Source organism: [Erwinia] mediterraneensis (assembly GCF_900604315.1).
GTDB classification, from domain to species: domain Bacteria; phylum Pseudomonadota; class Gammaproteobacteria; order Enterobacterales; family Enterobacteriaceae; genus Pantoea; species Pantoea mediterraneensis_A.
In genome coordinates this window covers 2,180,971-2,238,641 of record NZ_LR026978.1, presented here as the reverse complement: position 1 = coordinate 2,238,641, position 57,671 = coordinate 2,180,971, and the positions used below count along the sequence as shown (strand labels likewise).

Sequence of the window (57,671 nt, the reverse complement as noted above, 5' to 3'; positions counted from 1 at the left end):
TCACGAAAGCCGCTTTCACGTAAAAAACTCACCGACAGCTCTGGCAGCGCGCCGAGGAAAAGCACATTTTTTATCGCCAGCTGGCGCAATTCAGCCGCCAGCGTATACGCATCTTCCTGATCGGCCCCTACCACACTGGTAAAGTGTTCACGATCCAGCGCGCGGTCAAGGGCGATAATCGGCAAAGGATTGTTAATCCAGCGCTGATAAAAAGGATGTTCTGGCGGCAGCGAGGTGGAGACGATAATGGCATCCACCTGACGCTGCAGCAGATGTTCAACACAGCGCATCTCATTATCCGGCTGATCTTCAGAACAGGCGATCAGCAGCTGATAACCTCGCTGCCGCGCCTGACGCTCAAGATAGTTAGCGATCCGCGTATAGCTGCTGTTTTCCAGATCGGGGATCACCAGGCCAATAGACCGCGTCCGGCCCGCGCGCAAACCGGCGGCCACCGCATTGGGATGGTAATTATGCTCTCGCACCACCGACATCACTTTTTCCACGGTTTTGTCGCTGACACGATACTGCTTCGCTTTGCCATTAATGACATAGCTGGCCGTTGTACGCGAAACGCCCGCCAGGCGCGCAATTTCATCCAGTTTCACAGGAACCCCACACCTCAACAACGCTTTGCTGGCGAAAATAGCCGCAGTTTAGCGATGGATTATGCTTTTGTTACATCTAACAGCAGAAAAGTGGCGGGAGCAACCGCTTTTGTCAGTGAAGGCGCGTTAATGCATAAAAATAAAAAACCCGACTTTACGCCGGGTTAGCTGATTTTTTACTGACGCGCACAGCGCATTTAACGCATCACGCGGTCGCCACGTGCCACACCGACGACGCCGGAACGGGCCACTTCAACAATTTCCGCCACGTCACGTACGGTGGTCAAAAACGCATCAAGCTTGTCGCTGGTCCCGGCAAGCTGAACCGTATACAGCGACGGCGTGACGTCAACAATCTGACCACGGAAGATCTCTGCGCTGCGTTTAACCTCTTCACGCCCGTAACCGCTGGCCTGAATTTTCACCAGCATAATTTCGCGTTCGACATAAGCGCCCTGCCCCAGTTCGCTTACGCGTAAAACATCCACCAGTTTATGCAGCTGTTTTTCAATCTGCTCCAGCACTTTTTCATCGCCAACGGTCTGAATCGTCATGCGTGACAGCGTAGGATCGTCGGTCGGCGCAACGGTCAGGCTCTCAATGTTATAGCCGCGCTGAGAGAACAACCCGACCACGCGAGACAATGCGCCGGATTCGTTTTCCAGCAGAACCGATAAAATGCGACGCATAATTAAGTCCTCTCCGTTTTGCTCAACCACATTTCGTCCATAGCGCCACCGCGAATCTGCATCGGATAGACATGCTCGCTGCCATCGACGTTGACATCAACAAACACCAGACGGCCCTTCGCCAGCTCAGCCAGCGCAAGACTCAGCTTATCTTCCAGCTCCTCAGGACGCTGGATGCCGATCCCCACATGCCCATAGGCCTCAGCCAGACGGACAAAGTCAGGCAGCGATTCCATATAGGATTGCGAATGGCGACCGGAATAGATCATATCCTGCCACTGTTTCACCATGCCGAGGAAACGGTTGTTCAGGTTCAGTACCAATACCGGCAGGTTGTACTGCAACGCGGTGGAGAGCTCCTGAATATTCATCTGGATGCTGCCGTCACCGGTCACACAAATCACCGTCTCCTGCGGCAACGCCATTTTCACGCCCAGCGCAGCTGGCAGGCCGAATCCCATGGTGCCAAGCCCCCCGGAGTTAATCCAGCGCCGCGGTTTGTCGAACGGATAATAGAGCGCCGCAAACATCTGGTGCTGCCCCACATCGGAGGTGACATAGGCCTCGCCGTGGGTTAAACGCCAGATAGTTTCGATCACCGCCTGCGGCTTGATCTTGTCACTGCTGCGATCGAATTCCAGGCATTTACGGCTGCGCCAGGTCTCAATCGATTGCCACCAGTCACGCAGGCTGTCATACGGCTGCTTAATTTCAGTATGCCCCAGCAGCTCCAGCATCTGCTGCAACACCTGACGGGCATCACCGACGATAGGAATGTCGGCCGCGACCGTTTTCGAAATCGAGGTGGGATCGATGTCGATGTGCATGACGGTGGCATTCGGGCAATATTTTGCCAGATTATTGGTGGTGCGATCGTCAAAGCGCACGCCGATGCCGAAAATCAGATCCGCATTGTGCATCGCCATGTTGGCTTCATAAGTGCCATGCATGCCGAGCATGCCTAAACAGTGCCGATGCGTGCCGGGGAAAGCGCCCAGGCCCATCAGTGAGGAGGTGACAGGAATATTCAGCGTCTCTGCCAGCTGAAGCAGTTCAGCCTCACAGGCGGAGGTGATGGCACCACCACCCACATAGAGCACCGGCTTATGCGCAGCTAACAGCGTCTGCAGCGCACGTTTGATCTGGCCTTTGTGCCCCTGAATGGTCGGGTTATAAGAGCGCATGCTGACCGTCTCAGGCCAGGCATAGGGCAGTTTATTCGCCGGATTGAGGATATCCTTGGGCAGATCGATCACTACCGGGCCGGGGCGACCGCTGGCCGCCAGCCAGAACGCCTTCTTCAGCACCACCGGGATCTCTTCAGTGCTTTTTACCAGAAAGCTGTGCTTCACCACCGGACGGGAGATCCCCACCATGTCGCATTCCTGGAACGCATCATAGCCGATCAACGAAGAGGGTACCTGGCCTGAGAGCACCACCATCGGTATGGAATCCATATAGGCGGTGGCGATGCCGGTAATCGCATTGGTCGCGCCGGGACCAGAGGTGACCAGCACCACGCCCACTTCGCCGGTGGCGCGTGCATAGCCGTCCGCCATGTGGACCGCGCCCTGCTCATGACGCACTAAAATATGGTCGATACCCCCTACCGTCTGCAGAGCGTCATAGATATCGAGCACCGCTCCGCCCGGATAACCGAATACCTGCTTTACCCCCTGGTCGATCAACGATCGGACGACCATTTCGGCTCCTGACAACATCTCCATTTTCTGCCTCCAGGCTTAAGGAGCGAAACAGGTGGCGCAAGTGATACCTGCCAGCCTCCGGTTTCCGCGTCCTGTGCGCCAATTAGATCAAAACCTTATGTTTACCCCCGGCGGAAAGATTGTACTGCCGCCCTCCGGGTTCAGAGAATTTTGCTGAGTTCATTCTGGTGAGAGAAGGAGGATTACCATAACCGCAGAAAAGTAAGCAGGCAAACGCCAAACACGCGCGCCGGGGGAATTAACTGCGGAAAAGGCGCTGTAAGGAAAGAGAACCTTGCGAGGAATAAACTAATTGAACGCCACAAGCGCAGTTGAATATGCTGCGACAATAATTATTTTCAGCGCGATGTAAGAAATATTTAAAATTTCATTTTCTTTCGCTCAGGCCACTATTTTAGCGCCAGCATCTTTTATGGTGTTATTATCTTCCAGTGTGACTTCCGACATGAGATTCCTCTGCAGCGTGGCCGCCTCCCGTCTGCCTGCGCCCGGACCATTTAATTAGCTTAATCATTAAAAATCAGTGAATTATATAAGAAAAATGATGCCACTCCTGCCGCGCCGCGCGCGCTGGCTGATTGCCGTGCATGATCTTTTTTCATTAAACTGCCAGCCCGGTTAATCACAGGATATTTTTCTTTCTCGCTGCGCTTAATAACCTTTCACTTATGGTTGACATCCCACGCTTAATCCAGTAACTATAGATGCAACAGAAAAATTTATTGAGGTTGGAATCCATGTTCGCTTCATTTCGCCTGTCAGGACTACTACTACTTAACGCATTTGCATTGCGCGGTAGTCTTGTGGGCGAAAACTAACATTGATTTGAGCCTGCAGAAAATTAAAAACCCGCGCCTTGCGCGGGTTTTTTTATGCTCGTGACACAGGCGAATTAAACGCAAAAGGATGAACTGAATGAGCCAGCAAGTCATTATTTTCGACACTACTCTGCGTGACGGTGAACAAGCCTTACAGGCAAGCCTGAGTGTGAAAGAAAAACTGCAGATCGCCCTGGCGCTGGAGCGGATGGGGATTGACGTGATGGAAGTGGGCTTCCCGGTCTCCTCACCCGGTGATTTTGAATCAGTTCAGACCATCGCCCGCACCATTAAAAACAGCCGTGTCTGTGGGCTGGCGCGCTGTGTCGAGAAAGATATTGATGCCGCTTATGAAGCGCTGCGCGTTGCCGAGGCCTTCCGTATTCACACCTTTATCGCCACCTCGCCGATGCATATCGCCACCAAATTGCGCAGCACCCTGCCGGAGGTGATTGAGCGTGCGGTCCATATGGTAAAACGCGCACGCAACTATACCAGCGACGTCGAGTTTTCCTGTGAAGATGGCGGCCGCACTCCGATTGACGATCTGTGTCGGGTGATTGAAGCCACCATCGACGCCGGTGCCACGACGATCAATATTCCCGACACCGTGGGCTATACCCTGCCGGGCGAGTACGCCAACATCATCTCCTCGGTGATGAATCGCGTGCCCAATATCGATAAAGCGATTATCTCTGTACATACCCATGACGATCTGGGCATGGCGACCGGTAACGCGCTGGCTGCGGTGCAGGCAGGCGCGCGTCAGGTTGAGGGTACGCTGAATGGCCTGGGCGAACGTGCCGGTAACTGTGCGCTGGAAGAAGTGATCATGGCGATCAAAACCCGCGCGCAGATCATGAACGTGCACACCAATATCCAGCATCAGGAGATTTACCGCACCAGCCAGATCGTCAGCAAAATCTGCAACATGCCGATTCCGGCGAACAAAGCGGTGGTGGGTTCCAACGCCTTTGCTCACTCCTCCGGTATCCATCAGGATGGCGTGCTGAAAAATCGCGAAAACTATGAAATCCTGACCCCGGAATCGATTGGCCTGAATAAAATCCAGCTGAACCTGACCTCACGCTCCGGCCGCGCCGCGGTGAAACACCGCATGGAAGAGATGGGCTATAAAGAGTGCGACTACAACCTGGACATGCTGTACGACGCTTTCCTGAAACTGGCCGACAAGAAAGGTCAGGTGTTTGATTACGATCTGGAAGCGCTGGCCTTTATCAATAAGCAGAACGAAGAGCCGGAACATTTTCAGCTGAAAGAGTTTAACGTGCAGTCTGGCTCCAGCATCACTGCCACCGCCTCGGTCAATCTGGGTTGCGGCGACGAAGTCAAAGCGGAAGCCGCAACCGGTAACGGTCCGGTCGATGCCGTCTATCAGGCGATAAACCGCATTACCCAATACGATGCGGAACTGGTGAACTACCAGCTGACCGCCAAAGGCCACGGCGAGAATGCGCTGGGTCAGGTAGACATTGTGGTGAATTATAACGGCCGTAAATTCCATGGCATCGGCCTGGCCACCGATATTGTTGAATCTTCAGCCAAAGCAATGGTGAACGCGTTGAATAACATCTGGCGCGCCAAACAGGTTGAAAAAGAATTGCAGCGTAAATTTAAGTCTGAGCAGAAGGAAACGGTATAAATGTCTGAGAACTCTCATATCGCAGTATTGCCCGGTGATGGCATTGGCCCGGAAGTGATGGCGCAGGCCATGAAGGTTCTGGACGCCATTCGCCAGCGCTTCGCGATGCGTATCACCACCAGCGAATATGATGTTGGCGGTATTGCCATTGATCATCACGGTGAACCGCTGCCGCCTGCCACGGTGGCAGGATGTGAACAGGCTGATGCCATTCTGTTTGGATCCGTAGGCGGCCCAAAATGGGAACATCTGCCGCCAGCCGCGCAGCCCGAGCGTGGCGCCCTGCTGCCGCTGCGTAAACACTTTAAACTGTTCAGTAACCTGCGTCCGGCTGCGCTCTATAAAGGACTGGAAGCTTTTTGCCCGCTGCGCAGCGATATCGCCGCCCGCGGATTCGATATTCTCTGCGTGCGTGAGCTGACCGGCGGCATCTATTTCGGTCAGCCGAAAGGCCGCGAAGGCAGCGGTGCGCACGAACGCGCTTTTGATACCGAAGTCTATTACCGTTTCGAAATTGAGCGTATCGCGCGTATCGCCTTTGAGTCAGCACGTAAGCGTCGTCGCAAAGTGACCTCGGTCGATAAAGCCAACGTACTGCAATCGTCCGTGATGTGGCGCGAAATTGTGAATGAAATCGCGAAAGATTATCCCGATGTCGAACTGAGCCATATCTATATCGACAACGCCACCATGCAGCTGATTAAAGATCCGTCGCAGTTTGACGTGTTGCTCTGCTCTAACCTGTTCGGTGACATCCTCTCTGATGAGTGCGCCATGATCACCGGATCCATGGGGATGCTGCCATCAGCCAGCCTGAACGAAGAAGGCTTTGGTCTGTATGAACCTGCGGGTGGCTCTGCGCCGGATATCGCCGGACAGAATATCGCTAACCCGATCGCGCAAATTCTGTCGCTGTCGCTGCTGCTGCGTTACAGCCTGAATGCGGATGAAGCCGCCGACAGCATTGAGCGCGCCATCAACCGGGCGCTGGAGGAGGGTTACCGTACCCGCGATTTGGCTGGTGACGGTCCGGCAATCAGTACCGATGAGATGGGCAGCATCATTGCCCGCTTTATCGCAGAGGAAAAATAATAATGAGTAAAACTTTATACCAGAAGTTATTTGATGCACATGTCGTCTATGAAGCGCCAGAAGAAACGCCGCTGCTGTATATCGATCGTCACCTGGTGCATGAAGTGACCTCGCCGCAGGCCTTTGATGGCCTGCGCGCCCACGGACGTAAAGTGCGTCAGCCGGCAAAAACCTTTGCCACCATGGACCACAACGTCTCGACGCAGACCAAAGATATCAATGCCTCTGGCGAGATGGCGCGTATTCAGATGCAGGAGCTGATTAAAAACTGCGCCGAGTTCGGCGTACAACTCTACGATCTGAACCACCCTTACCAGGGCATCGTGCACGTGATCGGTCCGGAACAGGGCATGACGTTGCCAGGCATGACCATTGTCTGCGGCGACTCCCATACCGCTACCCACGGCGCTTTCGGCGCGCTGGCCTTTGGTATCGGCACCTCCGAAGTAGAGCATGTGCTGGCGACCCAGACCCTGAAGCAGGGCCGCGCTAAAACCATGAAAATTGAGGTGCTGGGCGAAGCGGCATCAGGCATCACGGCCAAAGATATCGTGCTGGCGATCATCGGTAAAACCGGCAGCGCGGGCGGCACCGGCCACGTTGTGGAGTTCTGCGGTCCGGCCATCGAAGCGCTGAGCATGGAGGGTCGCATGACCCTGTGCAACATGGCGATTGAAATGGGCGCGAAAGCGGGCCTGGTGGCGCCGGATGACACAACCTTCGCTTACCTGAAAGGGCGTCAGTTTGCACCGCAAGGGGAGCAATGGGAACAGGCGGTGGATTACTGGCGTACCCTGAAATCGGATCCTGACGCGCAATTCGATCGTGTGGTGACGCTGCAGGCCAATGAGATCGCGCCGCAGGTGACCTGGGGAACCAACCCCGGCCAGGTGATCGCCGTTGATCAGCAGATCCCGGATCCCGCCTCCTTTGCCGATCCGGTAGAGCGCGCCTCTGCAGAGAAAGCGCTGGCTTATATGAATCTGCAGCCGGGCATCCGCCTGACGGAAGTCAATATCGACAAAGTATTTATCGGCTCCTGCACCAACTCACGTATCGAAGATCTGCGCGCCGCGGCGGCGATTGCCAAAGGGCGAAAAGTGGCGCCGGGCGTAGTGGCGATGGTGGTACCGGGTTCCGGTCCGGTGAAAGCGCAGGCGGAAGCGGAAGGCCTGGACAAAATCTTCCTCGAGGCGGGTTTTGAATGGCGTCTGCCGGGTTGCTCCATGTGCCTGGCAATGAACAATGACCGTCTGAATCCGGGCGAGCGTTGCGCGTCTACCAGCAACCGTAACTTTGAAGGCCGTCAGGGTCGTGGCGGACGTACTCACCTGGTCAGCCCGGCAATGGCCGCCGCAGCCGCGGTGACCGGTCATTTTGCCGATATTCGCGAACTGAGCGCAGGAGCATAAGTCATGGCGAAGAAATTTACCCAACATACAGGCATTGTGGCCCCGCTGGATGCCGCTAACGTAGATACCGACGCCATCATTCCCAAGCAGTTCTTGCAGAAGGTGACGCGCACCGGTTTTGGTCAGCATCTGTTTCACGACTGGCGCTTTGAAGATGACGCCGGTCAGGTGCCGAACCCCGATTTTGTGCTGAACAAGCCCGAATACAAAGGCACCAGCATTCTGCTGGCGCGGGAAAACTTTGGCTGCGGCTCTTCACGCGAACACGCCCCCTGGGCGCTGACCGATTTCGGTTTTCAGGTGGTGATCGCGCCCAGCTTTGCTGACATCTTCTATGGCAACAGCTTTAACAACCAGCTGCTGCCGGTGAAGCTGAGCGAAGAGGAGGTGGATGAGCTGTTTCAGCTGGTCGCTGCCCAGCCGGGCATCAGCTTTACCGTTGACCTGGAAGCGCAGACCGTACGCGCCGGTGATAAAAGCTATTCGTTTGTCATCGACAGCTTCCGTCGTCACTGCATGATTAATGGCCTCGACAGCATCGGACTGACCCTGCAGCACGAAGGTGCCATTACCGATTACGAGCAGAAGCAGCCCGCTTTCCTGCACTGATCAACAGACGGGCGGCCCAGGCCGCCCTTTCTTCAGGCGTCTTTCACGCGCGCCACCAGTATCAGCGCCATCAGCGCCATCCCGCACGCCACCCAGTAAACCGCATAGTGCCCCAGATGTTCACTCACCGCGCCCTGAATCAGCCCTGCCAGAATCATTCCGGTAGAGATCGTGTTTGAGAACAGCGTGGTCGCCGCCCCGGGCCGTCCCGGCATCAGTTCCTGAAACCAGAGCATCCCGATCCCGGCAATAATGCCGATGAAAATGGCGTTAAACAGCTGCAACACCATCAGCGCCGTACGCGACTGGAACAGTACCAGGCCGAGATAGAACAGCACTCCCGCCGCCACGGCGATCAGCATCAGCTTGCGTTTACCGAGGCGTTTTGCATAGTAGCCCGCCAGCAGCATAATCGGAATTTCCAGCCCGGCCGCAGTGCCCATCAGCAGGCCTGCCAGATTTTCGGGCAACCCGAGGGTGGTGCTGATATAGAGCGGCATATCGATGATATACATGGTGCTGCAGGTCCACATGCTCATCGAAGCAAGAAACAGCAGCCGCACATGAGGATCTTTCCAGGCGCTGAGCTGCGTTAATACCACCTCCGGCGACTGCACCACGCGTGGCACCGAAGGCAACGTCAGCCAGATCAACAGGATGCAAACCAGGAACAGCAGTGCTGCCACCAGAAACAGGGTGACAAAGCCGTAGTTGAGCGCCAGAGAAAAGGAGAGCGGCGGTCCAATCACCCAGGCAAGGGAGAGCTGCGCCCGCATAATCGAACTGAACATCACCACTTCATGGGCAGAGCGATCCGCATACTCGCGCGCCAGTGCAAAGATTTGCGGCATCGAGACGCTGGCCAGCGCAGACAGCAGCACGCCGAAGGTGATCAGTGTCAGGTAATGACGGTTAAAGGCAAACAGCAGCGCATTCAGCAGGGCGATGGCGCAACAGAACAGGATCAGCTTACGCCGATCGCCGCGGTTATCGGATCGCTTCGCTACCAGCAGGCTGATCACAATGCCGGCAATGGCATTGATGGTAAAGAACAGCCCTACCCAGAAAGGACGCGCCTGCACCTCGCGCGTCAGAAACAGGCTCAGCACAGGAGCCTGCAGCGCACCAGCAACGCCAATCATAAAGGTGACAACCATAAAGGCCAGCAGCACTGGATTAAAACCACGTGGCCGCGTAAACAGCGATTTCATACCGGAATCCCTTACAGGATGAAAAGCGAGGAGAAAGGAAGCGTAGAAGATTCCATAGCCGCAGGAAAAAAGCCAGCAGAGTTCACACTGCTGGCGGTGTAAATGCACCTGCTCAGAAGCAGCCTCACGCGAGGCAAGATCCTGTCAGAGCGCCATTCATCGCTGAATGCCTCCCGCTCTTCCATTGGTGTTTATAGTGCCGCTAATATAAGGCAAGAAAAACAGAGCACTTTTTACCGGGAGTTCCTCTTTTATGCCCTCATCCCGTTTACAGCAGCAGTTCATCCGCCTGTGGCAACGCTGCCAGGGCGCGCCGCAGGAGACTACCCTGGATGATCTCGCGCTCCAGCTAAACTGTTCACGTCGTCACATGCGTAACCTGCTGAACGCTATGCAGCAGGCGGGCTGGCTCAGCTGGCAGGCCGCGGCGGGACGCGGTAAGCGCTCCCGTCTTCTCTTCCACGCCACCGGACTGGCGTTACAACAACAGCGCGCCGAGGATCTGCTGGAGCAGGAGCGCATCGAGCAACTGGTACAGCTGGTCGGGGATAAAAACCAGGTGCGCCAGATGATTGCCGCCCATCTCGGTCGCAGCTTCCGCCAGGGAAAACATATTCTGCGTGTGCTCTACTATCGCCCGCTGCTGAACCTGCTGCCGGGATCACCGCTGCGTCGCTCGGAATCCCATCTGGCACGTCAGATTTTCAGCGGCCTGACGCGCATAAATGGGGAAAACGGGGAAATCGAACCCGATATTGCCCATCACTGGCAGCAGACCGCCCCGCTACGCTGGCGTTTCTTCCTGCGCCCCGCGATCCGCTTTCATCATGGGCGCGAGCTGGAGATGGCTGACGTGCTGACCTCGCTGCAGCGCCTGCGCAGTCAGCCGCTGTTTGCCCATCTGCACACCATCACCTCCCCCGCGCCCTGGACGCTGGATATCGAACTCAGTGAGCCCGACGCCTGGCTCCCCTGGTTGCTCGCCAGTGTCAGCGCCATGATCCTGCCGCAGGAGTGGCCCGAATTAAGCGATTTCGCCCGCCAGCCGGTAGGCACCGGTCCCTACGCCGTGGTACGCAACCAGCCGTCGCAACTCAAAATCGCGGCTTACGATGACTACTTTGGCTATCGCGCCCTGATCGATGATGTCTCTGTCTGGGTGCTGCCGGAGATCAGTAACGAACTGGCCGTCGCCGGGGTCCGGCTGGAGGGGGTTGACGGCGTGATAGCGGATCAACGCTCGGAAGAGAGTCGGCTGGAAGAGGGCTGCTACTTTCTGCTGTTTGATCAGCGCTCCGCGCAAGGGCGCGATGCGCAGATTCGTCACTGGGTCAGTTATCTGTGCAATCCCATTGCGCTGCTTAATCAGGCGGGTGCGGACTATCAGCGCTACTGGTTTCCCGCCTGGGGCCTGCTGCCGCGCTGGCATCACCGACGCGATCTGACGCCGGTAGAGAAGCCCGCCGGACTGCATAGCCTGACGGTCACCTGCTACAGTCAGCATGTAGAACATGAGGCGATTATTGCGGCGTTGCGTCCTCTGCTGGCGCAGCAGGGGGTTACGCTGCATGTACAGCAAATCAGTTACGAAAGCTGGTTCCACGGCGAGGCGCAAAGCGATATCTGGCTGGGCAGCATCAACTTTACCCTGCCGCTTGATTACTCCCTGTTTGCCCAGATGTGTGAAATCCCCCTGCTGCAGCACTGTCTGAGCAACAACTGGGCGCAGGATGCCGCACGCTGGCGTCAGAAAGCCCTACCGCTGACAGAATGGTGCAAAACGCTGGTAGAAAGCCACCAGCTGCATCCACTGTTTCATCACTGGCTGCTGCTGGAGGGGCAGCGCAGCATGCGCGGGGTGCGCATGAATACCCTGGGCTGGTTCGATTTCAAATCAGCCTGGTTTGCGCCGCCCGATCTGTGACGCTTTCGTCCGACGCCAGAAATGACTAGAATGAGCCGACCTCAACGGGGTGTCTGATTTTCTTGACGATACAGGCTGAGAAATACCCGTCGAACCTGATCCAGTTAATGCTGGCGTAGGGATTTGAGATGCCTTCTGCTCAGATCCTTTGCGGCTCACCTTTTGTTTCTCTGAGGAACGCAAAGTGCTTAAGAAAATTGTGCCTGTTCTGCTGCTGTTATCCGCGCCCGTGCTGGCCGCCCGTCCGGAATTAACCCTCTACACCTATGACTCCTTTGCCGCTGACTGGGGCCCCGGCCCGGCGGTTAAAAAAGCGTTTGAAGCGCAGTGCGACTGCGTACTGAAGTATGTGGCGCTGGAAGATGGCGTTTCGCTGCTGAACCGTCTGCGTATGGAAGGCAAAAACAGCAAGGCGGATGTGGTGCTGGGACTGGACAATAACCTGATCCAGGCGGCGGAGAAAACCGGCCTGTTTGCCCCGGCGGCGATCGACAGCAGCGCCCTGCAGATACCGGGCGGCTGGCAAAACAGCACTTTTATTCCCTTCGATTATGGCTACTTCGCTTTTGTCTATGACAAAAACCGACTGAAGAACCCACCGCAAAGCCTGAAAGAGCTGGTAGAGAGCCCGGAGAAATGGCGGGTCATTTATGAAGATCCACGCACCAGTACGCCGGGCCTGGGTCTGCTGCTCTGGATGCAGAACGTCTTCGGCGATCAGGCGCCCGACGCCTGGCAGAAGCTGGCCGCGAAGACCGTCACCGTCACCAAAGGCTGGAGTGAAGCTTACGGTCTGTTTCTGAAAGGCGAAGGCGACCTGGTGCTGAGCTACACCACTTCCCCCGCCTATCACCTGATTGAAGAGAAGAAGGATAACTACGCAGCAGCCCCGTTTGCCGAAGGGCACTATCTCCAGGTGGAAGTCGCGGCCCGCCTGGCGAGCAGCAAACAGCCCGCACTGGCGCAGCAGTTTATGCAGTTTATGATCTCTCCGGCTTTCCAGAACACCATTGCACGCGGCAACTGGATGTACCCGGTGATCAAGAGCGATCTGCCTGAAGGGTTTGCCACACTCAGCGTGCCGCAAACTGCGCTGCAGTTTACCCCGCAGCAGGTGGCCGATCAGCGCGCCGCCTGGATCAGCGCATGGCAACGCGCCGTCAGCCGCTGATGGCGCGCTGGCTGCTGCCCGGCGCGCTGGCAGCGCTGCTGCTGTGCGCCGTGGCGCTGCTCGCCTTTGCGGCGCTGTGGTTCAGCGCCCCGCAGATCGACTGGCACAGCCTGCTGCAGGATAAGTATCTGCATCATGTGATCGCCTTTTCTTTCTGGCAGGCGCTGCTCTCCGCGCTCTTTTCCGTGCTGCCAGCGATTCCCCTGGCGCGTGCGCTCTGCCGTCGCCGTTTCCCCGGCCGCCAGCTGCTGCTGCGTCTGTGCGCGATGACGCTGGTGCTGCCGGTGCTGGTAGCGGTGTTCGGCATCCTGACCGTCTATGGTCGCACCGGCTGGCTGGCGCAGCTCTGCCAGTGGATCGGCATCGACTATCATTTTTCCCCTTACGGCCTGCAGGGCATTTTACTGGCGCATATCTTTTTTAACCTGCCGCTGGCCACCCGGCTCCTGCTGCAGGCACTGGAAGCGATCCCCGGCGAGCAGCGCCAGCTGGCGGCGCAGCTGAATATGCGCGGCTGGCACTCTTTTCGTCTGCTGGAGTGGCCCTGGCTGCGTCGTCAGCTGCTGCCCGCCAGCGCGCTGATTTTTATGCTCTGTTTCGCCAGTTTTGCCACCGTGCTTTCGCTCGGCGGCGGCCCGCAGGCCACCACCATCGAGCTGGCGATCTATCAGGCGTTAAGTTACGACTACGATCCGGGACGCGCCGCGCTGCTGGCGCTGATCCAGCTGTTCTGCTGCCTTGCGCTGGTGCTGCTGAGTCAGCAGTTGAGCAAGGCGTTGCCGATGGGCAGCAGTCAGTTGCAGAGCTGGCGCGATCCAGCCGACAGCCGCTTTGCCCGCCTGAGCGATGCGCTGCTGATTGGCCTGGCACTGCTGCTGCTGCTGCCGCCGCTGCTGGCGGTGCTGGTTGACGGGCTGAACGGCGGCATGCGTGGCGCGCTGCAACAATCTGCTCTCTGGCTGGCGGCCTTTACCTCGCTGCGTATCGCTCTCGGTGCCGCGCTGCTCTGCGTGGTGCTGACCCTGATGCTGCTGTGGAGCAGCCGCGAGCTGCGTTTACGCCAGCGCCGCCTGCCTGCGCAGATGCTGGAAATGAGCGGGATGCTGATCCTCGCCATGCCCGGGATTGTGCTGGCGACCGGCTTCTTTTTGCTGTTTAACGCCACCACTGGCCTGCCCTCCTCAGCGGAGGGCCTGATTATATTCACCAATGCGCTGATCGCCATTCCCTACGCCATGAAAGTGCTGGAGAATCCGATGCGTGATATCGCTGAGCGCTACTCCCGCCTCTGCCTGGCGCTGGATATCCGCGGCTGGAACCGGCTGCGGCTGATCGAACTGCGGGCGCTGAAACGCCCCATCGGGCAGGCGCTGGCCTTCGCCTCGGTGCTGTCGATCGGCGATTTTGGCGTAGTGGCGCTGTTCGGCAACGCCGATTTTCGCACCCTGCCCTTCTATCTCTATCAGCAGATCGGTGCTTATCGCGGCCAGGACGGTGCCGTCACTGCGCTGCTGTTGCTGCTGATCTGTCTGCTCCTGTTCACTCTGATGGAAAAATTGCCAGGCCGCCATGCTGACACTCACTGACCTGACGTACCTCTACCAGCACCTGCCGATGCGCTTCTCTTTTACGGCGCAGCGCGGCGAGCGGCTGGCGATTCTCGGCCCGAGCGGCGCCGGAAAAAGCACCCTGCTGAGCCTGATTGCCGGTTTCCTGCCGGTAAGCCAGGGAACCCTGTGGCTGAATGGCGCAGACCATACCCACAGCGTGCCGGCACAACGTCCGGTCTCAATGCTGTTTCAGGAGAACAACCTGTTTCCCCATCTCAACGTAGCGCAGAATATGGGCCTGGGGCTACATCCGGGGCTGAAGCTTAATGCCGGGCAACGCACACAGCTGGAACAGATTGCTGCCCGCGTGGGCCTGAGCGAGCTGCTTACGCGCCTGCCAGGCCAGCTTTCGGGCGGTCAGCGTCAGCGTGTGGCGCTGGCGCGCTGCCTGCTGCGGCAGCAACCGATCCTGTTGCTGGATGAGCCTTTTTCTGCCCTCGATCCGGCATTACGCAAAGAGATGCTGCAGCTGGTAACCACGGTTTGCGATGAACGCCAGATCACGCTGCTGATGGTATCGCACAGCCTGGAAGATGCGGCGCAGATTGCGCCACGCAGTCTGGTGATTGTCGATGGCCGTATTGGCTGGGATGGCAGCACCGCCCGCCTGCTGGCGGGCGAGACGCGGGAAGCCGAAGTGCTCGGCATCCCGCTCCGTTAGCCGAGGAACACCTGCGCGAGCTGATGACGGAAGGCGGGCATCAGGGGATGAAACTGAATCGCCGCAAAGGCTGTTACGGCGCTCAGCAGTCCCAGCGGCGCCAGCCAGTGCAGGCGTTGCGCCGGCAGCCAGGCGCTGGCCCAGTCGCGTTTTTTGTTGCGCCGCCACCAGCGCCAGCAGAACCAGAGTCCGAGCCAGACCACCAGCGCCACCCCTAACAGCAGCCATTTAAAGCCGCCGCTCTGCGCCGCCTGCGGCACATCAATGGCGGCGCCCGCCAGAATCCCCGGCATCAGATAGACCGGCGGCCATAGTACGCAGCCGATAATATTAGGCAGCAGAAATTTACGCACTGGCAGCTCCAGCATCCCCGCTACCAGCGGGATCAGCGGACGCGTCGGCCCGAAAAAGCGTCCCACCAGAATGGTAAACAGACTGTGCTCATACAGCGCATGCTCCGTTTTATCCAGCAACCTGCGATGCTTTTGCAGATACTTCCAGCGGTGCAGCGGCCCCTGGAACTTCCAGCCAATGCCGTAAGAGATCCAGTCTCCCAGCAGGCAACCCGCCAGCCCCGCCGCCCAGGCGGGATAGAGTCCGATCTGGCCGCTGCCGACCAGCGCGCCCAGGCTGGCCATCAGTACCGTGCCGGGCAGCACCAGTCCCACCAGCGCAAGCGATTCGAGAAACGTCACCAGGGCGATGGCCAGCAGAGCCCACTCCAGCGATTGCGTAAACAGGTGTTGTAGCCAGGCTTCCATAACCGTCCTCAGCAGAAAAAGAAGCCTGGATTGTCCTGAGCCTGCGCGATAGCGTCAAGGCAAGATTTGTAGGGGAATGTTGACAATCGTCAGCGCCCGATCCCGCACACAGAACTGTATAAATAACCATGCTATACTATTGTCCGCTTACATACCGGAGAAATTGTGAACAGTCCACGCGCAGGATTTCTGCTGACCCGCCACTGGCGCGACAGCGCAAACGGCATTGAAGTGGTCCTCTGGCTGGCTACGGATGAGGGTGCGCAGCGGCTGGTGCTGCCGCCGCAGGAAGCGGTGGCCTTTATTCCGCAACTGTATCAGTCCCGGGTGGAAACGCTGCTGGCGCAGGAATCACAGGTGCGTCTCGCACCGCTGCAGCTGAAAGACTTTCGTTGCCGTCCGGTATTCGGCCTGTACTGTCGTCAACAGCGCCAGCTGCAGCGGCTGGAAAAGCTGCTGCGCGAGAACAAAATTCCGGTTTATGAGGCCGACATCCGCCCGCCGGAGCGCTATCTGATGGAGCGCTTTATCACTGCGCCCGTCTGGTTCAGCGGCGAACCGCAGGGCGATACGCTGGTCAACGCCCGTCTGAAACCCCATCCCGACTACCGTCCGCCGCTGAAATGGGTCTCGCTGGACATTGAAACCACCCAGCACGGCGAACTTTACTGTATCGGCCTGGAAGGCTGCGGCCAGCGCCAGGTCTATATGCTGGGGCCGGCGAACGGCGAAGCTCGCGACCTCGATTTTGACCTGATCTATGTTGACAGCCGCCCGCAGCTGCTGGAGGCGCTGAATGCCTGGTTCGCCTGTCACGATCCCGATGTGATTATCGGCTGGAACCTGGTGCAGTTCGATCTGCGCATCCTGCAGAAACATGCTGATCGCTACGCCATTCCGCTGCGTCTCGGCCGTCAGCAGACGCCGCTGGAATGGCGCGAGCATGGCTTTAAGCCCGGTATCTTCTTTGCCCAGGCGGCGGGACGACTGATTATTGATGGCATTGAAGCGCTCAAGTCCGCCTTCTGGGATTTTCCCTCCTTCAATCTTGAGACAGTGGCGCAAACGCTGCTGGGCGAGGGGAAAGCGATCGATAATCCCTGGCAGCGCATGGAGGAGATCAACTGGCGTTTTGCCCATGATAAACCAGCACTGGCCCGCTATAACCTGAAAGATTGCGAACTGGTGACACGCATCTTTCACCAGACGGAGATCATGCCCTTTCTGCTGGAACGCGCTGCGGTGAACGGCCTGGCGGTGGATCGCCACGGCGGGTCAGTAGCGGCGTTTAATCATCTCTATATCCCACGTATGCACCGCGCAGGTTATGTCGCGCCCAATCACGGCGAAGTGGCGGCGGAAGCGAGTCCCGGCGGTTACGTGATGGATTCCCGCCCGGGCCTGTATGACTCGGTGCTGGTGCTGGATTACAAAAGCCTCTATCCCTCGATTATCCGGACTTTCTTGATTGACCCTGTGGGCCTGGTTGAAGGCCAGGCGCAGCCGGATGCGGCCCATGCCGTGGCCGGTTTTCGCGGCGCGCACTTCTCGCGACAGACCCACTGCCTGCCGGAGCTGGTCAGCCAGATCTGGCAGGGACGCGAAGCCGCGAAGCAACAGGGCAACAAGCCGCTGTCACAGGCGCTGAAGATCATTATGAACGCCTTTTATGGCGTGCTGGGCACCAGCGCCTGCCGCTTCTTCGACCCACGCCTCACCTCTTCCATCACGCTACGCGGCCATGAAATTATGCAGCAGACGCGCCATCTGATTGAGGCAGAAGGTTACGACGTGATTTACGGCGATACCGACTCCACCTTTGTCTGGCTGAAAAGCGCCCATGATGATGACGAGGCGACGGCGATCGGCCAGCGGCTGGCGCAAAAGGTCAACAGCTGGTGGCGCGAGCACCTGCAGCAGAGCGCCGGGCTCACCAGCGTGCTGGAGCTGGAATATGAGACTCACTTTTCCCGTTTTCTGATGCCCACCATTCGCGGCGCTGAACAGGGCAGCAAGAAACGCTATGCGGGTCTGATCCGCAGCGGCGACAGCGAGCGGATGGTGTTTAAAGGGCTGGAGACGGTCCGTACCGACTGGACACCGCTGGCGCAACAGTTTCAGCAGGCGCTCTACGCACGCATTTTTCATCGTCAGCCGTGGCAGGATTATGTGCGTGATACCGTACGCCAGTTGCTGGCGGGCGAGCTGGACGATCTGCTGGTGTATAAAAAACAGCTGCGGCGACCGCTGAAAGAGTATGAACGCAACGTGCCGCCGCATGTCCGGGCCGCCCGGCTGGCGGATGAGCAGAATCGCCGGCTGGGCCGCCCGCTGCAGTACCAGAACCGGGGCAGCATTCGCTACGTGATGACCCTCGCCGGGCCAGAGCCGCTGGAGGCGCGCAGCGCGGCACTGGACTATGATCATTATGTGGCAAAGCAGCTGCAGCCCATCGCAGATGCCATTCTGCCTTTCGTTGAGGGCGACTTTGCTACACTGATAACGGGGCAGCTGGGGCTTTTTTGACAGGTGACGAACGTCTTACCTTCCAGTACCATAGCGCCCTTCCTGAATCTCACCGCTCTGACATCTGCCCGGGCTCTTTTGCCTGGCGGAAGGGTATTGCCTGTGAGCAGGTGGACATCTTCATTACACGTTAAGAGAATCGAGCTAAAAATTTATGCTTTTTACATTGGGTCAACGCTGGATCAGTGATACGGAAAGTGAACTGGGATTGGGTACGGTAGTTGCCCTGGACACGCGCATGATTACCCTGCTCTTTCCGGCAACCGGCGAAAACCGCCTTTATGCCCGCAATGATTCTCCGATTACCCGCGTGATGTTCAATCCGGGTGATACCGTCACCAGCCATGAAGGCTGGCAAATGCTGGTCGATGAGGTCCGCAACGAAAATGATCTGCTGACCTACATTGGCACGCGTCTGGATACGCAGCAAGCGGACGTCGAACTGCGTGAAGTGATGCTCGACAGCAAGCTGGTGTTCAGCAAGCCGCAGGATCGCCTGTTTGCCGGGCAGCTGGATCGCATGGACCGTTTCGCGCTGCGCTTCCGTGCCCGTAAATATCAGAGCGCCCAGTATCGTCTGCCGATCAGCGGCCTGCGCGGTATGCGCACCAACCTGATCCCGCATCAGCTGCATATCGCCCATGATGTGGGCCGTCGTCATGCGCCGCGCGTACTGCTGGCCGATGAAGTGGGTCTCGGCAAAACCATCGAGGCGGGCATGATTATTCAGCAGCAGCTGCTGGCAGGCCGTGCCGAGCGCGTGCTGATCGTGGTGCCGGAAACCTTACAGCATCAGTGGCTGGTGGAGATGCTGCGCCGCTTTAACCTGCGCTTTGCGCTGTTTGATGATGGTCGCTATACCGAAGCGCAGCACGACAGCGATAACCCCTTCGATACCGAACAGCTGATTATCTGCTCGCTCGACTTTGTGCGCCGCAACAAGCAGCGTCTTGAGCAGCTGGCTGACGCCGACTGGGATTTGATGGTGGTGGATGAAGCGCACCATCTTGCCTGGTCAGAAGGCGCGCCGAGCCGCGAATATCAGGTGATTGAACAGCTGGCGGAACAGATCCCCGGCGTGCTGCTGCTGACCGCGACGCCGGAGCAGCTCGGCATGGAGAGTCATTTTGCCCGCCTGCGTCTGCTCGATCCCAACCGCTTTCACGACTTTGCCCAGTTTGTCGAAGAGCAGCAGCACTTCCGCCCGATCGCCGACGCGGTTACTACATTGCTGGCGGACAAAACGCTCTCCGATGAAGAGATGAACCTGGTTAGCGACCTGGTGGGCGAAGAAGATATTGAGCCGCTGCTGCAGGTGGCAAACGGTCAGGCCGAAGGCAAGCTGGAGGCGCGTCAGTCGCTAATCTCCATGCTGATGGATCGCCACGGCACCAGCCGTGTGCTGTTCCGTAACACGCGTAACGGCGTGAAAGGCTTCCCGCGCCGCGAACTGCACCAGATCCGTCTGCCGCTGCCTGCCCAGTATCAGACAGCGATTAAAGTCTCCGGCATTATGGGCGCGCGCAAAAGCGCGGAAGAACGCGCACGCGATATGCTCTACCCGGAACAAATTTATCAGGAATTCGAAGGCGACAGCGGCACCTGGTGGAACTTCGATCCGCGCGTTGACTGGCTGATGGGCTACCTCACCACCAATCGCAAAGAGAAAGTGCTGGTGATCTGTGCCAAAGCGGCCACCGCGCTGCAGCTGGAGCAGGTCCTGCGCGAACGAGAAGGTATCCGCGCGGCGGTGTTTCATGAAGGCCTGTCGATTGTTGAACGTGACCGCGCCGCCGCCTGGTTCGCGTCTGAAGAGGATGGCGCGCAGGTGCTGCTCTGTTCGGAGATCGGCTCGGAAGGTCGCAACTTCCAGTTTGCCAGCCGTCTGATCATGTTCGATCTGCCGTTTAACCCCGATCTGCTGGAGCAGCGTATTGGCCGTCTCGATCGAATCGGCCAGGCGCATGACATTCAGATTCTGGTGCCCTGGCTGGAGAAGACCGCCCAGGCAGTGCTGCTGCGCTGGTATCATGAGGGCCTGGATGCGTTTGAACACACCTGCCCCACCGGTCGCGCCATTTATGACAAGGTGCACGACCAGCTGATTGAGTTTCTGGCCGCGCCAGAGAACAGCGAAGGTTTCGACGAGTTTATCCACGCCTGTCGCAAGCAGCATGAAGCGCTGAAAAGCCAGCTGGAACAGGGGCGCGATCGCCTGCTGGAGCTTAACTCCAACGGCGGCGAGGCGGCTCAGGCGCTGGCCAACGCCATCGCAGAACAGGATAACGATACCGAGCTGGTTAACTTTGCGCTGAATCTGTTTGATATTGTCGGTATCAATCAGGAAGATCGCAGTGATAACCTGATCGTGCTGACGCCGTCCGATCATATGCTGGTGCCCGATTTCCCCGGCCTGCCGGAAGATGGCTGCACCATCACCTTTAACCGCGATCAGGCGCTGTCGCGCGAAGATACCCAGTTTATTACCTGGGAGCATCCGCTGATCCGCAACGGGCTGGATCTGATCCTCTCCGGCGATACCGGCAGTTGCGCGCTGTCGCTGCTGAAAAACAAAGCGCTGCCGGTTGGTACCCTGCTGGTGGAGATGATCTATGTGGTGGAGGCGCAGGCGCCAAAACATCTGCAGCTGACGCGTTTTCTGCCGCCGACGCCGGTGCGTATGCTGCTGGATCGCAACGGCACTAACCTGGCGGGCAAAGTGGAGTTTGAGAGCTTTAACCGTCAGCTGAACGCAGTGAATCGTCATACCGGCAGCAAACTGGTTAACGCTGTGCAGCAGGATGTGCACAGCATCCTGACGCTGGCGGAAACGCAGATCGTGCCGGAAGCGCGGGCGTTGATCGACGCGGCGCGTCGTGAAGCCGATGAGAAGCTGAGCGCCGAGCTGTCACGTCTGGAAGCCCTGAAGGCGGTCAACCACAATATCCGTGAGGATGAAATTGAGGCGCTGGAGAATAACCGTCAGCAGGTGCTGGCCAGCCTCAATGACGCGGGCTGGCGTCTTGACGCGTTACGTCTTATTGTCGTCACGCATCAGTAATCGCAAGGGGCCTGCGGGCCCCCTATCGGACAGAGTATGGAACCTTACAATCCGCCGCAGAATCCCTGGCTGCATATCCTCTATCAGGACGATCACATTATGGTGATCAACAAGCCGAGCGGTCTGCTTTCCGTGCCCGGACGGCTGGAAGAGCACAAAGACAGCGTAATGGCGCGTATTCAGCGTGATTTTCCCCATGCCGAGTCAGTACACCGTCTCGATATGGCCACCAGCGGGGTGATTGTGGTCGCGCTGACCAAAGCCGCCGAACGCGAGCTGAAGCGCCAGTTTCGCGAGCGCGAGCCGGCAAAAACCTACGTTGCGCGCGTCTGGGGCCATCCGCAGCCGCCGGAAGGTATCGTGGATCTCCCGCTGATTTGTGACTGGCCGAACCGGCCAAAGCAGAAAGTCTGTTTCGACACCGGCAAAGCGGCGCAAACCGCCTGGCAGGTGCTGGAATATGGGACGGATAACAGTGCGCGTGTGCTGCTGAAGCCGATCACCGGCCGCTCGCATCAGTTGCGCGTGCATATGCTGGCGCTGGGGCATCCGATTCTCGGTGATGGCTTTTATGCCCATCCAGAGGCGAAAGCGATGGCGCCGCGTCTGCTGTTGCATGCGGAAAGCCTGACCATCACCCATCCGAAATTCGGCACCAGCATGACCTTTCGCCAGCCGGCGGATTTTTAACGCGGACGCGTTCAGACAGCGCCCGTGCGCTGCCTGAGCCGGCGATTATTTAAAGCCTTTCTCTTTGCGAATCAGCTCGTAGGCCGCCTGAATCTCCTGCGCCTTCTGCTTCGCCATTTCCATCATCTCGGGTGGCAGCCCTTTCGCCACCAGCTTATCGGGATGATGTTCGCTCATCAGCTTGCGCCAGGCGCGTTTAATGGTGGCGCTGTCATCGGTGGGTTTCACCCCCAGCACACTGCAGGCATCTTCCAGCGTGGGGCCACGCTGCGCCTGCTGCCAGCCGCCCTGTGAAGAGCCCTGCGAGTAGCCGCCGCCAAACTGCTGGCCGCCTTCCATCATGCGTAAAAACTGATCGAACTGCACACGGGAGATGCCCAGTTCCTCGGCGATCACATACAGTACCTGACGCTCGTTGGGATGCAGGCTGCCATCGGCAAAAGCGGCCTGAATCTGAATTTCCAGAAACATCCGAATCAGATCGAAGCGGCCAAAACAGGCGCTGCGCAGTTCGCGCAGGCGGGCGCGCAGCGGGTAGTCGCTCTCTTTACCTTCACGAAAGGCGCGTTGCGCAGCACTACGCGCATCGCCGTGCAGCTGCATGCGATCCATCAATAACGAGGCGATCTGGATATCCGCTTCGGTGACGCGTCCTTTGGACTTTGTCAGATGGCCCATTACCTGAAAGGTGGTCAGGAAGAATAAATGTTGTCGGGTCTGATTGTTGGCGAAGTAACTTTGTCCCTGCGCACTTCGAATTTTATCAACCATATGGCCGATAAACAGGCCAATCACGATACCCCAGAAGCCCATACCGGAAAGTAATCCCAGCACCAGACCAATAACTTTTCCCCAGTAGCGCATATACTCCTCAATTCGCCATGCTTGCGGCTTAAATTTGCATTATCATACCTCTCATTTACCCGAGCGCCTAACGGCAACACGGACAGACAAGGATTAACGCTGGCACAACGCCAGTCTGTACGTTAGTCTCTGACCCGATTGTCGGCATGATGCCAGTTTGCATGGAATTCTCGATACCGCGTATGAAAAAACGTATACCTACTCTGCTGGCCACCATGATTGGCGCAGCGCTCTACAGTCAGCATAGCGTCGCCGACGACCTGATGTCGCAGTGCATGCTGGGCGTGCCGGCCTATAACCGTCCCCTGGTGAATGGCGCCACTAATGAGCTGCCCGTGACCATTCATTCCGATGCAGCGAAAGGCAACTATCCGGATGACGCGGTTTTCAGCGGTAACGTGGATGTCCAGCAGGGCAACAGCCGTCTGCGCGCCGATGAAGTTCAGCTACATCAGCGCACGCAAGAGGGGCAAACCACACCGGTACGCACCGTCGATGCGCTGGGTAATGTGCACTATGACGATAATCAGGTGATCCTGAAAGGGCCGAAGGCCTGGTCAAATCTGAACAGCAAAGATACTAACGTCTGGAATGGCGACTATCAGATGGTGAACCGCCAGGGGCGCGGCACCGCTGATCAGATGAAACTGCGTGGTAATAACCGTTACACCATTCTGGAAAACGGCAGCTTTACCTCCTGTTTGCCGGGTTCCAACAGCTGGAGCGTGGTCGGCTCCGAAGTGATCCAGGATCGGCAGGAAGAGGTGGCGGAAATCTGGAATGCGCGTTTCAAGCTGGGTGCGGTGCCGATTTTCTATAGCCCTTACCTGCAACTGCCGATTGGCGATCGTCGCCGCTCCGGTTTCCTGATCCCGAACGCAAAATATGGCAGCGACAGCGGTTTTGAATTTACGCTGCCTTATTACTGGAACATCGCCCCGCAGATGGATGCGACCATCACACCGCACTATATGAGTCAACGCGGCCTGCAGTGGCAGAATGAGTTCCGTTACCTCACCGAGGCGGGCGCGGGTCTGATTGAGTTTGACTATCTGCCGTCGGATGATCAGTATGATCGCGACAAGAGCGTGCGCAATATCTCGGATGATGACAGCACCCGCCGCTGGCTCTTCTACTGGCGTCATTCGGGGGTCTATGCCCAGCACTGGCGCTTTAACGCTGACTATACCAAGGTCAGTGATCGCTACTACTTCAACGATCTCGATTCAGAATATTACAGTTCTACCGATGGCTATGCGACGCAGAAGTTCAGCGTGGGCTATGCGGATACCAACTGGAACGCCACCCTTTCCAGCCGCGACTTCCAGATCTTTGGCAGCGATACGCGCAATGTTTATCGTGCGCAGCCGCAGCTGGATGTAAATGTCTATCAGAATGATATCGGCCCCTTCGATGGCCGTATCTATGCTCAGGCGGTGAAGTTTACCAATGTCAACGAGCGCTATCCCGATGCCACGCGTCTGCATATTGAGCCGACGCTGAATCTGCCCCTGTCTAACGGCTGGGCGAGCCTGAATACCGAAGCGAAACTGCTCGCCACGCACTATCAGCAGGATGGCGTCGAGTACTATAACAACACGGTGGATAGCGATCGCAATAACCAGCTGAAAGAGTCGGTAAACCGTACCCTGCCGCAGTTTAAAGTGGATGGCCGTCTGGTGTTTGACCGCGATATGGACTGGGCGCAGGGCTACACGCAGACGCTGGAGCCGCGTGTGCAGTACCTCTATGTGCCCTACCGCAACCAGAGCCATATCTACGCTTACGACTCAACGCTGCTGCAAACCGACTATACCGGCCTGTTCCGTGATCGTACTTATAGCGGCCTCGATCGCATCGCATCGGCGAACGAAGTGGCCACCGGCGTCACGACACGTATTTATGATAACGATCTGGTTGAACGTTTTAACGTTTCTGTGGGTCAAATCTACTCGTTTAGTCCTTCCCGCACCGGTCTGACCGAAACCAGCGACGAAGATGATACCGGCAGCCTGATTTGGGCCGGAGACACCTGGTGGAAAATTAGCGATCGTTGGGGCTTGCGTGGCGGCATTCAGTACGATACGCGCCTCAATAATTTTGCCCAGGGGAATACCGTGCTGGAGTATCGTCGCGATGCGGATCGCATGGTACAGCTGAGCTACCGTTACAGCAGTCCGGAATATGTTGCTACTGCCCTGAATAACTCGGGACAGTTAACTAACCGAAATTATGCAGATATTTATAAAAACGGGATTTCTCAGGTGGGTGCCACCGCCAGCTGGCCGATTGCCGACGCCTGGTCCGTGGTCGGCGCGTATTATTACGATACGCGCAACAGCAAACCGGCCGATCAGCTGATTGGTCTGCAGTACAGCTCCTGCTGCTACGCCATTCGTCTGGGTTACGAACGCAAAATCAACGGTTGGGAAAAGAACGAGAGTAAGTATGACAACCAAATCTCATTCAACATTGAGCTGCGTGGTCTGAGCGCCAACTATGGCTTAGGCACCAACGAAATGCTGCGTCAGGGGATCATTCCTTACCAGCGCGCGTTCTGATGTTGTGATGTTTGACAGGCTATCCCGCAGTGCGGAAACAACTATGGATAAAGTATGAAGAACTGGAGAATGCTGATTCTTGGTGCAGCCCTGACGGCCAGCACCGCGTTTGCAGCCCCGCAAATGGTTGATAAAGTCGCCGCCGTCGTGAATAACGGCGTGGTTCTGGAGAGTGATGTTGACAGTATGATGCGCACCGTCAAGGGCCAGGCGCAGCAGGCCGGTCAGCAGTTGCCGGACGATCGTACGCTGCGTAATCAGATCCTTGAGCGTCAGATTATGGATAACATTATCCTGCAGATGGGCGAAAAAGCGGGCCTGCAGATCACCGATCAGCAGCTGGATCAGGCGATTCAGAATATCGCCGCACAGAACCGGATGAGCGTCGATCAGCTGCGTAGCCGCCTGGCTTACGATGGCATCAACTACAATGATTACCGCGCCCAGATTCGCAAAGAGATGCTGATCGCCGAGGTGCGCAACAATGAGGTGCGTCGTCGCGTCACTATTCTGCCGCAGGAAGTGGAGACGCTGGCCACTCAGCTTGCCTCGCAGAATACCCAGGGCACCGAACTGAATATCAGCCATATTCTGCTGCCGCTGCCGGAAAACCCGAGCCAGGAGCAGGTCGATCATCAGGAAAACCTGGCGAAACAGCTGATTAGCGAACTGAACAGCGGCGCGGATTTTGGCAAGCTGGCAGTGACCTATTCTGCCGATCCGCAGGCGCTGAAAGGCGGCAATATGGGCTGGGGCAAAATTGAAGAGCTGCCGACACTGTTTGCCCGCGCGCTGAGCTCGGCGAAAAAAGGCGATATCGTTGGTCCGGTTCGTTCCGGCGTTGGCTTCCATATTCTGAAAGTGAACGACCTGCGCGGTGAGAGCAAAAATATCTCGGTGACCGAAGTGCATGCCCGCCACATTCTGCTGAAACCGTCTCCGATTCAGACTGACGACCAGGCGCGTGCGAAACTGCAACAGGTTGCCGCCGATATCCGCAGCGGGAAAACCACCTTTGCCGCCGCAGCCAAACAGCTTTCTGAAGATCCCGGCTCAGCGAATCAGGGCGGTGATCTGGGCTGGAGCACGCCGGAAGTGTTTGATCCTGCGTTCCGCGATGCCCTGCTGCGTCTGCAGAAAGGTCAGATGAGCGCCCCGGTGCACTCCTCCTTTGGCTGGCACCTGATCGAACTGCTGGCGACTCGTCAGGTTGATAAAACCGATGCGGCACAGAAAGAGCGTGCTTATCGACTGCTGTTTAACCGTAAATTCGCCGAAGAAGCGCAGACCTGGATGCAGGAAGAGCGCGCCGGTGCTTACGTGAAGATTCTGGATGCCAATGCACAGTAATTTTCGTGTAGCGATCACCCCCGGCGAGCCCGCCGGGATTGGTCCCGACCTTATCGTTCAGCTGGCTCAATATGACTGGCCGGTTGAACTGGTGGTCTGCGCCTCTGCGGAGGTGTTGCAAAACCGTGCCTCCGCGCTGGGCCTGCCGCTGACGCTGCAACTCTATCAGCCTGAAGCCGCCGCCCGGCCGCAACGCGCCGGAAGCTTAACCCTGCTGGAACTGGAAACCGCGCAGCCGGTAAAAGCCGGTGAGCTGTGCGTCGCCAACAGTCATTACGTCCTGGAAAGTCTGGCGCGCGCCTGCGATGGCTGCCTGAACGGTGAGTTTGCGGCGCTGGTCACTGGCCCGGTGCATAAAGGCGTTATTAATGACGCCGGTATTCCCTTTACCGGCCACACGGAGTTTTTTGCCGAACGTGCAGGCGGCGATCGCGTCGTGATGATGCTGGCGACGGAAACCCTGCGTGTGGCGCTCGCTACCACCCATTTGCCGTTAAAAGATGTCTCTGCAGCTATTACGCAGGAAAGCCTGCATGAAGTAGTGACCATTCTGCATCGCGATTTGCAACAGAAATTTGGTCTGCCCCAGCCGCATATTTACGTGTGTGGTCTGAACCCCCATGCGGGCGAAGGCGGCCATATGGGGCGGGAAGAGATCGACACTATCATTCCGGCGCTGGAGCATCTGCGCCAGCAGGGCATTCAGCTCACCGGTCCCCTGCCGGCCGATACGCTGTTTCAGCCCAAATACCTGAATAATGCCGACGCTGTACTGGCGATGTATCATGATCAGGGACTGCCGGTATTAAAATATCAGGGCTTTGGCCGGGCGGTGAATATCACCCTGGGCCTGCCCTTTATCCGTACCTCTGTTGACCACGGCACTGCACTTGAACTTGCAGGTCTGGGTCAGGCGGAGCCGGGCAGCTTTATCACGGCGCTTAACCTCGCCATCACCATGATTAAGAGCAGTAATGAATAATCGCGTCCATCAGGGGCACTACGCCCGTAAACGTTTCGGGCAGAACTTCCTGAACGATCAGTACATTATCGACAGCATTGTCGCCGCTATTCATCCGCAGCGCGGCGAAGCGCTGGTGGAAATCGGCCCCGGCCTGGGCGCGCTCACCGAGCCGGTGGGCGAACGCCTGGACACACTGACGGTGGTGGAACTCGACCGCGATCTGGCGGCACGCCTGCAAACCCATCCGTTCCTTGGGCCGAAACTCACCATCTTCCAGCAGGATGCAATGACCTTCGATTTTGCCCGTCTGGCGCAGGAACGGGGGCAACCGCTGCGCGTCTTTGGCAACCTGCCCTACAATATCTCGACGCCCTTGATGTTCCATCTTTTCAGCTATACTGGTTCGATCAAGGATATGCACTTCATGCTGCAAAAAGAGGTGGTAAACCGTCTGGTTGCGGGGCCTGGCAGCAAGGCGTACGGCAGACTGACCGTGATGGCGCAGTACTATTGCCAGGTGATCCCGGTGCTGGAAGTGCCGCCGGAATCCTTTACGCCGCCTCCCAAAGTCGATTCCGCCGTGGTGCGCCTGGTGCCTTTTGAGCAACCGCCGTATCCGGTCAGTGATATACGTATTCTGAGCCGCATCACCACTGAAGCTTTCGGTAAGCGTCGTAAAACGCTGCGTAACAGCCTGGGTCATCTGTTCAGCGCCGAGGTGCTGGATGAACTGGGCATTGATGCCACGCTGCGGGCTGAAAACGTATCGGTGATGCAGTATTGCCAGCTGGCAAACTGGCTGGCCAGTCAGCAGGGTAAATCGCAGGAGAACTGAGTCCATGAGTGAAGCGGCCCGCGTGTGTGTTCAGGTGCAGAGCCTGTATATCGAGTCTCAATCTTCCCCGGAAGAGGATCGCTACGTGTTCGCTTATACGATCACCATTCGCAATCTCGGACGTCATGCGGTGCAGCTCCTGGGGCGCTACTGGCTGATTACCAACGGTAACGGTCGGGAAACCGAAGTTCAGGGCGAGGGCGTGGTAGGCGAACAGCCGTTGATTGCGCCCGGCAGCGAATTTCAGTATACCAGCGGAGCGATCCTCGAAACGCCGATGGGCACTATGCAGGGTCACTACGTGATGATTGATGAGAATGGCGACTCCTTTCACGTTGATATCCCGGTGTTCCGACTTGCTGTACAAACGCATATCCACTGACTTTCTGACTCAGCCCGGCATGCCCGGGCTTGTTGTTTTTTATACCGGGTAAAAAAACAGATGAGTACATACCTGATTGGCGACGTCCATGGCTGTTATGTCGAGTTGCGTGCTCTGCTGGCGCAGGTGCAGTTTGATCCCGCCCGGGACACGCTCTGGCTGACCGGCGATCTGGTGGCGCGCGGGCCAGGCTCACTGGAAGTGCTACGCTACGTGAAATCGTTGGGGGAGAGCGTCAGGCTGGTGCTCGGTAATCACGATCTTCATCTGCTGGCGATATTTGCCGGCATCAGCCGCAACAAACCCAAAGATCGTCTTACCCATCTGCTGGAAGCGCCCGATGCCGATGAGCTGATCAACTGGCTACGCCGCCAGCCGCTGCTGCAGGTGGATGAAGAAAAAAAGCTGGTGATGGGTCACGCGGGCATCACGCCGCAGTGGGATCTGGCCACGGCAAAACAGTGCGCGCGTGAAGTAGAAGCGGTGCTCTCCAGTGACAGTTATCCGCTGTTTCTGAATGCCATGTATGGCGATATGCCAAACAACTGGAAGCCGGAACTGACGGGCCTGGCGCGGCTGCGTTTCAGCACCAACGCGCTGACGCGCATGCGCTACTGCTTCCCTAACGGTCAGCTCGATATGATCTGTAAAGAGGCGCCTGAATCTGCCCCGCCGCCGCTGAAGCCCTGGTTTCAGATTGCCGGTCCGGTGGCGCGAGACTATACCATTGTGTTTGGTCACTGGGCGTCGCTGGAAGGCAAAGGCACGCCGGAAGGCATTATTGGCCTGGATACGGGCTGCTGCTGGGGAGGCGATCTGACGTTACTGCACTGGGAGAGCGGTCGCTACTACACCCAGACCTCGAGCCGTACCGGCGCGATGGAGGAACTGTAAAAGCCAACGGCTTCCTTATTCCGTTGCGGAACAGGAAGCCGTTGACGAATCAGGCAAGGACAGCCGCGTCCGGATAACTTATGCGCGACGACGGTCCAGAATTTCGAAACAGTAACTGTGCGAATTCTGCGCATCGGCATCATGGAACTCGCTGAAGGTGGATTGCCATTCATCGGGTTCATAATCGGGGAACTGCGTATCTCCTTCCACTTCCGCATCTATATGGGTGAGATAAAGACGATCGGCCCGCGGCAGCATCTGCTCATAAATACGGCCACCGCCAATCACCATGATCTCTTCCACTTCACCCGCCGCCTTAACAGCTTCATCCAGTGAGCTGACCCAGGTGACGCCTTCCACCGTACCCGGCTTGCTGCTGACCACAATATTCAGGCGACCCGGCAACGGACGACCAATAGATTCAAAGGTCAGACGCCCCATAATAACCGGCTTATTCAGGGTGTTACGCTTAAACCACGCCAAATCAGCAGGCAGGTTCCATGGCATGGCGTTTTCCATACCAATGATACGATCCGCTGCCAATGCCGCGATCAAACTTATCATCATAAAAGACTCACAGGGGAAAAATTGGCGCCATCATACGTAAAGGTGAAACTTTCGTCGATAGGGATAAAGCGGTATTTAAGTAAAGCATTGTTGCAGCCGTTTTCGGGCTGTTGCGCAGAGTATTACACCAGAACCAGGCCAGCCGGATGGCCTATATCGCCAGATTCTGCCGTCTCGCTGGCATAAGAGATTCTTCACTGTTGCCAGGCTGAAAAAAAACGGCTCGCAAAGAGCCGTTTTTTGCCACATCAGAAATCGTAGCGCAGGCGCACAACGTTCATGTCGCCCTGATTGTCTGTGCTGGATGTAAAGACATGTTCGTAATCGACGCGGAAGCCGTAATCGAGGAACAAGGTCACGCCAAGGCCGTTATCGATACGCTGATACTGACGTCCGTTAACATATTCCAGGCGGTCGCCCATGAAGTAGGGTTGAATCGCCTTCACCGCGTACTGCTGGATCGGGAACTTATAACCGGCATAGTATTCCACGCCCCAGGCATCACCCGCGAAGTAGTCATTAACGTCATGATTTTTGGTCAGCAGGAAGTTCTGATACCAGCCGCCGCCTGCCGAGAAGGTCCAGTTGCCTGGTTTCCAGCTGAGCGCGGTACCGAGCAGATTCTGGTTATAATCTTTGCTTTCACCATTGCCCGGATTACGCATGGTCGCACGGGTATAGTTCCACGCCGCGCCCAGGGTCAGATCAGAGGTGATGTGATAATCCACACCCAGCGAGCCGCCGCCCTTACGCTTATAGCGCAGGCCATCACCCGGCAGGTAGTTGTTGTCGTCAAACAGGTAAGAGGCGTAGACATCGGCATCGCCAAAGCTGTTTTTATATTTCAGCATTTGACGTGAACGGTAAGATCCATCGTAATCACCGTTGATACCGTTGCCCGGTGCCTGACCCAGCATGTCGTAATCCCAGATATCAGTTTTGGCACCGACCACATCATAATAAACGCTGTTCTGCTGACCAAAAGTCAGCTGGCCCCAGGTGGCGCTTTTCAGGCCGGTATAGAGCTGACGACGGGTGGTATTATGCGCGTTTTCCGCATAATGGTGATCCCAGTCGAACAGTTTCGGGATGTTAACACCCAGTTCGTAGTAGTTAATCCAGCTGACATCATCAAACAGCGCGTAGTCAGTGCTGAAACGGAAGCGCGTGCCGCCGTCAAAGCCGTCACGTTTGTAAGAGCTGTCTTTCCCACCGGTCTGATGGTTAACCTGCGGACGAATACTGCCGCCGACCTGGAAAGTTAAACGGCTGAGCGGATCGCCCGCTTGCGGATCGGCCTTTAACAGGGTGACTTCTGCCTGGCTGGCAAATGACGCTGTCATCAGCGCCGCGCCGCAGCAGAGTGAAAGCACGCGCAAAGAGGTGTTCATATTATTATCCTGAATAAGAAAAACCTGAAAATCAGGCACGGAATCTTACACCCTGTCTTGTTTTAACGGGAAGCGCTGGCTTTATAGAATTGTGCTATTTTTTAAATAATCATGAAAAAAACAGGAACTTTTTTGAATTAAGGTAAATCAGCTGTAACAAAAACAGTAGATCGGATAAATAAGCAGCAAAAAAAACGGCCCCCGCAGGGGCCGTTCTTACAGCAGACAGGTTACGCTTTGATCTGCGCGTGCATTTCCTGTACGGAAATCACTTGCTCTGTAGGATCCGCGTTCAGCGCCATGGTGGTGGCAAAGCCCCCGTTCAGCGTGGTGTCATAATGCACTTTATACTGCAGCGCACTGCGGCGAATCAGACGTGAGTCCTCAATCGCCTGACGGCCCGCGGTGGTATTGACGATGTAGGCATATTCACCGTTCTTCAGGCGATCCTGGATATGCGGACGCCCCTCATGAACTTTGTTCACCAGACGAGGATTAATTCCCGCTTCGCCCAGCACGACCGCCGTACCATGTGTCGCATCCAGCTCAAAGCCAAATTTCTGCAGCTTGGCCGCCAGGTCAACAATACGTTTCTTGTCGCCATCGCGTACCGAAAGCAGCGCGCGGCCGCTTTTCTTCATGTTGCTTTGCGCGCCAAGCATCGCTTTGGCAAAGGCTTCAGCGAAGGTGCGGCCGACGCCCATGACTTCACCGGTAGAACGCATTTCTGGCCCGAGGATCGGGTCAACACCCTGGAACTTGTTGAACGGCAGCACCACCTCTTTCACTGAGTAGTAAGGCGGAATCACCTCTTCCGTCACACCCTGTTCGGCGAGGGTTTTGCCAGCCATCACGCGGGCGGCCACTTTAGCCAGCGGAACGCCGGTGGCTTTAGAAACGAACGGTACGGTACGCGCCGCACGTGGGTTTACCTCAATCAGATAGACTTCGTTATCTTTCACCGCAAACTGCACGTTCATCAGGCCGCGAACGCCGAGTTCAAAGGCGAGCTGCTTCACCTGGTGACGCATCACGTCCTGAATCTCTTTATTCAGCGTATAGGCAGGCAGTGAACAGGCGGAGTCACCGGAGTGAACGCCAGCCTGCTCGATATGCTCCATGATGCCGCCAATCAGCACATTCTCGCCGTCACAGATGGCATCCACATCCACTTCTATAGCATCGTCCAGGAAGCGATCCAGCAGTACCGGTGCATCGTTGGAAACAGAGACAGCGGTCTGGAAGTAGCGTTTCAGGTCGATTTCGTCATAAACGATTTCCATGGCGCGACCGCCCAGTACATAGGAAGGACGCACCACCAGCGGATAACCAATGGCAGCCGCTTTTTCTACCGCCTGCTCCAGCGTGGTAACGGTGGCGTTCTCCGGCTGTTTCAGGTTCAGGCGCTCAACCGCCTGCTGGAAACGCTCACGGTCTTCGGCACGGTCGATAGCATCCGGGCTGGTGCCAATCACCGGCACGCCTGCGGCTTCCAGCGCACGCGCCAGTTTCAGCGGCGTCTGGCCGCCATATTGCACAATCACCCCTTTCGGCTGCTCGATGCGCACAATTTCCAGCACATCTTCCAGCGTAACAGGTTCGAAATAGAGGCGGTCGGAGGTGTCGTAGTCGGTTGATACCGTCTCCGGGTTACAGTTCACCATAATGGTTTCGTAACCATCTTCACGCAGCGCCAGCGCGGCGTGGACGCAGCAGTAATCGAACTCGATACCCTGGCCGATACGGTTCGGACCACCGCCCAGCACCATGATTTTGTCGCGATCCTGGTGCGGATTGGATTCACACTCCTCTTCATAAGTGGAGTACATGTAGGCGGTATCGGTTGAGAACTCAGCGGCACAGGTATCGACGCGTTTGTAGACCGGATGCAGGTTGTACTGATGGCGCAGCTTACGAATTTCGCTTTCTGCCACGCCTGCGAGGGTTGCCAGACGCGCATCGGCAAAGCCTTTACGCTTCAGCTGACGCAGGAACTCCGCGGTCAGGCTCTGAACTCCTTCCTGAGCCACTTTCTCTTCCAGACGCACCAGCTCTTCAATCTGCACCAGGAACCAGCGGTCAATGTTGGTCAGGTTAAACACGCCGTCCACTGACATTCCGGCACGAAACGCGTCCGCGATGTACCAGATACGTTCTGCGCCAGCATCTTTCAGCTCACGACGGATACGGGTCAGGGATTCGGCGTCGTCAAGATTCACTTTCGGGTCGAAGCCGGTGGCACCTACTTCCAGACCACGCAGCGCTTTCTGCATCGATTCCTGCAGCGTGCGACCAATCGCCATCACCTCACCCACCGATTTCATCTGCGTGGTCAGACGGTCATTGGCACCAGCAAATTTCTCGAAGTTAAAGCGCGGGATTTTAGTGACGACATAGTCGATAGAAGGCTCAAAGGATGCAGGCGTACGACCACCGGTAATGTCGTTCATCAGCTCATCGAGGGTATAACCCACCGCCAGCTTGGCCGCCACTTTGGCGATCGGGAAGCCGGTCGCTTTGGAGGCCAGCGCCGAAGAGCGGGAGACGCGCGGGTTCATTTCGATAATGATCAGGCGGCCATTTTTCGGGTTAACGGCAAACTGCACGTTAGAACCGCCGGTTTCTACGCCGATTTCACGCAGTACCGCCATCGAGGCGTTACGCATGATTTGATACTCTTTATCGGTCAGAGTCTGTGCCGGGGCCACGGTGATGGAGTCGCCGGTGTGAATCCCCATGGCGTCAAAGTTTTCGATGGAGCAGACGATGATGCAGTTGTCGTTTTTGTCACGCACCACTTCCATCTCATACTCTTTCCAGCCAATCAGCGACTCATCAATCAGCAGTTCACTGGTAGGGGAAAGATCGAGACCACGTTCACAAATCTCTTCAAACTCTTCGCGGTTATAGGCGATGCCGCCGCCGGAACCACCCATGGTAAAGGAAGGACGAATAATGCAGGGGAAGCCCACATCTTCAGCGACTTTCAGCGCCTCTTCCATGTTGTGAGCGATACCGGAACGGGCAGTCTCCAGCCCGATGCTTTTCATCGCTTTGTCGAAGCGCTGACGGTCTTCCGCTTTATCGATAGCATCTGCCGTGGCGCCAATCATGGTCACGCCAAACTCTTCCAGCACGCCCTGACGCTCCAGCTCCAGCGCGCAGTTCAGCGCAGTCTGGCCGCCCATGGTAGGCAGTACCGCATCCGGACGTTCTTTCTCAATAATTTTACGTACCACTTCCCAGTGAATCGGCTCGATGTAAGTGGCATCGGCCATTTCCGGGTCGGTCATGATGGTGGCCGGGTTGGAGTTCACCAGGATAACGCGGTAACCCTCTTCACGCAGCGCTTTACACGCCTGCGCGCCTGAATAGTCAAACTCACAGGCCTGGCCGATAACAATCGGACCGGCGCCAAGGATCAGGATGGATTTTATATCTGTACGTTTTGGCATCTTGAAGCTCCTGATTACTTAGCTTTTGAACGGTAAATATCGATCAGTTCGATAAAGTGGTCGAACAGCGGCGCCGCATCATGGGGACCCGGGCTCGCTTCCGGATGGCCCTGGAAGCTGAAAGCGGGTTTATCCGTACGGTGAATGCCCTGTACCGTCTGGTCAAACAGAGAGGTATGGGTGATGCGCAGACAGGCGGGCAGGTTCGTCTCATCCACTGCGAAGCCGTGGTTCTGCGCGGTAATCATCACCTTGTCATTATCGATATCTTTCACCGGGTGGTTACCACCGTGATGGCCCAGTTTCATCTTCACAGTTTGCGCTCCGCTCGCCAGCGCTAACAGCTGGTGGCCGAGACAGATACCAAAGACGGGGATTTCTGTTTCCAGGAAAGCTTTAATCGCGTTAATGGCGTAGTCGCATGGCTCCGGGTCGCCGGGTCCGTTGGAGAGGAAAATCCCGTCCGGATTCATTTTCAGCACCTCTTCCGCCGGGGTTTGCGCCGGCACCACCGTCAGGCGGCAGCCGCGATCCACCAGCATGCGCAGGATATTGCGCTTCACGCCGTAATCGTAGGCCACCACATGGTAAGGCAGCGCATCGGCGTTCTTCTGTTCCGGCAGGTTGGTTTGCAGCGACCAGCTACCCTGCACCCAGATATAAGGCTCGGTGATGGTCACTTCTTTCGCCAGATCCATCCCTTTCAGGCCGGGGAACGCCCGGGCTTTTTGCAGCGCCAGTGCAGCATCCGGATTATCGCCCGCAATGATACAGCCGTTTTGCGCCCCTTTTTCCCGCAGCAGACGCGTCAGTTTGCGCGTATCGATATCAGCAATACCCACAATATTGTTGCGTTGCAGATAGGCGGATAATCCCTCTTCGCTACGGAAGTTGCTGGCAATCAGCGGCAGGTCGCGAATAACCAGAGCCTGAGCGTGAATGCGGGGGGATTCTTCATCAGTGGCGTTAGCGCCGACATTGCCGATATGGGGATAAGTGAGGGTAACGATTTGGCGGGAATAGGAAGGATCAGTGAGGATTTCTTGATAACCGGTCATTGACGTATTGAAAACGACCTCCCCCACTGCCGATCCCGTTGCCCCGATGGCCCGACCGTGGAATTGGGTTCCGTCTTCCAGAACCAAGAGCGCTGACTTAATCAAAACATCCTCCAGGGGAATAAACAGTCATAATATTTGCATATTAATTCATAATGCCCGGTTGAATCAATGCAAAAACCGCCTGACTGGTCGATTTTTGGCAAATTGCGCGCATTCTAATGATCACCCTGGGCCTTGTCTACCCTGAAGGGTAATATTTTTGTTTTTTTTAACGCTCTGAGGGTGATTAACAGAATTAAGCAGCAAAAAAGCAGGATAACTGTGAGAAATAATCGATTGCGTAACTAAAATAATACGGCACCTGACGGCAGGAGGCAACAATCATGATCAGATGGTCAAATTTTGTTTCGCGAAGAGCCGGGAAACAAGAAAAATACCAACAAATAGCCGTTCCGATAAAAAAAACAGTCAAAACCCTGATTTTCACTAAAAATAAAGGGCGATAAAATTATCGCCCTTGCCAATCATTAACTTAATGATTGCAATAACCACATCACGATGGTTAACAACACTCACAACATCGATAAATCCAGCACATCACGCATATCATAAAGGCCGGATTCCTTGTCTTTTAACCAGAACGCCGCTTTAACCGCGCCATTAGCAAAAGTCATGCGGCTGGAGGCCTTATGGCTTATCTCTACGCGCTCGCCCACGTCAGCAAACATCGCCGTATGCTCACCCACAATATCTCCGGCACGAACCGTAGCAAAACCGATGGTCTGCGCTTTACGCTCGCCGGTATGGCCTTCCCGTGCATAGACCGCGTGCTCATCCAGCTTCCAGTTCATTGCATCGGCGATCGCTTCCCCCATGGCCAGCGCCGTGCCGGAAGGCGCATCGACTTTATGCCGGTGATGGGCTTCAACAATCTCAATATCCGCATACTCACCCATCACTTTGGCCGCTTTCTCCAGCAGCTTGAGCACCAGATTCACGCCTACGCTGAAATTTGCGGCAAACACGATGCCAATCTCTTCTGCTGCGGCACGGATAGCCGCTTTGCCCGCCTCATCAAAACCGGTAGTACCAATGACCATCGCTTTTTTATGAGCGCGGCACAGCGCCAGATACTCCAGCGTGCCTTCGGGACGGGTAAAGTCGATCAGTACATCAAAGTCATCAATCACGGCACGCAGATCGTCGCTGACCCGCACACCGGTTTTACCTGAACCGGCCAGCTCGCCAGCATCGCTGCCAACCAGCGATGAGCCCGGGCGTGCCAGGGCAGCACCCAGTACCACGCCTTCCGCCTGCTGTGTGGCCTGAATTAAGTTGCGTCCCATGCGACCCGGCGCACCAACAATAGCAATGCGGATTTCTTTCATAATTATTCATTCCTGCGGCAAAATCATGCATGAAAAGCGCAAACAGGTTAACCATCAGCCACCTGCCTCGCCACCATTAAAAAGCGATAATAAGAATTTTATGCCAGCCCCGTTCGATTATCAGTAAAACAAATTTCATTTGGTAATGATTAAAAACGAGACAATAAAAAAGGCCGAATGAATCGACCTTTCAGAGCGCGCTGGCATTGTTAAGCTGCGATTATTGAACGTTTCTGACCTCAACACGCAGCTCTTTGGGAACTTCAAACACGATGTTCTCTTCACGGCCAATCAGCTCAATGGCCGCTTCGCCGCCCAGCTCACGCAGCCGTTGCACCACCTGCTGCACCAGGATATCGGGAGCCGATGCGCCCGCAGTAACACCGATACAGCTGACATTCTTCACCCACTCTTCCTGGATATCATCCGCAGAATCGATAAGTTTTGCCAGTTTACCGGCACGCTGCGCCAGCTCTGCCAGGCGGTTTGAATTAGAAGAATTTTTGGAGCCAACCACCAGAACGACATCGGCGTCCTGCGCCAGGGTACGTACCGCTTCCTGGCGGTTAGTCGTGGCGTAACAGATGTCATCTTTGCGCGGTCCGACAATATTCGGGAAGCGCTGACGCAGCGCATCGATCACGTCAGAAGTGTCATCAACGGACAATGTGGTTTGCGTCATAAAGCAGAGGTTATTCTCATCCTTCACCTGCAGCTTGAAGACATCCTCCGGCGACTCGACCAGATACATGCCCCCCGCCGGGTTATTGTACTGACCCATAGTGCCTTCCACTTCCGGGTGACCCGCATGGCCGATGAGAATCGCTTCGGTGCCCTTCCGGCTGGCACGCGCCACTTCCATATGGACTTTCGTCACCAGCGGACAGGTCGCATCAAACAGCATGGTCAGGTTGCGCGCTTTGGCTTCCGCCCGCACCGCCTGTGACACACCATGGGCGGAGAAGATCAGAATCGCACCATCAGGCACTTCGCTGATCTCTTCAATGAAAATCGCCCCACGCTCGCGCAGGCTGTTGACCACATAACGGTTATGCACCACTTCGTGACGCACGTAGATCGGTGCGCCATACATCTCCAGCGCCCGCTCCACAATACTGATTGCCCGATCGACGCCAGCACAGAAGCCGCGCGGATTAGCCAGCAGGATTTGCATCGTTCGCCTCCAGCACCGGATCGATCTCCAGTACTTCCAGATCAAATTGAATGCGATGTCCGGCAAGTGGATGGTTGAAATCCACCGTGATCGAATCGCCCGAAATTTCACGGATGACGCCAGGCATTTCACTGCCGCCCATGCCGGTAAACAGCATGATAGTACCGACTTCCGGTTCGCCCGCCTCGATGAAATCGCGACGGGAGAAGTACTGGATCAGATCCGGGCTGACAGCGCCAAAGGCATCTTCCGGCGCCAGGGTAAAGCTGTGCTTGTCGCCCGCTTTCAGCCCCAGCAGCTCTTTTTCCAGCCCCGCCGAGAGACTTCCGTCGCCCAGACGAAACAGCGCGGGTTTGCCGGATGCGGACGTCGATTCTGCCGTCGAACCATCTTCCAGCTTCAACGTAAAGTGCACCAGCACCGCGCTGTGGCTCTGCACAGATTCCGTCATTTCTTACCCTTTCTGTTTAGCCTGTTTGCCGGAGGGGTTGAGAAACCCCTCCAGCACCACCAGCGCAGCACCAATACAGATGCCGCAGTCGGCGATATTAAAGGTAGCGAAGTGCCAGCCACCGATATAGAAGTCGATAAAATCGACCACAAATCCGTGATAAGCACGATCAAACAGGTTGCCCAGCGCCCCACCGACAATCAGGGCGTAAGCAATGTTATTTAATTTCTGGCTGGCGTGGCTGCGATACATCATCACCAGCAGCGCCACCACAATGGCGATGGCGATACCGGCAAAGAACCAGCGCTGCCAGCCACCTTTGTCCGCCAGGAAGCTGAACGCTGCGCCATAGTTATGCGCATAGAACAGATTCAGAAATGGCATCAGCGGCTGCGTCTCATGCAGCATCATGTGGTTCATCACCCACAGCTTGCTGGCAAAGTCGATGGCAATCACCACCAGCACCAGCCACAGCCAGCGCAATCCGGTTGAGAAAATAGGTTTACTCATCAGGCGAACTTACGCTTTTCGCCGTCACCGGCGACGTTGCTGTAACAACGACCACAGATCGCGGCATGTTCCGGGTTCTGACCCACGTCGGTGGCGTAATGCCAGCAGCGCGGACATTTCTCGCCTTCCGCTTTATGCAGTGCGATTTTCAGTCCCTTCAGCAGCTCGCTCTGCTGCGCATCGGTGCTCGCTGCGGCATAGTCCGCCACCTGCGCGCCCGAGGTGAGCAGCACAAAACGCAGCTCGTCACCCAGCGCCTGCAGTTTGCTTGCCAGATCCGCTTCCGCATAGAGCGTGACGCTGGCTTCCAGCGCGCCGCCAATGCGTTTATCGGTACGCGCCTGCTCGATCACCTTGTTCACTTCACCGCGTACTTTCAGCAGCTCAGCCCAGTAAGCGTCGTTCAGGGTTTCATTATCCGCCAGACCAAACAAACCGTCATACCACTCTTCGGTGAAGACGTACTGCGCACGCTTGCCAGGCAGATAGCCCCAGATTTCGTCGGCAGTAAAGGACATCACCGGCGCCATCCAGCGCACCAGCGCCTCGGCAATGTGCCACAGCGCGGTCTGACAGCTGCGACGCGCCAGGCTATCTGGCTTCGCGGTGTACTGACGATCCTTGATGATATCGAGATAGAAAGAGCCCATCTCTACCGAACAGAACTGCATCAGGCGCTGAATCACCTCATGGAAATCGTAGCTGGCATAGGAGGCCACGATATCCGCCTGTGCCGCCTGAGCACGTCCTACCGCCCAGCGATCCAGCACCACCATCTCTTCCGGTTTCACCTGATCCGTTTCCGGATTAAAGCCGCTCAGGTTGGCCAGCAGGAAACGCGCGGTGTTACGGATACGACGATAGGCATCCGCTGAACGCTTGAGGATTTCGTCAGAAACCGCCATTTCACCGGAGTAATCGGTGGAAGCCACCCACAGACGCAGAATATCCGCGCCCAGCTTATCCATCACATCCTGTGGCGCGACCGTGTTACCGATCGATTTCGACATTTTGCGGCCCTGACCATCCACGGTAAAGCCATGGGTCAGCACCTGACGATAAGGCGCTTTGCCCTTCATCGCCGTAGAGATCATCAGCGAAGACATAAACCAGCCGCGATGCTGATCCGAGCCTTCCAGATACATGTCTGCCGCGTTACCGTTGAACTCCGGACGGGCATCCACAACCGCATAGCTGGTGGAGCCGGAGTCAAACCAGACGTCCAGCGTATCGGGCACTTTCACGTAGTTTTCCGCATCGTCGCCCATCAACTCGCGCGCATCGAGATCCCACCAGGCCTGAATGCCATCCTGCTCCACACGCTGCGCCACTTTCTCCATCAGCGCCAGGGTCTCGGGATGCAGCTCTTCGGTCTCTTTATGCACGAACAGCGCCATCGGCACACCCCAGGTGCGCTGACGGGAGATACACCAGTCGGGACGGTTAGCCACCATCGCTTCGATACGCGCCTGGCCCCAGTCCGGGATCCACTGCACACCTTTGATCTCTTTCAGCGACTGCGCACGCAACCCTTTCTGATCCATGCTGACAAACCACTGCGGCGTGGCACGGAAGATGATCGGCGTTTTGTGACGCCAGCAGTGCGGATAGCTGTGCTGCAGTTTTTCCATATGCAGCAGCGCGCCTTTCTCACGCAGCAGCTCCACCACCAGATTATTCGCTTTAAAGACGTTGACGCCATCCAGCGTCGGGTAAGTGCCCGGCAGATAGCAGCCATCCGGACCAACCGGGTTGGCGGTTTCCAGTCCATATTTCTGACCCAGCACATAGTCATCCGGACCGTGACCCGGTGCGGTATGCACTGCACCCGTACCGGCTTCCAGCGTGACGTGGTCGCCCAACAAAGCTGGCACGTCAAACGCGAGGAACGGATGCTGGAAGCGCAGCATCTCCAGCGCCGCCCCCTGTACAGTACCCAGTACAGTCCAGCTGTCGATGCTGGCGCGTTTCATGACGCTCTCAACCAGATCTTTCGCCAGGATCAGCGCCCGGTCTTCAATCTGCACCAGCTGGTAGTCAAACTCAGCATGCAGCGCGATGGCACGGTTAGCAGGCAGCGTCCAGGGGGTGGTGGTCCAGATCACCAGCGCGATCGGCCCTGCAGGCTGGCTCACGCCAAATTTCGCGGCGACAGCGGCACCATCGGTGGCGTTGAACATCACGTCGATGGAAGGCGAAGTTTTGTCGTAATACTCCACTTCCGCTTCGGCAAGGGCGGAACGACAGTCAAGGCACCAGTGAACCGGCTTAGCCCCTTTATGCAGATGGCCGTTGCCGATGATTTTGCCCAGCGCGCGAATGATGTTGGCTTCAGTCTGGAAATTCATCGTCAGGTAGGGACGTTCCCAGTCGCCCAGCACGCCCAGACGGATAAAGTCTTTCTTCTGACCTTCCACCTGCTCAGCGGCATACTGACGGCAAGCCGCACGGAACTCCGCCGCGCTCACCTTCTCACCCGGCTTACCGATCATCTGCTCGACTTTGTGTTCAATCGGCAGACCATGACAGTCCCAGCCCGGTACGTACGGGGAATCATATCCCGCCATACCTTTGGACTTGACGATAATGTCTTTCAGAATCTTGTTAACTGAGTGACCAATATGAATGCTGCCGTTCGCATAAGGAGGGCCATCATGCAGGATAAAGGTTTTTTTCCCTTTTTTGGCTTCGCGGATGATGCCGTACAGGTTGTCATCGTACCAGCGTTGCAGCATACCCGGTTCGCGTTTGGCCAGATCGCCACGCATCGGGAACCCCGTTTCCGGCAAATTCAGGGTAGATTTATAGTCACTCATCAGATTCTCGGTTCCGTATGTTGGTTGTTACACCCATGTAGCTCGCTAAAAAATTGTCGGGCTGTCACCACATCGTGCGCTATTTGCTCTTTCAGCGCTTCCAGCGAAGCAAAACGCTGCTCGTTACGTATTTTGTGTCGCAGCACCACCTCAATATGGCGGCCATAAAGATTCATATTGGTATCAAGCAGATGAACTTCAAGCTGCTGACGCAGACCTTTTACTGTCGGGCGCGTGCCGATATTGGCGACGCCCGGCAGCGACTGCGCGCTCAAACCGCGCACTTCCACTGCATAAACGCCTTTGACCGGCGACACGGTGCGGCGCAAAGGAACATTCGCAGTGGGAAAGCCGATCGTACGACCCAGGGCATCGCCATGGACCACACGGCCTGAAATACTGAAAGGATGTCCTAACAGAGATTGCGCCAGCGCCAGATCGTCTGCGGCCAGCGCCTGACGTACGGCGGTACTGCTGATACGCTTGCCGCCGTCACAAAACGACTGGGTGCTGACGACATCAAATTGATACTCAACGCCCGCTTTCTGTAATAACAGGAAATCACCCTGACGACCAGCGCCAAAGCGGAAGTCATCGCCGACGGCGAGAAATTTGACGTCCAGTTTCTCAACCAGTAGCTCGGCGATAAAGCGCTGCGCCGGAATCGCGGCAAAACGACGGTCAAAACGCACGCAGAGCACGCGATCGACGCCCGCTTGCGCCAGGTAGTTTAACTTTTCCCGCAGGCGCGTCAGACGCGCAGGCGCCTTATCAGCGGCGAACAGCTCCAGCGGCTGCGGTTCAAACAGCATGACGGTGACTGGCAGGTTGCGTTTCCGCCCCTCTGCGCACAGTTCGGCCAGCAGTGCCTGATGACCGCGATGCACACCATCAAAGTTACCAATGGTCAGGACGCAGCCGCGATGCTGCCCGTTGAGATTATGAATACCGCGGATAAACTTCATGGCTGACTCAAACCGGTGGAAATCGGCGGATTATACCCTTGAACCGGCTTCAGGTTAACCCGTGACAGACGCCTTTCATGCGTTCTTTGCGCCTTTTCTCCCGTAGCGCTGTGACATGGCCCGGCGTGACAGAATTTTGTTGGGGAAAAGCTGTATTCAAACCGGTGAAGCTGGTAGAATCTTGCGCCATCAATTACGTAACCGGGCGTTGTTTGTAAAACGGCGCTTATTTGCACAAATCCATTGACAAAAGAAGGCACAAAAGGCATAGTCCTCGGCCTTTGATTTGTCCTTATAGAACACATTTGGGAGTTGGACCTTGGCTAATATCAAATCAGCTAAGAAACGCGCCGTAACATCTGAGAAACGTCGCAAGCATAACGCAAGCCGCCGTTCAATGATGCGTACTTTCATCAAGAAAGTATACGCGGCGATTGCAGCTGGCGACAAAGAAGCTGCACAGAATGCATTTAACGAAATGCAACCGATCGTGGATCGCCAGGCTGCTAAAGGCCTGATCCACAAAAACAAAGCGGCACGTCATAAAGCTAACCTGACTGCTCAGATCAACAAACTGGCTTAATCGCCCTTTGTTTATCGCTTTGGAAAGAACCGGCTCAGTGCCGGTTTTTTTTCGCCCTGATTTTGCCCGCCTTACACCTGCCCGGCAAAGAGGGCTCGGAAATCTTTATTGCAGATGCGCTGCACGGCCGGATGCTGAATCATCCGCTCGGCAAAGATAACGTGATACTCCTCCATTATCGTGTCGAGACGGCCAATTTCACTGATCTCATCATCCTGATATATCTCTTTGCCATACAGCGTGGGTGCCACAAACACGGCGTTATGCTGCGCGCCAAAGGCTTTCATTAAGGCGGCATCGTCAAACTCGCCCAGGATTTCCAGTTGTAAGTTCTGGCTATGGAGCCAGTTCAGCAGTTTTCGTCCCAGCATAGAACGCCGCCCGGGGATCAATAGCCGGCGCTCCTCCAGACAGGCGGGAAAGGGGTTTTTCGGCAGCGGCGGGTTGCACCAGAAACTCACAGCACACTCACCCAGCTTCACCGAGAAAAGCCCCTCCTGCTGCGACGAATCCACCGGACAGTCTGACAGGATCATGTCCAGCTTATGCTGGCTAAGCTGCTCCAGCAGCATTTCGTGTGTCGACTCAAAGCAGCGCAGATGGATTTTCTCCTCATCAACCACCGCAGCCTCCAGCACCTTGCTGGCCAGCCGTTTCGACAATGCATCGGCGACGCCCACATCAAACAGCAGATGTGAATCCTTGCGGTAATTGACGATATCCAGCATCTCCTGACTGAGCATAAACATGCGGTCGGCGTAGCGGAATACCAGCTGGCCCAGCTCCGTAGGCACCAGGCCGCGCCCCTGGCGGCGAAACAGCTTGCCCTGCAGACGATCCTCCAGCGCTTTAATCTGCCCGGTAATGGTTTGCGGCGCGAGAAACAGCATCTCCGCCGCGCCAACCACGGAACCTTCACGGCAGACGTGCCAGAAGTAATACAGGTGGTTGTAGTTAATATGTGACACGCTCTGTTCCTTCCTGGTCGTGGCGACGAGCCAGGCGCCACCACAGCAATCCATACCCCACCACGGCGGCGAGCAGAGAACCGATCAGAATGCCGAGTTTGGCCAGGGTAACCAACCCGGCATCCGCATCCCCGTAAGCCAGCGAAGCGATAAAGATTGACATGGTAAAACCGATGCCGCAAAGCACGCCAACTGCGGCAATATCTATCATGCGCGTCTTCTCAGGCAGCGTCGCCAGGCCGGTTTTCACCGCCAGCCAGCAAAAGAGCGTAATGCCAAGCGGCTTACCGATACAGAGGCCGAGGATAATGCCCAACGGCAGTAGCGAAAAGAGACTGTCCACAGAGACGCCTTCCAGCACCACTCCCGCGTTAGCAAAGGCGAACAGCGGCAGAATGGCCCAGCGCACCCACGGATGCAGCGCATGCTCCAGATGAATCGCAGGCGAGTGCCCTTTCTTTTTCGTCAGCGGGATCAGGAAGCCAATCACCACGCCTGCCAGCGTGGCGTGCACGCCCGATTTCAGTACCGCCGTCCACAGCACCAGGCCGACCAGTAAATAGAGTCCGGTGTTACGCACATTCAGCCAGTTCATCAACGCCAGCACCGCCACGGCCGCTGCGGCCATGCCCAGCGAGCTCATCGACAGCTCATGGGTGTAGAACAGCGCGATCACCACAATGGCGCCCAGGTCGTCGATAATCGCCAGCGCCATCAGGAAAATTTTCAGCGCGGGCGGGACGCGGCTGCCCAGCAGCGCCAGTACGCCCAGCGCAAAGGCGATATCGGTGGCGGTGGGGATAGCCCAGCCGTTGCGGGCAGTAATATCACTGCCATTAAGCAACAGAAAGAGTAATGCCGGCATTACCATGCCGCCCAGCGCCGCAATTAACGGGAACAGCGCCTGTTCACGCCGCGCCAGCGCCCCCATCATCAGTTCACGCTTAATCTCAAGGCCTACCATCAGGAAGAAGATCGCCATCAGCGCATCGTTAATCCAGAGCAGCAGGTTTTTACTGATCTCCAGAGCACCGAGGCGGAACTCTACCGGCGTCGCCAGCAACATCTGGTAGGACTGTTGTGTGGCGCTATAGTTAGCAAGAAAGATCGCCGCCGCGGCAGCAATGATCAATACGATGCCGCTGGAGGCATCGCTGTGCAGAAGTTTTTTTAGTTTGATATTCACGCCTGGATTCCCTTATCCCGTACCATCAGCAGAATCCCCAGCTTAGCGGGAATGATAGCTCGTAAAAAGCAGTTTATATTATAGTCATCATTCGTAAATAACGAGTAATGATAGCGTGACGTGCAGTATGCAGGTATAAAAAAAGCCAGCTCACCGGAGCTGGCTTTGTGGAAACACAGAGACTTAGCGGGTCAAATCATCAAAGAATTTTTTCACGCCGTCGAAGAAGCTTTTTGAGCGCGGGCTGTTATGTTCGCCCGTCGGACCGCCAAAACTCTCCTCCAGTTCACGCAGCAGCGCTTTCTGTTTCTCATTGAGGCTGACCGGAGTCTCTACCACCACGCGACAGAGCAGGTCGCCCACCGCGCCGCCACGTACCGACTTCACGCCTTTGCCACGCATACGGAACAGTTTGCCGGTCTGGGTCTCTGAAGGCACTTTCAGCTTTACGCGACCATCCAGCGTGGGGACTTCAATCTCGCCGCCCAGGGCTGCCATCGCGAAGTTAATCGGCACTTCGCAATAGAGGTTGTTATCTTCACGTTCAAAGATCGGGTGTTTTTTCACGGACACCTGAACGTAAAGATCGCCCGCCGGCGCGCCATGCTCACCCGCTTCACCTTCACCGCTCAGACGGATACGGTCACCGGTGTCCACGCCCGCCGGAATTTTAACCGACAGGGTTTTCGATTTCTCTACGCGGCCATGTCCATGACAGGCGTTGCAGGGATCTTTGATGATCGAGCCGCGACCGTGACAGGTCGGACACGCCTGCTGCACGGTGAAAAAGCCCTGACGCATCTGCACCTGACCAGCACCATGACAGGTCGGACAGCTCTGCGGCTGGGTGCCTTTTTTCGCCCCGCTGCCATGGCAAACGTCACACTCTTCCAGCGTCGGAATGCGGATCTCTTTGGTCACGCCGCGAACCGCCTCTTCCAGCGTCAACTCCATGTTGTAGCGTAAATCGGCGCCACGGGAAGCGCGCTGACGACGGCCTCCACCAAAGATATCGCCAAATACGTCGCCAAAGATATCGCTGAAGTCTGCACCGCCGCCGCCAAAGCCGCCGCCACCGAAACCGCCGCCCTGTTCAAAAGCGGCATGACCATACTGGTCATAGGCTGCGCGTTTCTGCGCATCGGTCAGAATCTCGTAAGCTTCTTTGACTTCTTTAAATTTTGCTTCGGCTTCCTGGTCACCCGGATTGCGGTCAGGGTGAAATTTCATCGCCAGGCGTTTATAGGCCTTTTTGATTTCACGCTCGTCTGCGGATTTAGAGACGCCTAAGATCTCGTAATAATCACTCTTTGCCATTTCTTGCCCTTAACATGATCGCACGGGCGTGGAGAAACTCCGCCGCCCGTGCTGGTTATCAACGGTTGTCAGGCCAACCGTCGCGCCCGGTCAGGGGCAATTATTTTTTGTTGTCTTTGACTTCTTCAAATTCAGCATCGACGACATCGTCATCTTTCTTCGCAGAAGCATCACCGGCATCGGCACTGCCTGCCTGCGCCTGCTGCTGAGCCATTTCCATCAGCTTGCTGGAAACCTGCATCAACGCCTGCATTTTCGCTTCGATCTCCGCTTTATCTTCGCCTTTCAGCGCGGTATTGAGATCGTTCAGCGCCGCTTCGATCGGTGCTTTATCGTCAGCAGAGAGTTTGTCACCCGCTTCGTCGAGCTGTTTACGGGTGCTGTGCGCAATCTGGTCACCCTGGTTACGCGTCTGCACCAGCTCTTCGAACTTACGGTCCGCTTCCGCATTCGCTTCCGCGTCACGCACCATTTTTTCAATCTCGTCTTCGTTCAGACCAGAAGAGGCTTTAATGGTGATTTTCTGCTCTTTGCCGCTGTTTTTGTCTTTCGCCGACACATGCAGGATACCATCCGCATCGATGTCGAAAGTCACTTCAATCTGCGGCATGCCGCGTGGTGCCGGCTGGATACCGTCGAGGTTAAACTGGCCCAGTGACTTGTTGTCAGCGGCACGTTTACGCTCACCCTGCAGCACATGGATGGTCACTGCAGACTGGTTATCTTCTGCCGTCGAGAACACCTGGCTGTGCTTGGTCGGGATAGTGGTGTTTTTGCCGATCAGCGATGTCATTACGCCACCCATGGTTTCAATACCCAGCGACAGCGGGGTAACGTCCAGCAGCAGTACGTCTTTCACGTCACCGGCGAGTACACCGCCCTGCACCGCAGCACCTACGGCGACCGCCTCATCCGGGTTCACGTCTTTACGCGGCTCTTTGCCGAAGAACTCGGCCACTTTCGCCTGCACCATCGGCATACGGGTCTGACCGCCCACCAGGATGACGTCATTGATGTCGGAAACAGAGAGCCCGGCATCCTGCAGGGCGACTTTCAGCGGCTCAATAGAGCGCGCCACCAGATCTTCAACCAGCGACTCGAGTTTCGCACGGGTCACTTTGATGTTCAGGTGTTTCGGACCGGTTGCATCCGCCGTGATGTATGGCAGGTTAACGTCGGTCTGCTGCGCAGAAGAGAGTTCGATTTTCGCTTTTTCTGCCGCTTCTTTCAGACGCTGCATCGCCAGCGGATCGTTGTGCAGATCGATGCCCTGGTCTTTTTTGAACTCGGCTACCAGATAGTTGATCAGGCGGCTGTCGAAGTCTTCGCCACCCAGGTGGGTATCACCGTTGGTCGCCAGAACTTCGAAGGTTTTTTCACCGTCAACTTCGTCAATTTCGATAATAGAGATATCGAAAGTACCGCCGCCCAGGTCGTAAACCGCGATAGTACGGTTACCCTGGCCTTTATCCAGACCATATGCCAGTGCAGCAGCGGTCGGTTCGTTGATGATACGTTTGACTTCCAGACCGGCAATACGGCCGGCATCTTTGGTCGCCTGACGCTGAGCATCGTTAAAATAAGCCGGTACGGTAATGACCGCTTCGGTCACGGGCTCGCCCAGGAAGTCTTCCGCCGTTTTCTTCATTTTTTTCAGCACTTCCGCAGAAATCTGCGGCGGTGCCATTTTCTGGCCTTTCACATCCAGCCAGGCGTCGCCATTGTCAGCATTGACGATTTTGTACGGCATGATTTTGATGTCACGCTGCACTTCTTCGTCCTGGAAGCGACGACCAATCAGGCGTTTAATAGCAAACAGCGTATTCTGCGGGTTGGTTACGGCCTGACGTTTAGCCGGCTGTCCGACCAGAGTTTCGCCATCCTGCGTGTAAGCAATAATTGAAGGCGTGGTGCGATCGCCCTCGGCATTCTCCAGCACACGTGCTTTAGTGCCATCCATGATCGCAACACAAGAGTTGGTTGTACCCAGGTCAATACCAATAATCTTACCCATCTAAACGTCTCCCACTTAAAATCTGTGTCAAATTGGGTTGTGAACCTGTTATGCGGGCGCTTTGTTGGCTTTCAACCGCCGCCGCACGCTTTTTTCGTGGCTCACAACGCTGTGATGACAACTAAATGGGGCCGCTTCGAAGCGCATCAAGGGTTAAAAGAAAAAAAATTTAAGAAAAACGCGCAGCGTAACTGCGCGTCGTTAAGCGGATCAGAGATTCACTTCACTTAAGAGCGTGCGGCTGCGCTTCTCATTCTGCAACCAGAGCCCGACCAGCAGCCCGCTCAGCGCCAGGGCCAGCACATACCAGGCGGGCGCCACTGGCGTCAGACGTAACAGCAGGGTGACAAAAATCGGCGTCAGCCCGCCAAAAATGGCGTAGGAGACGTTATAAGAAAAGGAGATGCCGGTGAAACGCACCGGCGCAGGAAAGGCCCGCACCATAATCACCGGTACTACCCCCACTACCCCGACGCTGAGTCCCGCCAGCGCATAGCTGACGTATACCACTGCAGGTGCGCCATTCAGGCTGTGGAAAAAGTTCCAGCTGCCGAGCGCCAGCAACAGCGAACCCCAGATCAGGGTGCGGGCAGTACCAAAGCGATCCACCAGCAAGCCGGAAATAATGCAGCCCAGCAGCAACATCACCGTGGCCAGACTATTCGCCTGAAGGCTGAGCGCCGCCGGAATGGCGTGCTGTTTCTGCATCAGCGTCGGTGCCATCAGAATCACCACCACAATGCAGGCGGAAAGCAGCCAGGTCATCAGCATGGAAACCGCGATAGCGCGTTTATGGCTGGCAAAGATGGTATGCAGCGGCAGCTTTTGCGCCAGCGCCTTGCGCTGCTGCATCTCACGGAATACCGGCGTCTCCTGCAGCCAGCGCCGCAAATACATGGCGATCAGGCCGAAAATGCCGCCGAGGAAGAACGGGATACGCCAGCCGTACTGCGCGACCGCCTCTGGCGATAAATGACTAGTAATCAGCGTTGCCACCACCGATCCCAACAGGATGCCTGCCGTGAGTCCCGCCGTCAGGGTGCCGCAGGCAAAACCAATGCGTTTTTCCGGCACATGCTCAGCAACAAATACCCAGGCCCCCGGCACCTCGCCGCCAATCGCTGCCCCCTGTAACATGCGCAGCAGCAGCATCATTACCGGCGCCGCCAGACCGATATTCTGGTAAGTGGGCAGCGCGCCCATCGCCAGGGTCGGCAGCGCCATTAATAAAATGCTCAGGCTGAACATCTTTTTACGCCCGGTTTTATCGCCAAAGTGCGCCATCATGATGCCGCCCAGCGGACGCGCCAGATAACCAGCAGCAAAAATGGCGAAGGTCTGCAGCTGGCGCAGCCATTCGGGAATATCGGGCGGGAAGAAGAGCTGACCGATCACAGCAGCAAAAAAGACGAAGATAATAAAATCGTAGAATTCCAGCGCCCCGCCAAGGGCGGCTAACGCCAGGGTTTTATAATCCTGGCGATTAAGGTGAAGAGCGTTAAACGAATCCATATCGGTGCGAGCTTCCGGAGGCCAGTGAAAGAGAGTTGTAAAGCTACGCTTACTATACCGTCAATCTTTTTAGCCACCAGCGGCACTGGATTTTATGCCTGAAAAAACGTTTTTTTAGTTATTTATCTCACGCCGGGCGTTTTTCGGGCGAAATGCTGCTACCACTTCTGGACGGGTTTCGACGTAAGGTCCCTCCAGTAGCTGTAAACAATAAGGTACACTGGCAAAGATACCCGCCACCTTCACGTTGCCATGCTCATCTTTGACCCCCTCCAGCGTCTCTTTGATCGATTTCGGCTGGCCTGGCAGATTAAGGATCAACGATTGTTTACGGATCACGCCCGTCTGACGCGACAAAATGGCCGTCGGGACAAAGTTCAGGCTAATCTGACGCATCTGTTCGCCAAAACCGGGCATCTCACGATCGGCCACCGCCAGGGTCGCATCGGGCGTCACGTCGCGGCGCGCCGGACCCGTTCCGCCAGTGGTCAGCACCAGCTGACAAAACAGCTCATCGACCAGTTCGCAGATCGCCTGCTCGATCATCGGTTGTTCATCCGGCACCAGCCGCGTTTCAATATCAAAGGGCGTGATCAGCGCCTCGCTCAGCCATGTCTGTAAGGCGGGAATGCCCTGATCCTGATAAATGCCATTGCTGGCGCGATCTGAGACGGAGATCAGTCCAATGCGTAATCTGTTCATGATGTTCACTACGATTCACCGACATGCGGTGGAAATAAAGAAGAATAAGCCGGGGACAGGTACTGCAGAGAAGAAAAACCGTGGCCGCCTGCGCCGCCACGGTAGCCGCTGCCTTACAGCAGGTCGGCAATCATCTTCTCAAGTTTGCCCTGGTCAACGGCAAAGTTACGGATACCCTGAGCCAGTTTATCCACCGCCATCGCATCCTGGTTATGCTGCCAGAGGAACTCGGCTTCGGTCATCTTCGCCGGACGCGCTTTGATCTCGCCGTTGTAGCTCAGTTTGCGCTCTACGCTGCCTTCGCTTTCTGCCAGCTCTTTCAGCAGGGCCGGAGAGATGGTCAGACGGTCACAGCCGGCCAGCTCAAGGATTTCGCCAACATTACGGAAGCTGGCACCCATGACCACGGTTTCATAGCCGTGCTGTTTGTAATACTGGTAGATTTCAGCGACGGACACCACGCCCGGATCTTCATGCGGGGCATACTCTTTTTTATCGGTGTTGGCTTTATACCAGTCGAGGATACGACCCACAAAAGGTGAAATCAGGTATACGCCCGCTTCCGCACAGGCACGCGCCTGCGCAAAGGAGAAGAGCAGCGTCAGGTTACAGTTGATACCCTCTTTTTCCAGCTGCTCCGCTGCGCGGATGCCCTGCCAGGTAGAAGCCAGTTTGATCAGGATGCGATCGTTGCTGATGCCCGCATCGTTATAGAGTTTGATCAGGCTGCGTGCTTTGGCGATGCTGCCTTCGGTGTCATAAGAGAGACGCGCGTCAACCTCAGTAGAGATACGACCCGGGATCAGTTTCAGGATTTCCAGACCAATGTTAACGGCCAGCTTGTCTGATGCGTACTGAATCTGCGCCTCTTTATCGCTGCTTTGATCGCGTGCCCAGACGATAGCGTCATCAATGAGCTTACGATATTCAGGGATCTGCGCGGCATTCAGGATCAGGGAAGGGTTAGTAGTCGCATCCTGCGGCTGATAAAGCTTCATGGCAGCAATATCACCGGTATCGGCAACAACGGTGGTCAGCTGACGCAGGGAAGTAAGTTTGTCCGTCATGATTCGGTTTTCTCTTCGGTTGACTGTCAGGAATAAAAAGGCTGTTGCGATAATAACATGCGGCTTCTGGCGCGCAAGCGGCTCCCGTGCCCTTTGCGATAGCGTGAGCAAATAGCTGCAATTTGCCAGTTCGCACCACTTTTTTGGTAAAATCGCGGAAAAAATGCCCCCATCGCCCTGAAAAAGCAGCAGGTTTATAAAGGAAATAACAATGTTAATGGTGATCTCACCGGCCAAAACCCTGGATTATGACACTCCGCTGGCAACGCAACGTTACACACAGCCTGCGCTGACAGAAAAATCACAACAGCTGATTGATGTGGCGCGCGATCTCAGTCCGGCCCATATCGCCTCGCTGATGCAGATCAGTGACAAACTGGCCCATCTGAATGCAGAACGTTTTAACAGCTGGCAGCTGCCCTTCACGCCGGATAATGCCCGTCAGGCGGTGCTGGCGTTCAAAGGAGATGTCTATACCGGCCTGCAGGTAGAGAGTCTGAATGAAGAGGATTTCACCTTTGCTCAACAGCATCTGCGTATCCTTTCCGGCCTGTACGGCGTGCTGCGCCCGCTCGACCTGATGCAGCCTTACCGGCTGGAGATGGGGATCAAACTGGCAAATCCGGCAGGTAAAGATCTCTACGCCTTCTGGGGAGAGACGCTCACCGCCACGCTTAACGCGGCGCTGGCGGAACAGGGTGATAATGTGCTGATCAACCTGGCGTCCGATGAATATTTTAAAGCGATCCAGCCGAAAAAAGTGCAGGGACGGGTGCTCAAGCCGGTATTCCTCGACGAGAAAAACGGCAAGTTTAAGGTAATCAGTTTTTATGCGAAAAAAGCGCGCGGCCTGATGAGTCGCTACATTATCCAGAACCGCCTCAGCCAGCCGGAGCAGCTGAAGCAGTTTGATCTGGAAGGCTATTTTTATGACGCCGAAGCCAGCCGCGAAAACGAGCTGGTGTTCAAACGCCACGAACAGTGATCGCCCGGTGCGCCCTCATCTGAGGGCGCCTGGCGTTATTTCTTCAGCAGGAACGCACGCAGCGCCGCGAAATCCGCCGCCATCAGGTGCGACAGCAGCGGCAGTTCCGCCCGCTCAGCCAGCGCGGCAGGCAGCGGCAGCTGTTGTTCCAGAATCGCCTCTACGCTCTCTCTGAACTTCGCCGGATGGGCGGTGCCGAGGAACAGGCCATACTCCCCTTCCTGCAACTGATCGCGCAGCAGACGATACGCGATTGCCGCGTGTGGTTCAGAGACATAACCGATTTGCGCCAGTTCACGCATCGTATCTTTGGTGGTGTCGTCACTGACGGCACCGTAAGCGAGATCGGTTAAACGCCAGGTTTTACGCCGGAACAGCTCTTCAACGCGTGGCCAGTTATTGGGCTGGCTGACATCCATTGCATTTGACAGGGTCGCCACGGTGGCATTCGGCTGCCAGGCGCCATTTCCCAGGAAACGCGGTACGGTGTCATTGGCGTTGGTCGCAGCGATAAAGCGCTTGATCGGCAGACCCAGCGATTTGGCCAGCAGGCCCGCCGTCAGGTCGCCAAAGTTGCCGCTCGGCACCGACACCACCAGCTGGTTACGCTTTTCCTGCGGCAGCTGCGCAACCGCTTCAAAGTAGTAACAGATCTGCGCCAGCAGACGGCTGATATTGATGGAGTTAGCTGAGTTGAGGCCGATCGCCTTTTTCAGCTGCTCATCATCAAAGGCCTGCTTCACCAGCGCCTGGCAGGCATCGAAATCGCCATCGATGGCGATGGTTTCAATATTGCCGCCCAGCGTACAGAACAGTTTCTCCTGCAGCGGACTGATTTTGCCCTGTGGATAGAGGATCACTACCCGCACGTTTTCCATGCCGTAGAAAGCATGCGCCACTGCCGCCCCGGTATCGCCCGAGGTAGCAGTCAGAATAGTGATCTGCTCATCGCTGCCGCTGACATAAGAGAGCATCTGCGCCATAAAACGGCCGCCGAAATCTTTAAACGCCAGCGTCGGCCCGTGGAACAGCTCCAGGCAGGCGATATCATCGCTTACCTGCGCGACCGGGGCCGGGAAAGCGAAAGCGGCTTTTACCCGCTCCGCCAGCTGATGAGCCGGAATCTCATCCCCGACATAAGCGGAGAGAATCTTGCTGCTGCGGGTCACAAAGTCCATGTCCAGCATGGCATCAATATCGGTCAGTTCAAATTCTGGCAGCTCCAGCGGGAAAAACAGCCCTTGCTGCGATCCTAATCCCTGCTTTACCGCCTGGGCAAAGCTGACCTGCTCATTGTGATCCTTAAGGTTGTAGAGTTTCATGCATTATCCCAGTTTACGTGCGCCAGCCGTATCAAGACGGCAGATATGGACGAAGCCTTCATCGTTTTGCAGATAGTTATGACGGAGCCAGTCTGCCATCCGCTGAGCCGTTTCCATCTGGTTACAAACGGCGAAAAGTGTGGGGCCGGAGCCCGAAATACCGCACGCCAGCGCACCAATATCCTGCGCGGCTTTACGCGCCCCGGCGAAGCCCGGCAGCAGTTTGGTGCGGTACGGCTCGGCAATAACATCCTGCATCAGCGTCGCCGCCAGCTGCGGCTGCTGCGTGTGGCAGGCGTGAATAAAGCCCGCCAGCAGACGGCCATGCTTGATACAATCCTCTTTGCGATATTGCGCAGGCAGAATAGCGCGCGCTTCGGCAGTGGAGACTTTGATGCCCGGATAAGCCATCACCCACAGCCAGTCGTCAAAGGCGGGCACCGCCTGACTGATAATGCCGTTCTCCTCCAGCATCAGTTGCAGGCCACCCATGAAGCACGGCGCGACGTTATCGTAGTGCACGCTACCGGAGATGCGCCCTTCCAGCTCGCCCATCAGACGGAGCAGTTCGGTATCGTTCAGCGGCTTGCCGCAGAACTCGTTCATCGCCATCAGCCCGGCCACCACCGAACAGGCGCTGGAGCCGAGGCCGGAGCCGATCGGCATGTTTTTCTCCAGCGTCATCGCCACCGGTACGTTTTTGCCAATCGCCTCACAGAAGCGCGACCAGCACTGCCAGACAATATTGTCCTGCGGATTAGTCGGAAGTTTACTGACGAAGCGCCCTGCATTTTTCAGCGTAAAGGTCGGTGCTGCTTCCACCGTCACGCAATCGCCCAGCAGGGTGCCATCCACCGGCGAGACCGCCGCGCCCAGCACATCAAAGCCGACGCTGACATTACCTATCGAGGCCGGAGCATAAATTTTTATCATTATCAGACTCCCAACTTCCACGACAGGGTGCGCAGCAGATCGGCGAATACCCCTGCCGCCGTTACATCGTTACCCGCGCCATAACCGCGCAGTACCAGCGGAATCGGCTGATAGTAACGGCTGTAGAACGCCAGCGCATTTTCACCATTTTTCACTTTAAACAGCGGATCATTACCGTCCACCGCTTCGATTTTGACTTTGCATGCCCCATCCTCTTCGATGACGCCGACAAAGCGTAATACTTTACCCTCATCACGCGCTTTGGCAACGCGCGCGGCAAACTCATCATCCAGCTCCGGCAGGCGCTGCATAAAGGTTTCGACATCCGGAATTTCCCGGAAGCTTTCTGGCAGGACAGGTTCAATCTCAATGTCGCTCAGCTCCAGCTGATGTCCCGCTTCACGGGCAAGGATCAACAGCTTACGCGCCACATCCATCCCGGAGAGATCGTCACGCGGATCCGGCTCGGTAAAGCCCATTTCACGCGCCATCAGCGTCGCGGCGGAGAGCGATACGCCCTCGTCCAGCTTGCCAAAAATAAAGGAGAGCGAGCCGGAGAGGATACCGCTGAACTTGATCAGTTCATCACCCGCATTCAGCAGGTTCTGCAGGTTTTCGATCACAGGCAGACCGGCGCCCACGTTGGTATCATAAAGGAACTTACGGCGCGATTTTTCCGCTGCCGCGCGCATTTGCTGGTAGTAGTTCCAGGAGGAAGTATTGGCTTTTTTGTTCGGGGTGACCACATGGAAGCCTTCGGCGAGAAAATCCGCATATTGATCGGCTACCGCCTGGCTGGAGGTACAGTCAACCAGTACCGGGTTCAGCAGATGATACTCTTTCGCCAGACGCATCAGGCGACCGGCGCTGAACGGCTCTTTCGCCTCCTGCAGCGCGGCCCGCCAGTTGCTGAGGTCGATGCCATGGACATTGGTCAGCAGCGCGCGCGAACTGGCGATGCCGCACACGCGCAGATCGATATGTTTCTGCTTCAGCCATGACTGCTGGCGATGCAGCTGTTCCAACAGCGCGCCGCCGACACCGCCGACGCCCACCACAAAAACTTCAATCACCTGGTCGGTGGCGAACAGCATCTGATGCACCACGCGCACGCCGGTAGTGACATCGTTATTACTCACCACTACCGAGATAGAGCGTTCTGAGGAGCCCTGAGCGATCGCGATGATATTGATATTGGCACGCGCCAGCGCAGCAAAAAAG

The 57,671-nt window shown here is 56.4% G+C and carries 45 protein-coding genes and 1 riboswitch (2 of these 46 only partly in view); of the genes, 19 read left to right on the top strand and 26 right to left on the bottom strand.

Annotated elements, in window-relative coordinates; genetic code table 11:
• From cra to ilvI, 3 genes are all read right to left on the bottom strand, one after another.
• Positions 1-608, bottom strand: the 5' portion of a protein-coding gene (gene cra / locus E0E17_RS10350; protein ID WP_130833993.1) for a catabolite repressor/activator. Its footprint begins 403 nt before the window's first position; only the first 608 of its 1,011 coding nucleotides appear in the window; it begins with the start codon at positions 606-608; the stop codon falls past the left edge of the window.
• Between the two features lie 197 nt (positions 609-805).
• A complete protein-coding gene (gene ilvN, locus E0E17_RS10345) occupies positions 806-1,297 on the bottom strand; it encodes an acetolactate synthase small subunit (RefSeq protein ID WP_130833992.1) in 492 nt (163 codons plus the stop codon).
• 2 nt (positions 1,298-1,299) lie between these two features.
• Entirely contained in the window at positions 1,300-3,024 is a 1,725-nt protein-coding gene (gene ilvI, locus E0E17_RS10340) for an acetolactate synthase 3 large subunit (protein WP_130833991.1), read from the bottom strand.
• Positions 3,025-3,939: 915 nt separating this feature from the next.
• Here ilvI and leuA point away from each other — a divergent pair.
• Genes leuA through leuD form a run of 4 tightly spaced genes read left to right on the top strand, consistent with a single transcriptional unit; the run spans position 3,940 to position 8,618 of the window.
• Positions 3,940-5,505 (top strand): 2-isopropylmalate synthase, encoded by a 1,566-nt coding sequence (leuA, locus tag E0E17_RS10330; protein ID WP_130833989.1) that lies wholly within the window; start codon positions 3,940-3,942, stop codon positions 5,503-5,505.
• Positions 5,506-6,597 (top strand): 3-isopropylmalate dehydrogenase, encoded by a 1,092-nt coding sequence (gene leuB / locus E0E17_RS10325; RefSeq protein ID WP_130833988.1) that lies wholly within the window; start codon positions 5,506-5,508, stop codon positions 6,595-6,597. It abuts the gene before it with no gap.
• Between the two features lie 2 nt (positions 6,598-6,599).
• Entirely contained in the window at positions 6,600-8,009 is a 1,410-nt protein-coding gene (leuC, locus tag E0E17_RS10320; RefSeq protein ID WP_130833987.1) for a 3-isopropylmalate dehydratase large subunit, read from the top strand.
• A gap of 3 nt (positions 8,010-8,012) precedes the next feature.
• The gene (gene leuD / locus E0E17_RS10315; RefSeq protein WP_130833986.1) at positions 8,013-8,618 is read left to right on the top strand and encodes a 3-isopropylmalate dehydratase small subunit; all 606 of its coding nucleotides are present in this window, start codon (positions 8,013-8,015) and stop codon (positions 8,616-8,618) included.
• A gap of 32 nt (positions 8,619-8,650) precedes the next feature.
• Here the strand turns inward: leuD and E0E17_RS10310 are convergent, their stop codons facing one another.
• Positions 8,651-9,829: an MFS transporter gene (locus E0E17_RS10310; RefSeq protein WP_130833985.1), complete on the bottom strand. Its 1,179-nt coding sequence runs from the start codon at positions 9,827-9,829 to the stop codon at positions 8,651-8,653.
• 253 nt (positions 9,830-10,082) lie between these two features.
• On the opposite strand from E0E17_RS10310, the gene sgrR reads away from it, so the two are divergent.
• The 4 genes from sgrR (at position 10,083) to thiQ (ending at position 15,195) form a co-directional block, all read left to right on the top strand.
• The gene (gene sgrR, locus E0E17_RS10305; protein WP_130833984.1) at positions 10,083-11,753 is read left to right on the top strand and encodes an HTH-type transcriptional regulator SgrR; all 1,671 of its coding nucleotides are present in this window, start codon (positions 10,083-10,085) and stop codon (positions 11,751-11,753) included.
• Between the two features lie 35 nt (positions 11,754-11,788).
• Positions 11,789-11,893, top strand: a riboswitch (TPP riboswitch).
• 44 nt (positions 11,894-11,937) lie between these two features.
• Positions 11,938-12,924 carry a thiamine ABC transporter substrate binding subunit gene (gene thiB, locus E0E17_RS10300; protein WP_130833983.1) on the top strand — a complete coding sequence of 329 codons (987 nt, stop codon included), beginning with the start codon at positions 11,938-11,940 and terminating at the stop codon, positions 12,922-12,924.
• Positions 12,900-14,510 (top strand): thiamine/thiamine pyrophosphate ABC transporter permease ThiP, encoded by a 1,611-nt coding sequence (gene thiP, locus E0E17_RS10295; RefSeq protein ID WP_130833982.1) that lies wholly within the window; start codon positions 12,900-12,902, stop codon positions 14,508-14,510. The genes thiB and thiP overlap by 25 nt, the downstream gene beginning before the upstream one ends.
• Positions 14,494-15,195 (top strand): thiamine ABC transporter ATP-binding protein ThiQ, encoded by a 702-nt coding sequence (gene thiQ, locus E0E17_RS10290; RefSeq protein WP_130833981.1) that lies wholly within the window; start codon positions 14,494-14,496, stop codon positions 15,193-15,195. The genes thiP and thiQ overlap by 17 nt, the downstream gene beginning before the upstream one ends.
• Here the strand turns inward: thiQ and E0E17_RS10285 are convergent.
• Positions 15,192-15,956, bottom strand: coding sequence for a DedA family protein (locus E0E17_RS10285; RefSeq protein WP_130833980.1), 765 nt, complete (start codon positions 15,954-15,956; stop codon positions 15,192-15,194). The genes thiQ and E0E17_RS10285 overlap by 4 nt on opposite strands.
• A gap of 165 nt (positions 15,957-16,121) precedes the next feature.
• Between E0E17_RS10285 and polB the strand changes: the two genes are divergently transcribed.
• The 3 genes from polB to rluA all read left to right on the top strand — a co-directional run bounded on the left by polB (position 16,122) and on the right by rluA (position 22,233).
• Positions 16,122-18,482 carry a DNA polymerase II gene (polB, locus tag E0E17_RS10280; RefSeq protein ID WP_130833979.1) on the top strand — a complete coding sequence of 787 codons (2,361 nt, stop codon included), beginning with the start codon at positions 16,122-16,124 and terminating at the stop codon, positions 18,480-18,482.
• Between the two features lie 154 nt (positions 18,483-18,636).
• Entirely contained in the window at positions 18,637-21,543 is a 2,907-nt protein-coding gene (rapA, locus tag E0E17_RS10275) for an RNA polymerase-associated protein RapA (RefSeq protein WP_130833978.1), read from the top strand.
• A gap of 36 nt (positions 21,544-21,579) precedes the next feature.
• Positions 21,580-22,233, top strand: a complete 654-nt coding sequence (gene rluA, locus E0E17_RS10270) for a bifunctional tRNA pseudouridine(32) synthase/23S rRNA pseudouridine(746) synthase RluA (RefSeq protein ID WP_130833977.1) — start codon at positions 21,580-21,582, stop codon at positions 22,231-22,233.
• 45 nt (positions 22,234-22,278) lie between these two features.
• Here the strand turns inward: rluA and djlA are convergent, their stop codons facing one another.
• Positions 22,279-23,097 carry a co-chaperone DjlA gene (gene djlA, locus E0E17_RS10265; protein WP_130833976.1) on the bottom strand — a complete coding sequence of 273 codons (819 nt, stop codon included), beginning with the start codon at positions 23,095-23,097 and terminating at the stop codon, positions 22,279-22,281.
• A gap of 182 nt (positions 23,098-23,279) precedes the next feature.
• Between djlA and lptD the strand changes: the two genes are divergently transcribed.
• From lptD to apaH, 6 genes are read left to right on the top strand one after another with little or no spacing between them, the layout of a single operon-like run.
• Positions 23,280-25,658 (top strand): LPS assembly protein LptD, encoded by a 2,379-nt coding sequence (gene lptD, locus E0E17_RS10260; RefSeq protein ID WP_237680772.1) that lies wholly within the window; start codon positions 23,280-23,282, stop codon positions 25,656-25,658.
• A gap of 54 nt (positions 25,659-25,712) precedes the next feature.
• Complete coding sequence (surA, locus tag E0E17_RS10255) at positions 25,713-27,008, top strand: peptidylprolyl isomerase SurA (protein WP_130833974.1); 1,296 nt, start codon at positions 25,713-25,715, stop codon at positions 27,006-27,008.
• Positions 26,998-27,990, top strand: a complete 993-nt coding sequence (gene pdxA / locus E0E17_RS10250) for a 4-hydroxythreonine-4-phosphate dehydrogenase PdxA (RefSeq protein ID WP_130833973.1) — start codon at positions 26,998-27,000, stop codon at positions 27,988-27,990. Before surA ends, pdxA begins: the two co-directional genes overlap by 11 nt.
• Complete coding sequence (rsmA, locus tag E0E17_RS10245; protein WP_130833972.1) at positions 27,983-28,807, top strand: 16S rRNA (adenine(1518)-N(6)/adenine(1519)-N(6))-dimethyltransferase RsmA; 825 nt, start codon at positions 27,983-27,985, stop codon at positions 28,805-28,807. The genes pdxA and rsmA overlap by 8 nt, the downstream gene beginning before the upstream one ends.
• Before the next feature lie 4 nt (positions 28,808-28,811).
• Positions 28,812-29,189: a Co2+/Mg2+ efflux facilitator ApaG/CorD gene (gene apaG / locus E0E17_RS10240; RefSeq protein WP_130833971.1), complete on the top strand. Its 378-nt coding sequence runs from the start codon at positions 28,812-28,814 to the stop codon at positions 29,187-29,189.
• Positions 29,190-29,249: 60 nt separating this feature from the next.
• Complete coding sequence (gene apaH / locus E0E17_RS10235; protein WP_130833970.1) at positions 29,250-30,083, top strand: bis(5'-nucleosyl)-tetraphosphatase (symmetrical) ApaH; 834 nt, start codon at positions 29,250-29,252, stop codon at positions 30,081-30,083.
• 78 nt (positions 30,084-30,161) lie between these two features.
• Here the strand turns inward: apaH and folA are convergent, their stop codons facing one another.
• The 10 genes from folA to ribF form a co-directional block, all read right to left on the bottom strand.
• Complete coding sequence (gene folA, locus E0E17_RS10230; RefSeq protein WP_207302052.1) at positions 30,162-30,650, bottom strand: type 3 dihydrofolate reductase; 489 nt, start codon at positions 30,648-30,650, stop codon at positions 30,162-30,164.
• Between the two features lie 248 nt (positions 30,651-30,898).
• Positions 30,899-32,041 (bottom strand): porin, encoded by a 1,143-nt coding sequence (locus E0E17_RS10225; protein WP_130833969.1) that lies wholly within the window; start codon positions 32,039-32,041, stop codon positions 30,899-30,901.
• A 230-nt stretch (positions 32,042-32,271) separates the two neighbouring features.
• Positions 32,272-35,496: a carbamoyl-phosphate synthase large subunit gene (gene carB / locus E0E17_RS10220; protein ID WP_130833968.1), complete on the bottom strand. Its 3,225-nt coding sequence runs from the start codon at positions 35,494-35,496 to the stop codon at positions 32,272-32,274.
• Positions 35,497-35,510: 14 nt separating this feature from the next.
• Positions 35,511-36,659: a glutamine-hydrolyzing carbamoyl-phosphate synthase small subunit gene (gene carA / locus E0E17_RS10215; RefSeq protein WP_130833967.1), complete on the bottom strand. Its 1,149-nt coding sequence runs from the start codon at positions 36,657-36,659 to the stop codon at positions 35,511-35,513.
• A gap of 470 nt (positions 36,660-37,129) precedes the next feature.
• A complete protein-coding gene (gene dapB / locus E0E17_RS10210; RefSeq protein ID WP_130833966.1) occupies positions 37,130-37,945 on the bottom strand; it encodes a 4-hydroxy-tetrahydrodipicolinate reductase in 816 nt (271 codons plus the stop codon).
• A 220-nt stretch (positions 37,946-38,165) separates the two neighbouring features.
• Positions 38,166-39,119, bottom strand: coding sequence for a 4-hydroxy-3-methylbut-2-enyl diphosphate reductase (gene ispH / locus E0E17_RS10205; RefSeq protein ID WP_130833965.1), 954 nt, complete (start codon positions 39,117-39,119; stop codon positions 38,166-38,168).
• Entirely contained in the window at positions 39,100-39,570 is a 471-nt protein-coding gene (gene fkpB / locus E0E17_RS10200) for an FKBP-type peptidyl-prolyl cis-trans isomerase (protein ID WP_130833964.1), read from the bottom strand. The genes ispH and fkpB overlap by 20 nt, the downstream gene beginning before the upstream one ends.
• Positions 39,571-39,573: 3 nt before the next feature.
• Positions 39,574-40,080 (bottom strand): signal peptidase II, encoded by a 507-nt coding sequence (gene lspA / locus E0E17_RS10195; RefSeq protein ID WP_130833963.1) that lies wholly within the window; start codon positions 40,078-40,080, stop codon positions 39,574-39,576.
• On the bottom strand, positions 40,080-42,896 hold the full coding sequence (ileS, locus tag E0E17_RS10190; RefSeq protein WP_130833962.1) for an isoleucine--tRNA ligase: 2,817 nt from the start codon (positions 42,894-42,896) through the stop codon (positions 40,080-40,082). The genes lspA and ileS overlap by 1 nt, the downstream gene beginning before the upstream one ends.
• Positions 42,896-43,861, bottom strand: coding sequence for a bifunctional riboflavin kinase/FAD synthetase (gene ribF / locus E0E17_RS10185; RefSeq protein WP_130833961.1), 966 nt, complete (start codon positions 43,859-43,861; stop codon positions 42,896-42,898). Before ribF ends, ileS begins: the two co-directional genes overlap by 1 nt.
• Before the next feature lie 319 nt (positions 43,862-44,180).
• Here ribF and rpsT point away from each other — a divergent pair, with 319 nt between their 5' ends.
• The gene (rpsT, locus tag E0E17_RS10180) at positions 44,181-44,444 is read left to right on the top strand and encodes a 30S ribosomal protein S20 (protein WP_130833960.1); all 264 of its coding nucleotides are present in this window, start codon (positions 44,181-44,183) and stop codon (positions 44,442-44,444) included.
• Between the two features lie 71 nt (positions 44,445-44,515).
• Here rpsT and nhaR read toward each other — a convergent pair whose 3' ends face one another.
• The 7 genes from nhaR to tal form a co-directional block, all read right to left on the bottom strand.
• On the bottom strand, positions 44,516-45,412 hold the full coding sequence (nhaR, locus tag E0E17_RS10175; RefSeq protein WP_130833959.1) for a transcriptional activator NhaR: 897 nt from the start codon (positions 45,410-45,412) through the stop codon (positions 44,516-44,518).
• Positions 45,399-46,598 carry a Na+/H+ antiporter NhaA gene (gene nhaA / locus E0E17_RS10170; protein ID WP_130833958.1) on the bottom strand — a complete coding sequence of 400 codons (1,200 nt, stop codon included), beginning with the start codon at positions 46,596-46,598 and terminating at the stop codon, positions 45,399-45,401. The genes nhaR and nhaA overlap by 14 nt, the downstream gene beginning before the upstream one ends.
• A 183-nt stretch (positions 46,599-46,781) precedes the next feature.
• Complete coding sequence (gene dnaJ, locus E0E17_RS10165) at positions 46,782-47,915, bottom strand: molecular chaperone DnaJ (protein WP_130833957.1); 1,134 nt, start codon at positions 47,913-47,915, stop codon at positions 46,782-46,784.
• A gap of 100 nt (positions 47,916-48,015) precedes the next feature.
• The gene (gene dnaK, locus E0E17_RS10160; protein ID WP_130833956.1) at positions 48,016-49,929 is read right to left on the bottom strand and encodes a molecular chaperone DnaK; all 1,914 of its coding nucleotides are present in this window, start codon (positions 49,927-49,929) and stop codon (positions 48,016-48,018) included.
• A gap of 210 nt (positions 49,930-50,139) precedes the next feature.
• Positions 50,140-51,441 (bottom strand): MFS transporter, encoded by a 1,302-nt coding sequence (locus E0E17_RS10155; RefSeq protein WP_130833955.1) that lies wholly within the window; start codon positions 51,439-51,441, stop codon positions 50,140-50,142.
• 114 nt (positions 51,442-51,555) lie between these two features.
• The gene (gene mog, locus E0E17_RS10150; protein ID WP_130833954.1) at positions 51,556-52,143 is read right to left on the bottom strand and encodes a molybdopterin adenylyltransferase; all 588 of its coding nucleotides are present in this window, start codon (positions 52,141-52,143) and stop codon (positions 51,556-51,558) included.
• Positions 52,144-52,256: 113 nt separating this feature from the next.
• Complete coding sequence (gene tal / locus E0E17_RS10145) at positions 52,257-53,210, bottom strand: transaldolase (protein ID WP_130833953.1); 954 nt, start codon at positions 53,208-53,210, stop codon at positions 52,257-52,259.
• Between the two features lie 211 nt (positions 53,211-53,421).
• Here tal and yaaA point away from each other — a divergent pair, with 211 nt between their 5' ends.
• Entirely contained in the window at positions 53,422-54,195 is a 774-nt protein-coding gene (yaaA, locus tag E0E17_RS10140) for a peroxide stress protein YaaA (RefSeq protein ID WP_130833952.1), read from the top strand.
• A gap of 35 nt (positions 54,196-54,230) precedes the next feature.
• Here the strand turns inward: yaaA and thrC are convergent, their stop codons facing one another.
• The 3 genes in view from thrC to thrA are tightly spaced (at most 3 nt apart) and all read right to left on the bottom strand, a layout consistent with a single transcriptional unit that may run on beyond the window.
• A complete protein-coding gene (gene thrC / locus E0E17_RS10135; protein ID WP_130833951.1) occupies positions 54,231-55,517 on the bottom strand; it encodes a threonine synthase in 1,287 nt (428 codons plus the stop codon).
• A 3-nt stretch (positions 55,518-55,520) separates the two neighbouring features.
• A complete protein-coding gene (thrB, locus tag E0E17_RS10130; RefSeq protein ID WP_130833950.1) occupies positions 55,521-56,450 on the bottom strand; it encodes a homoserine kinase in 930 nt (309 codons plus the stop codon).
• Positions 56,451-56,452: 2 nt separating this feature from the next.
• Positions 56,453-57,671, bottom strand: the 3' portion of a protein-coding gene (gene thrA, locus E0E17_RS10125; protein WP_130833949.1) for a bifunctional aspartate kinase/homoserine dehydrogenase I. It continues 1,244 nt past the right edge of the window; the window shows 1,219 of its 2,463 coding nt (coding positions 1,245-2,463); its start codon lies beyond the right edge, outside the window; its stop codon occupies positions 56,453-56,455.

Excerpts from the sequence above, each read along its gene's own strand:
- ilvN (WP_130833992.1), bottom strand. The coding sequence starts at position 1,297 with ATGCGTCGCATTTTATCGGTTCTGCTGGAAAACGAATCCGGCGCATTG.
- ilvI (WP_130833991.1), bottom strand. The coding sequence starts at position 3,024 with ATGGAGATGTTGTCAGGAGCCGAAATGGTCGTCCGATCGTTGATCGAC.
- leuA (WP_130833989.1), top strand. The coding sequence starts at position 3,940 with ATGAGCCAGCAAGTCATTATTTTCGACACTACTCTGCGTGACGGTGAA.
- leuB (WP_130833988.1), top strand. The coding sequence starts at position 5,506 with ATGTCTGAGAACTCTCATATCGCAGTATTGCCCGGTGATGGCATTGGC.
- leuC (WP_130833987.1), top strand. The coding sequence starts at position 6,600 with ATGAGTAAAACTTTATACCAGAAGTTATTTGATGCACATGTCGTCTAT.
- leuD (WP_130833986.1), top strand. The coding sequence starts at position 8,013 with ATGGCGAAGAAATTTACCCAACATACAGGCATTGTGGCCCCGCTGGAT.
- E0E17_RS10310 (WP_130833985.1), bottom strand. The coding sequence starts at position 9,829 with ATGAAATCGCTGTTTACGCGGCCACGTGGTTTTAATCCAGTGCTGCTG.
- sgrR (WP_130833984.1), top strand. The coding sequence starts at position 10,083 with ATGCCCTCATCCCGTTTACAGCAGCAGTTCATCCGCCTGTGGCAACGC.
- thiP (WP_130833982.1), top strand. The coding sequence starts at position 12,900 with ATGGCAACGCGCCGTCAGCCGCTGATGGCGCGCTGGCTGCTGCCCGGC.
- thiQ (WP_130833981.1), top strand. The coding sequence starts at position 14,494 with ATGCTGACACTCACTGACCTGACGTACCTCTACCAGCACCTGCCGATG.
- E0E17_RS10285 (WP_130833980.1), bottom strand. The coding sequence starts at position 15,956 with ATGGAAGCCTGGCTACAACACCTGTTTACGCAATCGCTGGAGTGGGCT.
- rapA (WP_130833978.1), top strand. The coding sequence starts at position 18,637 with ATGCTTTTTACATTGGGTCAACGCTGGATCAGTGATACGGAAAGTGAA.
- rluA (WP_130833977.1), top strand. The coding sequence starts at position 21,580 with ATGGAACCTTACAATCCGCCGCAGAATCCCTGGCTGCATATCCTCTAT.
- djlA (WP_130833976.1), bottom strand. The coding sequence starts at position 23,097 with ATGCGCTACTGGGGAAAAGTTATTGGTCTGGTGCTGGGATTACTTTCC.
- lptD (WP_237680772.1), top strand. The coding sequence starts at position 23,280 with ATGAAAAAACGTATACCTACTCTGCTGGCCACCATGATTGGCGCAGCG.
- surA (WP_130833974.1), top strand. The coding sequence starts at position 25,713 with ATGAAGAACTGGAGAATGCTGATTCTTGGTGCAGCCCTGACGGCCAGC.
- pdxA (WP_130833973.1), top strand. The coding sequence starts at position 26,998 with ATGCACAGTAATTTTCGTGTAGCGATCACCCCCGGCGAGCCCGCCGGG.
- rsmA (WP_130833972.1), top strand. The coding sequence starts at position 27,983 with ATGAATAATCGCGTCCATCAGGGGCACTACGCCCGTAAACGTTTCGGG.
- apaG (WP_130833971.1), top strand. The coding sequence starts at position 28,812 with ATGAGTGAAGCGGCCCGCGTGTGTGTTCAGGTGCAGAGCCTGTATATC.
- apaH (WP_130833970.1), top strand. The coding sequence starts at position 29,250 with ATGAGTACATACCTGATTGGCGACGTCCATGGCTGTTATGTCGAGTTG.
- folA (WP_207302052.1), bottom strand. The coding sequence starts at position 30,650 with ATGATGATAAGTTTGATCGCGGCATTGGCAGCGGATCGTATCATTGGT.
- E0E17_RS10225 (WP_130833969.1), bottom strand. The coding sequence starts at position 32,041 with ATGAACACCTCTTTGCGCGTGCTTTCACTCTGCTGCGGCGCGGCGCTG.
- carB (WP_130833968.1), bottom strand. The coding sequence starts at position 35,496 with ATGCCAAAACGTACAGATATAAAATCCATCCTGATCCTTGGCGCCGGT.
- dapB (WP_130833966.1), bottom strand. The coding sequence starts at position 37,945 with ATGAAAGAAATCCGCATTGCTATTGTTGGTGCGCCGGGTCGCATGGGA.
- ispH (WP_130833965.1), bottom strand. The coding sequence starts at position 39,119 with ATGCAAATCCTGCTGGCTAATCCGCGCGGCTTCTGTGCTGGCGTCGAT.
- fkpB (WP_130833964.1), bottom strand. The coding sequence starts at position 39,570 with ATGACGGAATCTGTGCAGAGCCACAGCGCGGTGCTGGTGCACTTTACG.
- lspA (WP_130833963.1), bottom strand. The coding sequence starts at position 40,080 with ATGAGTAAACCTATTTTCTCAACCGGATTGCGCTGGCTGTGGCTGGTG.
- ileS (WP_130833962.1), bottom strand. The coding sequence starts at position 42,896 with ATGAGTGACTATAAATCTACCCTGAATTTGCCGGAAACGGGGTTCCCG.
- ribF (WP_130833961.1), bottom strand. The coding sequence starts at position 43,861 with ATGAAGTTTATCCGCGGTATTCATAATCTCAACGGGCAGCATCGCGGC.
- dnaJ (WP_130833957.1), bottom strand. The coding sequence starts at position 47,915 with ATGGCAAAGAGTGATTATTACGAGATCTTAGGCGTCTCTAAATCCGCA.
- dnaK (WP_130833956.1), bottom strand. The coding sequence starts at position 49,929 with ATGGGTAAGATTATTGGTATTGACCTGGGTACAACCAACTCTTGTGTT.
- E0E17_RS10155 (WP_130833955.1), bottom strand. The coding sequence starts at position 51,441 with ATGGATTCGTTTAACGCTCTTCACCTTAATCGCCAGGATTATAAAACC.
- mog (WP_130833954.1), bottom strand. The coding sequence starts at position 52,143 with ATGAACAGATTACGCATTGGACTGATCTCCGTCTCAGATCGCGCCAGC.
- tal (WP_130833953.1), bottom strand. The coding sequence starts at position 53,210 with ATGACGGACAAACTTACTTCCCTGCGTCAGCTGACCACCGTTGTTGCC.
- yaaA (WP_130833952.1), top strand. The coding sequence starts at position 53,422 with ATGTTAATGGTGATCTCACCGGCCAAAACCCTGGATTATGACACTCCG.
- thrC (WP_130833951.1), bottom strand. The coding sequence starts at position 55,517 with ATGAAACTCTACAACCTTAAGGATCACAATGAGCAGGTCAGCTTTGCC.
- thrB (WP_130833950.1), bottom strand. The coding sequence starts at position 56,450 with ATGATAAAAATTTATGCTCCGGCCTCGATAGGTAATGTCAGCGTCGGC.